Annotated in this window: 53 protein-coding genes and 1 riboswitch (1 of these 54 only partly in view); of the genes, 19 read left to right on the top strand and 34 right to left on the bottom strand. The window is 68.2% G+C overall.

What is annotated here, in order from left to right; genetic code table 11:
- Positions 1-85, bottom strand: the beginning of a protein-coding gene (locus tag ACH0AE_RS03340) for a nitroreductase (protein WP_294443551.1). 581 nt of this gene lie to the left of the window's left edge; only the first 85 of its 666 coding nucleotides appear in the window; the start codon lies at positions 83-85; the stop codon falls past the left edge of the window.
- An 81-nt stretch (positions 86-166) separates the two neighbouring features.
- Here ACH0AE_RS03340 and ACH0AE_RS03335 point away from each other — a divergent pair, with 81 nt between their 5' ends.
- From ACH0AE_RS03335 to ACH0AE_RS03325, 3 genes are all read left to right on the top strand, one after another.
- Positions 167-1,369, top strand: a complete 1,203-nt coding sequence (locus ACH0AE_RS03335; RefSeq protein WP_294443550.1) for an acetyl-CoA C-acetyltransferase — start codon at positions 167-169, stop codon at positions 1,367-1,369.
- A gap of 98 nt (positions 1,370-1,467) precedes the next feature.
- On the top strand, positions 1,468-2,250 hold the full coding sequence (locus tag ACH0AE_RS03330; RefSeq protein ID WP_294443549.1) for an SDR family NAD(P)-dependent oxidoreductase: 783 nt from the start codon (positions 1,468-1,470) through the stop codon (positions 2,248-2,250).
- 215 nt (positions 2,251-2,465) lie between these two features.
- Positions 2,466-2,909, top strand: a complete 444-nt coding sequence (locus ACH0AE_RS03325) for a thioesterase family protein (RefSeq protein ID WP_294443547.1) — start codon at positions 2,466-2,468, stop codon at positions 2,907-2,909.
- 63 nt (positions 2,910-2,972) lie between these two features.
- Here ACH0AE_RS03325 and ACH0AE_RS03320 read toward each other — a convergent pair whose 3' ends face one another.
- Positions 2,973-3,245: a CsbD family protein gene (locus ACH0AE_RS03320; protein WP_294443546.1), complete on the bottom strand. Its 273-nt coding sequence runs from the start codon at positions 3,243-3,245 to the stop codon at positions 2,973-2,975.
- 70 nt (positions 3,246-3,315) lie between these two features.
- On the bottom strand, positions 3,316-4,098 hold the full coding sequence (locus tag ACH0AE_RS03315; protein ID WP_294443545.1) for a crotonase/enoyl-CoA hydratase family protein: 783 nt from the start codon (positions 4,096-4,098) through the stop codon (positions 3,316-3,318).
- Between the two features lie 124 nt (positions 4,099-4,222).
- Between ACH0AE_RS03315 and ACH0AE_RS03310 the strand changes: the two genes are divergently transcribed.
- A complete protein-coding gene (locus ACH0AE_RS03310; RefSeq protein WP_294443544.1) occupies positions 4,223-4,660 on the top strand; it encodes a PaaI family thioesterase in 438 nt (145 codons plus the stop codon).
- The gene (locus ACH0AE_RS03305) at positions 4,657-5,037 is read left to right on the top strand and encodes a PaaI family thioesterase (protein WP_294443543.1); all 381 of its coding nucleotides are present in this window, start codon (positions 4,657-4,659) and stop codon (positions 5,035-5,037) included. The genes ACH0AE_RS03310 and ACH0AE_RS03305 overlap by 4 nt, the downstream gene beginning before the upstream one ends.
- On the opposite strand, the gene ACH0AE_RS03300 is transcribed toward ACH0AE_RS03305, so the two are convergent.
- The 20 genes from ACH0AE_RS03300 to ACH0AE_RS03205 all read right to left on the bottom strand — a co-directional run bounded on the left by ACH0AE_RS03300 (position 5,021) and on the right by ACH0AE_RS03205 (position 21,653).
- Positions 5,021-6,169 (bottom strand): PQQ-dependent sugar dehydrogenase, encoded by a 1,149-nt coding sequence (locus ACH0AE_RS03300; protein ID WP_294443575.1) that lies wholly within the window; start codon positions 6,167-6,169, stop codon positions 5,021-5,023. The genes ACH0AE_RS03305 and ACH0AE_RS03300 overlap by 17 nt on opposite strands.
- Positions 6,170-6,216: 47 nt before the next feature.
- Positions 6,217-6,672, bottom strand: coding sequence for a VOC family protein (locus ACH0AE_RS03295; RefSeq protein WP_294443542.1), 456 nt, complete (start codon positions 6,670-6,672; stop codon positions 6,217-6,219).
- A gap of 564 nt (positions 6,673-7,236) precedes the next feature.
- A complete protein-coding gene (locus tag ACH0AE_RS03290) occupies positions 7,237-8,346 on the bottom strand; it encodes an OmpA family protein (protein WP_406875444.1) in 1,110 nt (369 codons plus the stop codon).
- Positions 8,347-8,459: 113 nt separating this feature from the next.
- Positions 8,460-8,963 (bottom strand): DUF2793 domain-containing protein, encoded by a 504-nt coding sequence (locus tag ACH0AE_RS03285; RefSeq protein WP_294445194.1) that lies wholly within the window; start codon positions 8,961-8,963, stop codon positions 8,460-8,462.
- A gap of 14 nt (positions 8,964-8,977) precedes the next feature.
- On the bottom strand, positions 8,978-11,101 hold the full coding sequence (locus ACH0AE_RS03280; RefSeq protein WP_406875443.1) for a phage tail protein: 2,124 nt from the start codon (positions 11,099-11,101) through the stop codon (positions 8,978-8,980).
- Positions 11,101-11,511 (bottom strand): peptidoglycan endopeptidase, encoded by a 411-nt coding sequence (locus ACH0AE_RS03275; protein WP_294443216.1) that lies wholly within the window; start codon positions 11,509-11,511, stop codon positions 11,101-11,103. Before ACH0AE_RS03275 ends, ACH0AE_RS03280 begins: the two co-directional genes overlap by 1 nt.
- Positions 11,508-12,308 (bottom strand): DUF2163 domain-containing protein, encoded by an 801-nt coding sequence (locus ACH0AE_RS03270; RefSeq protein ID WP_294443218.1) that lies wholly within the window; start codon positions 12,306-12,308, stop codon positions 11,508-11,510. Before ACH0AE_RS03270 ends, ACH0AE_RS03275 begins: the two co-directional genes overlap by 4 nt.
- A complete protein-coding gene (locus ACH0AE_RS03265; RefSeq protein ID WP_294443220.1) occupies positions 12,305-14,566 on the bottom strand; it encodes a DUF2460 domain-containing protein in 2,262 nt (753 codons plus the stop codon). Before ACH0AE_RS03265 ends, ACH0AE_RS03270 begins: the two co-directional genes overlap by 4 nt.
- On the bottom strand, positions 14,566-15,138 hold the full coding sequence (locus ACH0AE_RS03260) for a tail tape measure protein (RefSeq protein WP_294443221.1): 573 nt from the start codon (positions 15,136-15,138) through the stop codon (positions 14,566-14,568). The genes ACH0AE_RS03265 and ACH0AE_RS03260 overlap by 1 nt, the downstream gene beginning before the upstream one ends.
- Positions 15,131-15,325: a phage tail assembly chaperone gene (locus tag ACH0AE_RS03255; protein WP_294443223.1), complete on the bottom strand. Its 195-nt coding sequence runs from the start codon at positions 15,323-15,325 to the stop codon at positions 15,131-15,133. The genes ACH0AE_RS03260 and ACH0AE_RS03255 overlap by 8 nt, the downstream gene beginning before the upstream one ends.
- On the bottom strand, positions 15,322-15,633 hold the full coding sequence (locus ACH0AE_RS03250) for a gene transfer agent family protein (RefSeq protein WP_294443224.1): 312 nt from the start codon (positions 15,631-15,633) through the stop codon (positions 15,322-15,324). The genes ACH0AE_RS03255 and ACH0AE_RS03250 overlap by 4 nt, the downstream gene beginning before the upstream one ends.
- Entirely contained in the window at positions 15,630-16,037 is a 408-nt protein-coding gene (locus tag ACH0AE_RS03245; RefSeq protein WP_294443227.1) for a phage major tail protein, TP901-1 family, read from the bottom strand. The genes ACH0AE_RS03250 and ACH0AE_RS03245 overlap by 4 nt, the downstream gene beginning before the upstream one ends.
- A 2-nt stretch (positions 16,038-16,039) precedes the next feature.
- Entirely contained in the window at positions 16,040-16,423 is a 384-nt protein-coding gene (locus ACH0AE_RS03240; protein WP_294443228.1) for a DUF3168 domain-containing protein, read from the bottom strand.
- Entirely contained in the window at positions 16,420-16,974 is a 555-nt protein-coding gene (locus tag ACH0AE_RS03235) for a hypothetical protein (RefSeq protein WP_294443229.1), read from the bottom strand. Before ACH0AE_RS03235 ends, ACH0AE_RS03240 begins: the two co-directional genes overlap by 4 nt.
- Before the next feature lie 63 nt (positions 16,975-17,037).
- Positions 17,038-18,042 (bottom strand): phage major capsid protein, encoded by a 1,005-nt coding sequence (locus ACH0AE_RS03230; RefSeq protein WP_294443230.1) that lies wholly within the window; start codon positions 18,040-18,042, stop codon positions 17,038-17,040.
- Between the two features lie 101 nt (positions 18,043-18,143).
- A complete protein-coding gene (locus ACH0AE_RS03225; protein ID WP_406875442.1) occupies positions 18,144-18,527 on the bottom strand; it encodes an HK97 family phage prohead protease in 384 nt (127 codons plus the stop codon).
- Positions 18,515-18,823 carry a DUF6127 family protein gene (locus ACH0AE_RS03220; RefSeq protein WP_294443232.1) on the bottom strand — a complete coding sequence of 103 codons (309 nt, stop codon included), beginning with the start codon at positions 18,821-18,823 and terminating at the stop codon, positions 18,515-18,517. Before ACH0AE_RS03220 ends, ACH0AE_RS03225 begins: the two co-directional genes overlap by 13 nt.
- On the bottom strand, positions 18,820-19,911 hold the full coding sequence (locus ACH0AE_RS03215) for a phage portal protein (RefSeq protein ID WP_294443233.1): 1,092 nt from the start codon (positions 19,909-19,911) through the stop codon (positions 18,820-18,822). The genes ACH0AE_RS03220 and ACH0AE_RS03215 overlap by 4 nt, the downstream gene beginning before the upstream one ends.
- A 42-nt stretch (positions 19,912-19,953) precedes the next feature.
- Complete coding sequence (locus tag ACH0AE_RS03210) at positions 19,954-21,237, bottom strand: DNA-packaging protein (protein WP_406875545.1); 1,284 nt, start codon at positions 21,235-21,237, stop codon at positions 19,954-19,956.
- 14 nt (positions 21,238-21,251) lie between these two features.
- Positions 21,252-21,653 (bottom strand): hypothetical protein, encoded by a 402-nt coding sequence (locus ACH0AE_RS03205; protein WP_294443235.1) that lies wholly within the window; start codon positions 21,651-21,653, stop codon positions 21,252-21,254.
- Between the two features lie 461 nt (positions 21,654-22,114).
- On the opposite strand from ACH0AE_RS03205, the gene ACH0AE_RS03200 reads away from it, so the two are divergent.
- Together ACH0AE_RS03200 and ACH0AE_RS03195 are read left to right on the top strand one after the other, a co-directional pair.
- The gene (locus ACH0AE_RS03200) at positions 22,115-23,341 is read left to right on the top strand and encodes an NAD(P)/FAD-dependent oxidoreductase (RefSeq protein ID WP_294443236.1); all 1,227 of its coding nucleotides are present in this window, start codon (positions 22,115-22,117) and stop codon (positions 23,339-23,341) included.
- 61 nt (positions 23,342-23,402) lie between these two features.
- Positions 23,403-25,067, top strand: a complete 1,665-nt coding sequence (locus ACH0AE_RS03195; protein ID WP_294443238.1) for a thiamine pyrophosphate-binding protein — start codon at positions 23,403-23,405, stop codon at positions 25,065-25,067.
- An 89-nt stretch (positions 25,068-25,156) separates the two neighbouring features.
- Here ACH0AE_RS03195 and ACH0AE_RS03190 read toward each other — a convergent pair whose 3' ends face one another.
- Together ACH0AE_RS03190 and ACH0AE_RS03185 are read right to left on the bottom strand one after the other, a co-directional pair.
- The gene (locus tag ACH0AE_RS03190) at positions 25,157-25,675 is read right to left on the bottom strand and encodes a DUF177 domain-containing protein (RefSeq protein ID WP_294443239.1); all 519 of its coding nucleotides are present in this window, start codon (positions 25,673-25,675) and stop codon (positions 25,157-25,159) included.
- On the bottom strand, positions 25,672-26,178 hold the full coding sequence (locus tag ACH0AE_RS03185; RefSeq protein WP_294443240.1) for a ubiquinol-cytochrome C chaperone family protein: 507 nt from the start codon (positions 26,176-26,178) through the stop codon (positions 25,672-25,674). The genes ACH0AE_RS03190 and ACH0AE_RS03185 overlap by 4 nt, the downstream gene beginning before the upstream one ends.
- A gap of 125 nt (positions 26,179-26,303) precedes the next feature.
- On the opposite strand from ACH0AE_RS03185, the gene ACH0AE_RS03180 reads away from it, so the two are divergent.
- Positions 26,304-26,756, top strand: a complete 453-nt coding sequence (locus tag ACH0AE_RS03180; protein WP_294443241.1) for an outer membrane protein assembly factor BamE — start codon at positions 26,304-26,306, stop codon at positions 26,754-26,756.
- Between the two features lie 161 nt (positions 26,757-26,917).
- The gene (locus ACH0AE_RS03175; protein WP_294443242.1) at positions 26,918-27,424 is read left to right on the top strand and encodes an RcnB family protein; all 507 of its coding nucleotides are present in this window, start codon (positions 26,918-26,920) and stop codon (positions 27,422-27,424) included.
- Between the two features lie 195 nt (positions 27,425-27,619).
- On the opposite strand, the gene pbpC is transcribed toward ACH0AE_RS03175, so the two are convergent.
- The gene (gene pbpC / locus ACH0AE_RS03170) at positions 27,620-29,713 is read right to left on the bottom strand and encodes a penicillin-binding protein 1C (RefSeq protein WP_294443261.1); all 2,094 of its coding nucleotides are present in this window, start codon (positions 29,711-29,713) and stop codon (positions 27,620-27,622) included.
- A gap of 78 nt (positions 29,714-29,791) precedes the next feature.
- Positions 29,792-35,530: an alpha-2-macroglobulin family protein gene (locus tag ACH0AE_RS03165; protein WP_406875441.1), complete on the bottom strand. Its 5,739-nt coding sequence runs from the start codon at positions 35,528-35,530 to the stop codon at positions 29,792-29,794.
- 254 nt (positions 35,531-35,784) lie between these two features.
- Here ACH0AE_RS03165 and ACH0AE_RS03160 point away from each other — a divergent pair, with 254 nt between their 5' ends.
- From ACH0AE_RS03160 to ACH0AE_RS03140, 5 genes are all read left to right on the top strand, one after another.
- Positions 35,785-37,161: a glycosyl transferase family protein gene (locus tag ACH0AE_RS03160; protein ID WP_294443244.1), complete on the top strand. Its 1,377-nt coding sequence runs from the start codon at positions 35,785-35,787 to the stop codon at positions 37,159-37,161.
- A complete protein-coding gene (locus ACH0AE_RS03155) occupies positions 37,158-38,168 on the top strand; it encodes a hypothetical protein (RefSeq protein ID WP_294443245.1) in 1,011 nt (336 codons plus the stop codon). Before ACH0AE_RS03160 ends, ACH0AE_RS03155 begins: the two co-directional genes overlap by 4 nt.
- Before the next feature lie 46 nt (positions 38,169-38,214).
- On the top strand, positions 38,215-39,129 hold the full coding sequence (locus ACH0AE_RS03150; protein ID WP_294443246.1) for a sulfite exporter TauE/SafE family protein: 915 nt from the start codon (positions 38,215-38,217) through the stop codon (positions 39,127-39,129).
- Complete coding sequence (locus ACH0AE_RS03145; protein WP_294443247.1) at positions 39,126-39,884, top strand: TIGR02186 family protein; 759 nt, start codon at positions 39,126-39,128, stop codon at positions 39,882-39,884. The genes ACH0AE_RS03150 and ACH0AE_RS03145 overlap by 4 nt, the downstream gene beginning before the upstream one ends.
- Positions 39,885-39,968: 84 nt before the next feature.
- Positions 39,969-41,630 carry an ATP-binding protein gene (locus ACH0AE_RS03140; protein ID WP_294443248.1) on the top strand — a complete coding sequence of 554 codons (1,662 nt, stop codon included), beginning with the start codon at positions 39,969-39,971 and terminating at the stop codon, positions 41,628-41,630.
- A 64-nt stretch (positions 41,631-41,694) separates the two neighbouring features.
- On the opposite strand, the gene ACH0AE_RS03135 is transcribed toward ACH0AE_RS03140, so the two are convergent.
- The 4 genes from ACH0AE_RS03135 to ACH0AE_RS03120 form a co-directional block, all read right to left on the bottom strand.
- Entirely contained in the window at positions 41,695-43,872 is a 2,178-nt protein-coding gene (locus tag ACH0AE_RS03135) for a sodium-translocating pyrophosphatase (protein ID WP_294443249.1), read from the bottom strand.
- Between the two features lie 146 nt (positions 43,873-44,018).
- Positions 44,019-44,909, bottom strand: coding sequence for a thiamine-phosphate kinase (thiL, locus tag ACH0AE_RS03130; RefSeq protein ID WP_294443250.1), 891 nt, complete (start codon positions 44,907-44,909; stop codon positions 44,019-44,021).
- Between the two features lie 30 nt (positions 44,910-44,939).
- Positions 44,940-45,599: an MBL fold metallo-hydrolase gene (locus tag ACH0AE_RS03125; protein WP_294443251.1), complete on the bottom strand. Its 660-nt coding sequence runs from the start codon at positions 45,597-45,599 to the stop codon at positions 44,940-44,942.
- Positions 45,596-47,518, bottom strand: coding sequence for a prolyl oligopeptidase family serine peptidase (locus ACH0AE_RS03120; protein WP_294443252.1), 1,923 nt, complete (start codon positions 47,516-47,518; stop codon positions 45,596-45,598). The genes ACH0AE_RS03125 and ACH0AE_RS03120 overlap by 4 nt, the downstream gene beginning before the upstream one ends.
- 85 nt (positions 47,519-47,603) lie before the next feature.
- On the opposite strand from ACH0AE_RS03120, the gene pabB reads away from it, so the two are divergent.
- The 4 genes from pabB (at position 47,604) to msrA (ending at position 51,643) form a co-directional block, all read left to right on the top strand.
- Positions 47,604-49,388 carry an aminodeoxychorismate synthase component I gene (gene pabB, locus ACH0AE_RS03115; protein ID WP_294443253.1) on the top strand — a complete coding sequence of 595 codons (1,785 nt, stop codon included), beginning with the start codon at positions 47,604-47,606 and terminating at the stop codon, positions 49,386-49,388.
- Positions 49,389-49,417: 29 nt separating this feature from the next.
- Positions 49,418-50,617, top strand: coding sequence for a pyridoxal phosphate-dependent aminotransferase (locus tag ACH0AE_RS03110; RefSeq protein ID WP_294443254.1), 1,200 nt, complete (start codon positions 49,418-49,420; stop codon positions 50,615-50,617).
- A 62-nt stretch (positions 50,618-50,679) separates the two neighbouring features.
- On the top strand, positions 50,680-50,949 hold the full coding sequence (locus ACH0AE_RS03105; RefSeq protein ID WP_406875440.1) for a hypothetical protein: 270 nt from the start codon (positions 50,680-50,682) through the stop codon (positions 50,947-50,949).
- Positions 50,950-50,986: 37 nt separating this feature from the next.
- On the top strand, positions 50,987-51,643 hold the full coding sequence (gene msrA / locus ACH0AE_RS03100) for a peptide-methionine (S)-S-oxide reductase MsrA (protein ID WP_294443256.1): 657 nt from the start codon (positions 50,987-50,989) through the stop codon (positions 51,641-51,643).
- A gap of 20 nt (positions 51,644-51,663) precedes the next feature.
- On the opposite strand, the gene ACH0AE_RS03095 is transcribed toward msrA, so the two are convergent.
- Genes ACH0AE_RS03095 through ACH0AE_RS03085 form a run of 3 tightly spaced genes read right to left on the bottom strand, consistent with a single transcriptional unit; the run spans position 51,664 to position 54,592 of the window.
- Positions 51,664-52,239 carry a histidine phosphatase family protein gene (locus ACH0AE_RS03095; protein WP_294443257.1) on the bottom strand — a complete coding sequence of 192 codons (576 nt, stop codon included), beginning with the start codon at positions 52,237-52,239 and terminating at the stop codon, positions 51,664-51,666.
- Positions 52,236-52,616: an adenosylcobinamide-GDP ribazoletransferase gene (locus ACH0AE_RS03090; protein ID WP_294443258.1), complete on the bottom strand. Its 381-nt coding sequence runs from the start codon at positions 52,614-52,616 to the stop codon at positions 52,236-52,238. Before ACH0AE_RS03090 ends, ACH0AE_RS03095 begins: the two co-directional genes overlap by 4 nt.
- A 41-nt stretch (positions 52,617-52,657) precedes the next feature.
- Positions 52,658-54,592 carry a TonB-dependent siderophore receptor gene (locus ACH0AE_RS03085; RefSeq protein ID WP_294443259.1) on the bottom strand — a complete coding sequence of 645 codons (1,935 nt, stop codon included), beginning with the start codon at positions 54,590-54,592 and terminating at the stop codon, positions 52,658-52,660.
- Between the two features lie 130 nt (positions 54,593-54,722).
- A riboswitch (cobalamin riboswitch) is annotated at positions 54,723-54,927 on the bottom strand.
- 40 nt (positions 54,928-54,967) lie between these two features.
- Between ACH0AE_RS03085 and cobU the strand changes: the two genes are divergently transcribed.
- A complete protein-coding gene (gene cobU, locus ACH0AE_RS03080) occupies positions 54,968-55,465 on the top strand; it encodes a bifunctional adenosylcobinamide kinase/adenosylcobinamide-phosphate guanylyltransferase (RefSeq protein ID WP_294443262.1) in 498 nt (165 codons plus the stop codon).
- Positions 55,466-55,761: the final 296 nt, after the last annotated feature.

Genomic DNA, 55,761 nt, shown 5'->3' with positions numbered 1-55,761 from the left:
GTTCCTTCAGCACCTCCAGCGGCACCTCCTTGTCCAGGAACCCGCGTACCGAGCGCCGCTCGATCACTGCATCAGATACGTTCATTCACCTCTCCACCTCTTGCCGAGCGCGTCAAACCGCGCCACATGACGCACCGGGATAACATCTGTTATGGAGAGTCGGAAGATGGCCGAGGCGTATATCGTCGACGCAGTTCGGACGGCTGGTGGTCGTCGCGGGGGTAAGCTCGCGGGTGTCCATCCAGTTGATCTGGCAGCGAAGGTTCTGGATGCGATCGTCGAGCGTAGCGGGATTCCCGGCGACGCGGTTGACGATGTGGTGATGGGCTGCGTCAGCCAGGGTGGCGAGCAGGCAGGCCAGGTCGGCCGCAACGCCGTGCTCGCCTCGAAGAAGCTCGCGCAGTCGACTCCGGCGGTCACGATCGATCGCCAGTGCGGCTCCTCGCAGCAGGCGATCCAGTTCGCCGCGCAGGCAGTGATGTCGGGCACGCAGGACGTGGTGATCGCGGCAGGCGTCGAGAGCATGACGCGGGTGCCGATGGGCTCCACGTACAAGCTGTTCTACGATGCCGGCCTCGGCAAGAACAAGTCGCCGGGCCTTGAGGAGAAGTTCCCGGGCATCAACTTCAACCAGTTCGCTGGTGCGGAGATGATCGCCAAGAAATACGGCTACACCCGCGAGCAGCTCGACGAATACTCGCTCAACTCGCATCGCAAGGCGGTCGCCGCGACGCAGGGTGGTAAGTTCAAGGACGAGATCGTCCCGATCGAGATCGAAACCCCTGAGGGCAAGGACGTGCACACGTCCGACGAAGGCATCCGCTACGATGCCTCGGCTGAAGGCATGGCCGGCGTGAAGAAGCTTTCCGAAGAAGGCGTTCTGACCGCCGCTTCGTCGAGCCAGATCTGCGACGGTGCCAGCGCGGTGCTGATCGTCAGCGAGGAAGCGCTGAAGAAGTACAACCTCAAGCCGCTGGCGAAGATCGTCAACCTCACCGTCACTGCCGGTGACCCGGTCGTGATGCTCGAAGAGCCGCTGTTCGCCACCGACAAGGCGCTGAAGAAGGCCGGCCTCTCGATCGACGACATCGACCTTTACGAAGTGAACGAAGCGTTCGCCTCGGTGCCGGTCGCTTGGCTGGAACACACCAAGGCAGATCCGAACAAGCTCAACGTCAATGGCGGCGCGATCTCGCTCGGTCACCCGCTGGGCGCGTCCGGCACGAAGCTGATGGCAACGCTGGTGCACGAACTGCGCCGTCGTGGCGGTCGCTACGGGCTGCAGACGATGTGCGAGGGCGGCGGCGTCGCCAACGTGACGATCATCGAAAACTGCGATTGGCAGGGCGAGGCGAAGGCCGCGGCCTAAGCCACGTTCGATCAACCTTGTGATGCGTCCCCGCCCTTCGCGGGGACGCCCTTGTGCCGCCGCCTGTGCGGGGCAACTCTTCGGGAGGGGAACCACCAATGAAGCTCGACAACACCATTTCCGCCGTGATCACCGGCGGCGCGTCCGGTCTCGGCGCCGCGACGGCCCGCCTGCTCGCCTCGAAGGGCGTGAAGGTCGCGCTGTTCGACCTGCAGGAAGAGAAGGGTGAAGCACTCGCCCAGGAACTCGGCGGCGTCTTCTGCAAGGTCAACGTGACGGACGAAGCTTCGGTCGACGCCGGTTTCGCCAAGGCCCGCGAAGCGATCGGTCAGGAGCGGATCCTCGTGAACTGCGCCGGCACCGGCAACGCCATCAAGACGGCGAGCCGCAGCAAGGAAGACGGCTCGATCAAGCACTTCCCGCTCGATGCGTTCAACTGGATCATCCAGATCAACCTCGTCGGCACCTTCCGCTGCATCGCCAAGTCGGCCGCCGGCATGATGACGCTCGATCCGCTGCCGGATGGCGATCGCGGCGCGATCGTCAACACCGCGTCGGTTGCGGCGGAGGATGGCCAGATCGGCCAGGCGGCCTATTCGGCGTCGAAGGGTGGCGTCGTCGGCATGACCCTGCCGATCGCGCGCGATCTCATGAGCGAGGGCATCCGCGTCAACACCATCCTGCCGGGCATCTTCAACACCCCGCTGCTGCAGGGCGCGCCGCAGAACGTGAAGGACGCGCTCGCCGCTCAGGTTCCGTTCCCGAAGCGCCTCGGCGAACCGTCGGAATATGCCGCGCTCGCCACGCTGATGATCGAGAACGGCTATTTCAACGGCGAAGACGTTCGCCTCGACGGCGCGATCCGCATGGCACCGCGCTGAGCCGCAGGGAGTCGGCGCGCAGCTCGTGCGCTGACTCTCTAGGCCGACCAGCGCAGCGTTCGCTGCCGCGCCTGACGTCACGGGACTGGCTCCCGTGACGGACCATGAAAGACAACACCTTATTCCCCGGCGAAGGCCGCGCCCACAGACGAGCCGCTCGTCCCGGGCACGAGCCTCCGCCGGGGAATTTGTTTCAGCTCGACAGGAACAGCATCATGTCCCGCCCTGCCGCTTGGCGCCTCGATCCCGCCTCCTATCCGCAGCACGAGACGAAGCAGACCCGCTTCCAGGATCTCGACACGATGGGGCATTTGAACAACGTCGCTTACGCCTCGCTGTTCGAGGACGCGCGGGTGCGCACGAACCAGCGGCTGGGCCGCGTCAATCGTGGCAAGATGGCGGAAGGTACGTTCCGCGCCGTCGTGGCCCGCAACGAGATCAACTATCTCGCCGAGGGCACCTTCCCCGAAGATGTCGAGATCGCACTCGGCATTGGCCGGATCGGCAACCGCAGCTTTGAGATGCTGGCTGCGATGTTTCAGTCCGGAAGCTGCATCGCCACCTGCGACACGACGATCGTGATGACCGATCCAAAGGGCGTCAGCCTGCCCGCGGAGTTTGTGGAGCGGCTGAAAGAGATGCGAGTCAAAGGCGAATGAAAAAGCCACGCGGGCAACTGCACCCGCGTGGCTTCTTCCTTAGCTCAGCCTGCTCTGTGTTCGTCAGCGCTGTCCGCGCAACGTGCCGAGGGTCGCAAGCCCAAGCACGCCGACCAGCGCAGCCGTCGCCCAAGGGCGTTCCTTGGCGAAGGCCTTTGCCTTGCCCACCGCCTCTGGCTGCCCGTCGGCGCCCGGCGCCATGGCTTTCTGAACCGCGCCCTTCAGCTGGTCGAACATGCCGCCAGCCTGCATGGAACGGTCGTTGGTGGCGGCACCAGCAGTTTCCTTGATCTTGCCGGTCACGGTGTTGATGTCGCCGGTCAGTGCGTCGGTCATGGCGATACTCCTTGGATGAACGATCCGGCTATCAACCAACGACCGACGCTTTGGTGCCGTGGAACGATGCTTAGTCGGCAAACACCGGCGCACGCTTCTCCATGTTCGCACGCACCGCTTCCACTTGGTTGGGGGAGCGCATCAACTTGATCTGCTCGTCGCTTTCCGCCTGCAGCATGGTCGCGGTGTCGCCGTCGGCCATCAGGTTGATCAACCGCTTCGATGCCTTCACCGCATCGGGGTTGCGACTGGCGATCTCGCGCGCCAGTTCGAATGCCGCGGCTCTTGGATCATCGGCCACCCGCGTGACGAAGCCATAGCGTTCCGCCTGCTCGCCGGTGAACTCGCGCGCACTGTACGTGAGGTCGCGAAGCACGTCGTCCCGCGCCAGCGTACGCCACAACGCCAGCCCGGCCATGTCCGGCACCAGACCCCAATAGGTCTCGCGGATCGACATCCGCGTGTCCGGTCGCGCGATACGGACGCAGGCACCGGACATGATCTGGAAACCGCCGCCGAGCGCCACGCCGTGTACCGCGGCAATCACCGGCATCGGCAGCGATCGCCAGCCCCAGGCAACGTTCTGCGCCGTATTGGCCAGGCCATGGCTACGCCTGCCCAGATCGTTGCCTGATCCCCCGGCCGCCATAGAACCCATGTCGAGCCCGGCGCAAAACGCCCGCCCTTCGCCGGAAAGGACCGCAACGCGGACCTCCGGCATGCCGGTCAGTCGCTCAAGTGCAGAATTGATCCCGGCGAACATCGCCGGGTCGAGCGCATTCATCTTATCCGGGCGGTTCAGCCGCACATCGGCGATGCCGTCCTCCACCGTGATCGTAACGCGCTCGTCCATTCCACCTCTCCCGAGAACTGATACGATCGACTTAGATGACCCGCGCAACGGCATCAATGCCGCTCTTCATGGCGTCGGCCGCGCGGCGTTGCGATCGGCGGAGGCTGGTGTAGAGCCGTCGCCCATGAGCATCAACGCGGCACTGGCCGGCTTGCCCGGCATGGAAGACGTGCGATTTGGCGGTCACGGCGGCCGCCTTGGCATCGATTATCACGCGCATGGCGAAGGCTGGGTCGAGTTGACGCTCCCCTATTCCGAAGAGATCATCGGAGACGAGGACAGCGGCGTCATCGCCTCTGGCCCGATCTTCGCGTTGATGGACATTGCCACCAGCCTCGCCAGCATGCGCCGGCTCGGTCGCTTCGTGCCGCACGCAACGCTCGATCTGCGCGTCGATTACCTTCGCCCCGCCCGCCCCGGCCACACCGTCATCGGCCATGGCGAATGCTATGCATTGAAACGGTCGATCAGCTTCGTTCGCGGCCAGGCCCATGACGGCGACCCCGACGATCCTATCGCCCATGTCACCGGCACCTTCATGTTCCTGGAGCCGCAGGCATGAAGCTGCCGCCCTATGCCGATCTGCTCGGCGCAAGCCTCGAATGGGAGGACGATCGGCCTGTGCTCGCAATGCCGTTCAGCCCGGCCGTGCTCGGCCGCCCCGGCTTCGTTCAGGGCGGCGCGATAACGGGGCTGCTGGAGGTCGCCGCGATCGCGGCGCTTCGCCACCAGCTTGAAGCCGACGGCGGCGGCCGGGTGAAGCCGATCAACGTGACGGTCGATTTCATGCGCGGCGGCCGGCAGCGCGTGACCCGCGCCGCCGGCGTCGTCACTCGGCTCGGCACCCGCATCGCCAATGTGGAGGCGACCGCCTGGCAGGATGACCGTACCAAGCCGATCGCCTCGGCGCGGATGAACTATCTTATCGTGCGGGAGTGAGCTTGATCAGCCGGCCCTGCGATCCCTGCGCGCCGTCCTCCAGCACGTAGATCGCCCCGTCCGGCCCCTGCTCGACCTCGCGGATGCGGGCACCCATGTCGAACTGGTCGCCCTTGCGCGCATTGGTGCCATCAAGATCAACGCGCACCAGCGACTGGGACGAAAGCCCGCCGATGAAGGCGTCCCCCTTCCACTGCGGGAACAGATCGCCGGAATAGACCATCAGCCCGCCCGGCGAGATCACCGGGTTCCACCACACCTTCGGCGCTTCGAACCCGTCGCCCGGGTTGTGGTCCGGGATCGGACGCCCGTCATAATGGTCCCCGTTCGATACCTTGGGATAGCCATAGTTGCGCCCCGGCAGGACAAGGTTGAGCTCGTCGCCGCCCTTCGGCCCCATCTCCTGCTCCCACAGGTTCCCCTGCGCGTCGAAAGCAATGCCAAGCAGGTTGCGGTGGCCATAGCTCCACACCGCCGGGTGGAAGCCCTGCGCGGCAAGCGGATTGCCCGGTGCCGGCTTCCCGTCGAGCGTCAGGCGAAGCACCTTGCCGAGCGTGGCCTTTGGATCCTGAGCAGGATCGAACTTCTGCCGCTCGCCGTTTGTGAAGAACAGATACTTGCCATCCGGCGAGAAGGCGATCCGCCCGGAATAATGGCCGTTGCCTTCAACGAACGGCGTCGCCCGGAACAGCTCCTCGATCTGCTGCAGCTTGGGGCTGCCGCCCGTCTCATCCAGCACGCCACGCGACAGGACCACACCCTTGCCGCCCGGCCCAGCCATCGACCAGCTGAGATACACGCGCTTTGAGGTGGCGAAATCGGGCGCCAGCACCACGTCCATCAGTCCGCCCTGTCCGGCGCTATCCACCGGCAGCGTCGCGATCGTGGAGCGCGTCTTGCCGTCCGCGGATACCAGCAGCAGGCTGCCCGCCTTCTCCGTCACCAGCATCCGCCCATCGGGCAGGAACGTCATCGCCCACGGCGCGTCGAAATCGGCGACAACGGTCTCGACGAACGGCTTGGCTCCGGCGGTCGTCGCGGCAGGCGCGTCCCCCGCGTTCGACATTCCTTGCGGCTCGGCAGAGCAGGCGGTGGAGGCCAGCAGGCTGGCGACGAACAAGCTGCGCAGGATCACGTTTTCTCCCTGGATAATCTGGTCAGCGACATCGCTGCATTCCGTCACTTGGTTCCCGCAGGCAAGCGCCCCGGATGCTCGGCATCATTCTTCCACAATCCTGGCGTGGCCAATTCGAGCACATGGCCGTCGGGGTCCTCGAAATACAGGCTACGCCCACCTGCCGGCCATTGCACCTCATGCGTGATGCGGACATCATTCTTCACAAGATGCGCGCGCCACGGCTCGTAGGCGTCATCCGCAATCGCGAAGGCCATGTGAAGCGGCCCGCTGCCGTCGTGTCCAGGAATGGTCCCGCCCGGGATCTGCACATCTTCGATTGATTGGCTACGCGCGAACACCAGCAACACGCCGCCGCGCCCGGCATCGAAGGCGGTCAGCCGATCGCTCTCGATCATCGGGGCGAGGTTCAGGACATCACGGAAGAACCGCGCGGCTCGCGCCATGTCGTCCACATAGAGCGCTGTCTCCAGCAGCCCCGAAATCCTTGGTGTATTCATCCTACCCCTGTCTGCGCCACGGCCCCGCTTTAGGTCTCGCCCAGCCGGAATAACCAGCCAAGCCGCCGGAAGCTCCGTTCTACCTGCCGCATCGAAGCGCGCGGGCGACGATCGACAGTCGCATGCGCGCTATCTGACATCCTCCCGCTACGGCCCGGCAGACGCGCTGCCTATGGTCGATCTCCCAAGATGATGACCGGAACCAATTGCGGCGTAACGAACACGTGCGCCAAACCGAATGGGGCCGGTCGAGGGGCGAGATGGGCAAGGAGGCGAGAACGGGGACGGCGGCGCCTGACCATTCATCCTCGGTGCGGCTTATCGGCCTGACGAAATCAGCTCGCCCTTGTGCTTGCTTCCGCTGACCGCAGGAAGCGTCACGCCACGCCTCCGAGGCCAGCGCTGCAAAAAAGTCACGCTACTTCAATGGCTAGGAGCACAGTTCAACCGAGCGGCAACATTTTCCACGAGGTTAGTTACTGCGCGCCCCGAAACAGTAACACAAAAGAAAAGGGAGGCCGGCGAACCGACCTCCCCAATCTTTCAGCCTTGTAGGCGTCAGCCTTACTGACCCGCACCCGGGCCGTAGGTGATTTCCACGCGGCGGTTCTGCACTTCGCGCACACCGTCGGCGGTGTCGACGCGCGGGCGGCTTTCGCCGAACGCTTCCGTCGAGATCACGCCATCCGGGATCGAACGCGAGGTGAGGTAAGCCTTCACCGCGTCTGCACGACGCTGCGAGAGACCCACGTTGTACGAGGCCGAACCCGAGCGGTCGGCGTGGCCGGCCAGCATGACCTGCGCGTTGCCGCACGACTGGTACTGCGTGACGGCGTTGTCGAGGATCGACGAAGCCTCCGGAGTGATGTCCGACTTGTCCCACTCGAAGAAGACAATGAACGGACCCGGCGAGCAGACCACTTCCGGCGGCGGCGGCGGCGGCGGCGGGGGGGGAGGCGGCGGCGGCGGCGGCGGCGGCGGCGGCGGAGCAGCCGGTTCGCCGAAGTTGTAGGTCAGGCCGCCCAGGATGCTGTGCGAGCGGAACCGGCCCTCGAAGCCACGGTTCAGCACGTCGACCAGCTTGACGTTGTCGGCGTTGAAGAAGCGGTACTTCAGCGAGACGTCGACATTGTCAGTCAGCGGCGCACGGACACCCGCGATACCCTGCCAAGCGAAGACGGTGTCCGAGTCGTTCAGGAAGCTTCCGCGCTGGTTGAGCGCAACGCGTGCCTTGACCCGCGCCACACCGGCACCACCGCCGATGAAGCCCTGGATGCCGTCATCGTCACCGAAGTCGAGCAAGCCGTTGACCATGAAGCTGAGCGCCGTGGTACGGCCGCCAGCGAGGTCGAAGGTGTTCGGAGCGGCGATGCCGTTGTTGAACGGCGTCGGCAGGCTCGACGCGTAGCTGTCGAGATCAGCCGACTTGTACGCGACTTCCGCTTCCAGGCGGAAACCGCCGAAATCGTAACCAACGATGCCGTCAGCGTCATAGCCGTAATCGCTATTGACGGTGCCGGTGCCGGTGGTGGTGGGCGTGGAGATGTCGTAGGTGATGTCCTCGACGATCATTCCGCCGAACTCGGCGCCCACGTACCACGCATTGTCGCGGGCGAGTGCAGGCGAGGCGAGTGCGGTGGAGGCGAGCGCCAGTACTACGGCAAGCTTCCGCATCTTAGTCCCCTTTCATCAGTGTCACTACGGACAAGGCAAACTCCCTATCGAAAGCTTGGTTTCCACGCAAGAATACAAAAGGCGAGACCTGTTGCCGAAGTGCCACACCTTTTTTAGCGGCCTATCAAGCCATGCTCTTGCAGCGCAGAAAGAACGCTGCCCAGCACCGCCCGCGCCTCCGCATCAATCGTGCCGCCCCCACTCGGGTCCGCGATCGCCGGCTGGCGCTCCGACAAGACCTGAACGCCGCCGAGGAACAATGCGCTCCCCTGCAATGCACCGATCACCCAAGTGTTTCCATCGAACCGCGCTGGCATGCCGTCGTCGCGCCGTGAAACGCTCATCCCCGCAATCGCCGCAAGGAACCGCCAGCCGCCCTGCGTCCAACCGGCGACGGCATTTGCTCGGCCCGCCCACGCCCCTACGGGATCGCTGCCGACCACCCAGCACGCGCCCGTCTCCGGTGCATCAGGCGGATCGTTCCGGCCGATCGAGATCACCACCGGCTGCACGGCAAGGTCGAGCCGAAGCAGCGCTTCATTATGGTCCATCTCCTTCTGCGCCTGACCGGCGTGCAGCAGCGGCAGGCCCAGGCGAGCAGTCCGATCATCGGTCATGGAACCAGTCCTTCTTAGAGAATGATCTCGGCCGCGGCGGAGACGCCGTGGGTGCCGCGCTGGCGGACAGAAACCCTGGAGCCCGCGCTCACGTATTGCGCGTCGAGGAGCAATGACGGTGTCGATGTTTCGAACGTCGCCGTTTCGCCACCGGCCTCCGTCACCGTGACGAGATACGCCTCCGCTTCCTCGCCCAGCGCCGCATCCACGCCGTCGCGCCACCGCCAGTCCGTCCGACTGCGCCGCCGCCATTGCAACATGGTTCCCTCGGCCACAGCCGCGGCGTGAAGCCGGACGGGTGCCGGCGGCAGAATCGACGCACCGCTCAGCACGACTTCGGCAGATGCGGGAACCATGTCGCCCGCCCCGCTTGCGTAGAGAAGCACACGCCCGCCCGGTGCAGCGTCAACCGCGAGCCGCCTCGCCGCGGCCTGCTCGATCAACACGAAGCGCGCGTCCACTGCGATCGGCGCGGGCACTGTCCCCCGCCGCCCGCGCCACAAGTCGCTGAGTCCCCACGCGCCGCCCTCGATCATCCGCGCCCGGCCGAACTGCACCAGTTCCTCGCCCACCAGCGCCAGGTTAGCTCCCCGGTCGAGCGCCGCGGCATCGGCATCACCCAGCATCATCGCGCCGTGCGCCAGCTTCACCCGGATCACCGCCACGCGATCCACGATGGTGGCCGGCCCTGCGGGAACCGCTGCGATCAAGCTGCCGACGATCCCCGCCGCCGCCGTGCCGCCAGCCGGGCTCCACGACGCGCCATCATCGACACTGTATTGAAGCGCCGCGCGCCGCCACCCCGCCCCGGTTCCGGCCGCCACGATCGTCACGCTCGGCGCGCCGGGCACGAACTCGCCCATCGGCGGCAGTTCCGCAGCGTGTAGGATCGTGGCGCCGAGCGGGTTGTCCCGTGCCCGCAGCACCCGCCCGGGGCTCGCTGCCAGGGCCGGCAACGCCGCCGGCGCCAGCGCGACAAGGTCAAGCGCCACCTGATGCCGCTCCAGCGTTGTTCCGCGAAGCCGCCAGCGGCCGCCGCCCTCACCCGCGATTGTCACCACCTCGCCGGGCAGAACTTCGATCATCGTCAGGTCACCGGTCACCCGGCGCGTGCGCCGCTCGCTCTCGACGCGCGCCAGCATCCGTTCGGCCGCCCCCCTTGCCGCCGCGGCGGGCAATGCGGCAGCGATCTCCACCTGCTGAACACTGCCAGAGCGCTCCGGCCGCGCCGCGCTTTGCACCCCGATCTGCCAGTCACGTTCTGGATCATAATGCGCGACGCATACCGTCGCCGGCGCCTGATCCGCCGCCGCGATCCGCCGCATCGGGCCCTCGTCGGTGATCACCCGATCCGGGCTGTCGCCCGCGCGCATCGTCACACCGCCCGCCACCGGGCCGAACCACGCGCCGGACATAGCGGCCAGCGCCTCGACCACGTCGCGGACGGAATCCCCGTCGGCGGCAAACCCCGCCAGCGGCATCGCGGCTTCAGCCGTCACGATCGTCCCACCGCCAAGATCCTGCGCGATCCTGCCGACGGGCACATCCTCTTCGTCCGCCACCACCTCGAAGGTCAGCGACGGGATGCGATTGCCGAACGCCTCCAGCGGCAGATCCTCGAACACCACATAGGCAAGGCCGCGATGCGCCGGTGCCCGGCCGATCCCTTCCGCGCTCGCGATCAGCGGATCGGCCTCCTGCGCCTCGTCGCCGTCATGCAGCCGGAAGCCGGTCTTCACCTTCCAGTCGTCCGCCGCGCCGCGCAGCAGGTTCCCGTCCGCCCAGATCCGCCCGATACGCCGCACTCGACGGCTCGATATGGCGACCGCGAAGGACACCGAATAGCTGTAGCTCGTGACGCTCGGCTGCCCCTTGCCCCCGCCCCGCTCGCCGCGATGCTCGATGAGGTCGGTTGACCAGATCACCTGTCCCGCCACGCGCATCCGGCCGTAGATCCTCGGGATCGATCGGCCATAGCTCGACGTCTGCACCGCCAGATCGGCAAGGCGCGGCCCCTGCCGCCCGCGTGGCTTGAACAGCACCGCGCCGTCCACCGCCCGGCCGAGCGTGGCGCCAAGCGCCGCCCCCAGCGGTCCGCCGACCAGTCCGCCGACGGCCGTCAACACCAGCGTCGCCATCAACCTGCCTCCTGTTCATTGCCGGCGATGCGCCAGGCGCCCAGCATCGGCCACGGCGGCACCCCCGGGCGCTCGGCGACGCGGCGAAGGCCGGCATCGGCGTGGACGAACCCGTTCCCGACATGGATTGCGAGATGCACCTGCCCGGGTCCGCTGCGGCACAGCAGCACATCCCCCGCCCCGATGCCCGCGCTTGGCACCAGCCCATCAAAACAATTTCGGAACCGCGCGACATCGCCGCTGCGCAGTGGGTATCCTTCCGGTACCGCGCCCTTATGGCCGCTCGCGCGCAGCGCCAGCGCCACCACGCCGACGCAATCGAGCCCCGTCGCCGGATCACGCCCGTGGAGCCGAAACGGTACCCCTACGAGCCCCCGCGCCGCCGCCGCGACGCGTTCTCCGCGTGTCACGCGCCCGGATAACGCGTCAGCAGGTCCATGCCGGGCAGATACGGCTCGCCGCGGAAGTTCGCGGCATTGTCGAACCGCCCGCTACAGGTCGCCAGGATCTTGTCGCAGCCTTCCTGCACCTCGACCAGCATTCCCGGCGTGACGGCGACCGGCGGCGGCGTGCGCAGCAACACCGTCGCCCCTTCCGACTGCGCGATCGCACTCTCCAGCCCGCATGCCTCGCCACCGAACCAGCGCAACCGGCCACCGCCATAAGCGTCCGCGCTCGGCTCCACCCGGTCCAGCGTCAGCAGCCCGCCCGTGGCTGCCACCACCCGCGCGAAGCGCCGCCGCCCCGCCATTGGCACGCGGCAGCGGTGGTCGCCCAGCATTGCGCGACAAGCCGCGCTCGTCACTTCCGTCGCCGGGCGGTCCAGCCGAGCCGCAACGCCGCGCAGCTCGGCCGTGAAGCCGGTCTCGTCGATCTCGATCGCGCCGATCGTACCTTCGCCCAGCGACACTGGCGCGCCAGGGATCGCCCAATCTACCGCGGCAACGCTCACCCGCGCGCCGTCCCAACGTCCGATCGCCAGATCCCGCTCGGTCACCGCACCCGCTGTCAGCGCCCCGCGCGCCTCCATCGCGGCCCCGTCCAGCCCGTCGCCGCGCTCGATCGCCGACGGCGTCATGCCGGGCGCTGCACGATACAGCTGCCCCTCCACGATCAGGTCGCGGTCGTGATCGGTCAGCCCGATCGTCACGCCATCGCGACGCGACAGCAACCACAGCATCGCGATGGTCGAAAGCCGATCGCTCATGCCTCGCGCACCTCGACCAGCGGCACCGACGGCGCCGACCCGGCCAGGAAGGTCGCGCGTGCGACGATCAGCTGATCCTCGGCAAACCGCACCGCCACGTCGAAGATGTAGGACGCCGCGATCACCGCGCCAGCAGCCGGCGCCACGTCGAGGACGATCATGCCGCCCGCTTCCACGCTGAAGCCGTGCTCCGCCGCGCCATCCACCGTCACCGCCACGCTGCCCGCCACCGGCCGCGTGATCCGCCGCTCCGCGCCTCCGTAGTGTTTTACCAGTGGGAAGCGCCGCGTCACGGCGTCGCCTCGGCCGATCACCTCGTCCTCCCCGATCGAATCGAACGGGTCACGCAGCCGAAAGGCGCGCGCCGGCCCCATCCGCGCGCGAAAGAAGCCCAGCAACGTCGCGATATCCGCCTCGCTGCGCACGCCCGGCCCGGCATCATAGCGCGTCCTTGCCGCCGCCCAGCTCGCGTTGCGGCTCTCCCGCCCGCCGGCACTCGTCACGATCGCGGTGGAAAAGCCGGGGCTCACTTCCGCCTCGCGGCCCAGCTCCAACGGGAACAGCACGTCGTCGAATGCTTCCACCTCATCCTCCCCTTGCCGCTCGTCCCAGTGAACGAAGCCGTCGCGCATCACCTGCGGCAGCGCCCATACATGCGCCCGCCGCACCCCGCGCCGGCGCGCCGCATCCGCCGCCGCATCGATCGCCGGCCACTGTCCCCTGTCCTCCGGCCGCAGCACGAAGCCCGAGAAATAATCCTGTCGCTCGGGTGGATAGCCAAGCCGCGCACTCGCCAGCGCGACGCCCGCCGCGGTGGAGGCGGTATCGCCCGCCACCACCCAGTCGTAATCTTCCAGCTGCAGCACGTCGAAGGCCGGGCTCGCCCAACCGAGCGGCATGTTCATCCGCTTCGCTTCCGGCGCTTTGGCGTCCAGCACGGTGGGCAGATAGGTAAGCAGCAACGTCTCGCACGCCGGGTGCACCCCCCGCACCGCCTGGCACAGCGCCGCCGTCGATCCGGCGAGCATCGCACCTGCCGTATCGAGCGTCGCGCGCTGCGCCGCAGATTGCGGGCCGTTGACGCTCGGGATCGGCACTGGCGCGAAGGCCACCACGGCGGCCGCATCGTACAGGCAGGGGCGCCCGTCCGCCTTCACCCACCACCAGGGTTCCCCCACCTGGAACTTCGCCGCCAGCCCGGCCGCCGCGCCGATCCCGACGAACGCCAGTGCGATCGCCTGCAGATAGGCCATCGCCGTCGCATTGGCCGGCGACAGCAGGGTCGAAGGCGGCTCCCACCCGGTCAACGCCGGCGCGCCTTCCGCATCGCGCTGCTTCCACGCTTCCGGGCAATGCGCGTCGAACAATTCGTACGAGAGGGACCAGATCACGTCATAGCCAAGCTGCGTCGCGCCTTCGGCAAAGCCACGGTGCCAGGCGACACAAGGCGCATTGAGCGTGCCGGTGACCTTGAGGTCGCCGTCGAGCCGGAAATAATGGCTCATGCCCACATAATGGACGATCGCCCCGCGGTACCCGAGGTGAAGCATGGTCCGCAGCACACGCGCCGGCGTCAGGTGATACGTGTCGTCATAGCCATTGGCGATCGCCAGGCCATGTTCCGGCAGCACCGCCTCGCCGATCGCCAGCACTGATCCCGGTCCGTCACACCGGATCGCGCTAAGCTCCGCCCAGCCCTCAGCCGGCGCCGCCAGCGGGCGATCGCTTTCGTCATAATCGGGCGCGACCAACGACAGGAACATGCGATCGACGTCCCCAGCCCACACCGGATCTGCTTCCGCCGGCAGCTGGAAACCGCCCACGACGTTCGCGAAGTCGATCGACACCTGGGCATCCTCGGGCGTGCCTTGGGCATAATTCCACAGCCGCACGTACCAGGATCGCGCCACGCCCGCGGCGTCGCGCCCCTCGATCGTCAGCACCGGGCCGTGCGTGGCGTCCAGCGGCCGCACGCCTGACGATTGCCAGCGGAACGACAGGCGGCAGCGGCGGAAATCGCGCGCTGTCTCATACGCCAACAGCGGGTGATCGTGGCGGTCCTCGGCCGCCCAGATCAGCCCGGCGAGATCATTCTTACGATAGAAGACGCAGTCGACGCGCATTGCGTCCGGCGCGCTCGTCGTCACCGCCGCCATCATCGGCCGCGGGAAATTCACCGTCCAGAACCGCGGGTCGAAGCGCGTGATGACGCCTGCTTCATGGTGCGCGCCGCGCGCGGCGACGAGACAATGGCCCATCAGTCATCCGCTCCTGCAAGCGCTGCCCGCACGGCCCGCGCTACCTGCCGGCTCGATCGGGCCAGCGCAGCCGGCGCTGCCTCGCTCGCGGCGTTGACGGTGATGTTCACCCGCACGTCGCGTGGGGTCCCGCTGCCACCGTTTGGCATCACCGATCCGGCCGCCGTGGGCACGAACAGCTCCGGCCCCCGCTCCCCCACCCAGAACGGCCGCCCCGGCGATACCGGCCCGCCGGTCGCCCGCCCCGGTGCGCCGATCGCCCCGATCAACGCGGACAGCAGCCCGGCCCCCGCCGGCTGCGCCCCGCCGCCGAGCACGCTTTCGATCCCGGTCCGCAGCGCGCCCGCCGCAATTTGGTCCAGCACCGAAAGCGCCGCGCGCTTCAGGTCCTCGAATCCCAGCTTGCCAGTCCGCACCGCGCGCGAGAGCGTCGTCTCGATCGCCCGCCCGGCGCGGTCTGCTCCGGTCGACAGCGGCCCCTCCAGCGCGGCGCGCATCTCGGCGACATCGCGCGCGAAGCCGGCTGTGTCGGCCCGCACGCTCACCAGCATGCGGTCGAAATCCTCATCCATCGGGAAATGTCCCCTTCAGCCGCGCGATCATCGCGCGATCGGGCGGGGCGGACTGCTCCTCGCCGCCCAGCGCCCGCACCAGCGCGCTCAACTCCGCCGGCGTCGCCTGCCAGAACAGGTCCGGCGACCAGCCGAACGCCACGCCTGCGCAGCCCGCCAGCCGCGCCGCGTTTTCCGCGAACGTCACCGTCCTGCCAGGATCTGGCCCAGCAGCAGCCTCAGCGCCGGCATCGCCGCGGTCAGCCCCTGCGCCGCCACTGCCTCGCCCAGCGAATCGCGGGTCAGCGCCGGCGGTCGATCACGCAGGCAGTGCCAGAACAGCGCCACCAGCTCGCTGAGCGCCATCCGCCCCTCGGCGGCCCGCTCCACCAGCGCGAACAGCGGCCCAAGCTCCTCCTCCGCCGCCACCAGCGCGGCAAAGCTCGGCCGCAGCACCAGCAGCTCCCCGGCCACCCGCAGGTTCGCCTCGCCGCGGGCTAGGTTCGCCGCGCTCATGCGGCCACCACCGCGCCGGAGCTTTCGAGGTTCACGGTGTAGCTGCGCTCGCCGTTGAAATCCCCGGCATAGTCCAGCCGCGTCACTAGGAACCGGCCGGTCAGCGTCTCGCCGCTTTCGAAACTCAGCCGATAATCGTCGATCGTACCGGCAAGCGCATTGGTCTTCACCCGCGTCTCCGCCGCCGATCCGGTGAACACCCCCGCCGCCGACACGCTGACGCTGCGCGCGCCCGCGCCCGACAGCAGCTCGCGCCAGCCGCCCGATCCCTTGTGAGTCACCACCACCGCCTCGCCGTTGATGCTCAGCTGCGTCGTGCGCATGCCCGCCACCGTCGCGAATGCCGGCGTCGCGCTGCCATCGCCCACCTTCAGCAGGAACGCCGAACCCTTCTCCACCGCCATGCCTATTCCTCCCGATAGAGTTTCACCGCGAACTCGCTCGTCGCGGTCCAGCGCTCGCCGCCGCCCGCCCGCGCGATGCGTCCGCGCACCAGCCGCAGCGCGACGACGCGCCATCCCTCGCCGATCGCGCCGGACAGCGCCGCCACCGCGCCTTCCGCTGCCGCCATCAGCATGCGCAGCCGCACCGGCCGCTCGCCGGCATCGTGCAGCACGATCCGCACCCGCCCCTCGCGCCCGTCGATCCCCGCCCCGCCCCAGCGCGCCAGCACCGGATCCTCGACCAGCCCGTACGGCAGCGCCGCTCGCACCGGCGGCGCATCGTAAGCGGTGACGATCTCCTTCAGCGCCGCCACCATCGCCGCCTGAAGCGGCACCGCGGCGCTCAAGCCCGGGCCTCCGCCGTCAGCCGCATGCGGCGATAGGGCCGCCACAGCGCCGCGACCGCCGCCGGCGGTGCTTGCCCCGCCTCGCGATCGTTGAAGAGGTGCGCGATGAGCAAGCCAACGCCTTGCGCGATCGGCGCCGGCACCCCGGCCCAGTCATCCGCCAGCCCCGCCGAATAGCTCACCGTCACCCGCCCCGCCGCACCTGACGCAATCACGCGCACCCATCCGCGCGCCTCACCATCCACGTCGACGGCAAAGCCCCCTGCCGGCAGTGCGAACGCAGCGCCGTCCGCCGGCAGGCCGGCCACATTGCTGATCGCCCGCACCGGCACTGCCGACAGCAGCTGCCAGTTCCCCGCCGCCGCCGGCAGCACCTCGGCCAGCCCTCGCGCTATCAGCAGCGTGCCGGTGAACGCCTCCGCCAGCGCGATCGCGCTCGCCGCCAGCCGCTCCAGCAGCGCCTGCTCGCCCGTGCCCTCCAGCCGAAGCAGCACGCGCGCCTCCCCCACCGCCGCGGCAATCGCGGCGGACGGCACCTCCGAAACCGTCATGAACGTCTCCCCGGACGATCCAGAACAATCCCCTCCCGCCGATCGGCGGGAGGGGCACCGGCATCACGCCGCGGCGAACTTCATCACCTTGATCGCCTCGCTGTTCGAAACGCAGCCGCCGACGCGCTTGGTGGCGTAGAAGTTCACGAACGGCTTGTTGGAGTAAGGATCGCGCAGGATCACCGTCTCCTGCCGCTCGGCGATCAGATAGCCCGCACGGAAATTGCCGAAGGCAATCGACAGCGTGTTGGCGGCCATGTCCGGCATGTCCTCGGCCTCCACCACCGGATAGCCGAGCAGCGTCGCCGGCTGCCCGGCCGACAGGCTCGGCTGCCACACGAACGCGCCGTCACTGGTCTTGAACTTGCGGATGCGCGCCAGCGTCGCCGCGTTCATCACGAAGCTCGCGCCCTGACGGTATGGCGCGCGCAGCGCCTGGACCAGGTCGATCAGCCGCTCCTGCGGATTGCTCCCGAAATCGCCCGCCGCGCCGGCCAGCACGTGCTGCAGCGTCCCGAAGGGGCGGGTCGCATCGCCGATCGCCGCGGTCGGCTGCTGCAGGAAGCCCTTGGGCCGGTTCGTCCCGTTGCCGTTGACGAACGCCGCCCCTTCCGCCTTGGCGAACTCCGCGGCGATCTCACCGGCCAGCCACTCCTCGACATCGAAATTGGCGTCGTCCAGCATCGCCTGCGTCGCGGAAGGATTGGCATAGAGCTCGCCCATCGGCGGCGCGATCTCGACGAAGCTCGGCGTCGCCGTCTCAGTGCGTGCGCCGTTCTCGGCCGCCCAGCCCGATGGTGTGCCGCCCGTCGTCACCAGCTTGCGATAGCCGGCGCTGCCCACCTTCACGACATTGGCGATGCCGCGGATCGGCGATGCCGCCTTCAGCGTCGCGTCGATCGTCGCATCGATCTCCCTGGGCAACGTATAGCCGCCCGCATCCCCGCTCAGCCCGGAAAAGGCCTTCATCTCCATCACCGCGCCGCTGCGCACGAAGCCGGCGAACGCCGCATCGCCCACTGCCGCCGCACCCTCGAGCACCGGCCGTGCCACCACCAATTCGCTCATGCTCTTCTCCCAACAAGAAAATCCTCCCCGAGCTCGCTCGGGGAGGGGGACCATCCGGCAGAGCCAGACGGTGGAGGGGCGCCCGCCACGGGCACCCGACTTCAGATCTCGAAAACTGCCTCGACGCGCGCCGCCGCCTGCATCGGCACCGCCACCAGGCTCACCTCGATCAGCCGCGCACGCAGCACTTCGCGCCACGCGCCCTGCTGTGTCGCCAGCGCGCGATAGCCGACGGAAAGGCCGCGCAGCGCCCCGCAGCGCACCAGCCGCGCCACCCGGGGCTCGATCACCGCGCCCTCGGTCCACAGCCCGCGCGCATCCTCGCCGATCGCCCAGATCTCGCCAACAGGGCTGCCGCGATGCTGCATCAACAAGGGTACCGGCCCCGCGTCGGCAAACACGCCGCGGCGGAACACGTCGCCTGCGCGGTCCACCCGGTCGAACACCGCGGCAAAGCCCTGAAACCTGAGGCTCAACTCACCCACTCCCCGAACCCCAGCTTCACCGCCAGCACCGCCAGCACGAGCGCGGCGATCCAGCCGGCAAACGCCTTCCACGCCGTCCGCTTCGCGTCGCGCCACGCGGTCAGCAGCTCACGCAATTCGGCCAGGTCGCGGGTCGCGGCATCGTCGGCCAGCCCCAGCCGCCGCAGCGCGCGGGTCGCGCCAAGCTCCCCCGCTTCCTCGATGATCGCGCGCAGCGTCGCCATGTCGGCGCCGGCCGCCGCGCCCTGCGCGATCAGCTGCGCCAGGATATTCCCGCTTCCGCCAGACCTTGTCATTGCGCCCACCCCACCATCTGCCGTTTCTCGTCGGCGGAAATGAAATCGGCGGCGGACACCATCGCCCACAGCCGCTCGCGATCCTCCACCAGTGCCGGCACGCGATCGGGATCGATCTCGATCCGCGCCTCGGCGAACTGCTCGCCCAGCCCGGCGGCAATCGCCCCGAACACCGCATCCGCCAGCGGCAGCACCGTCAGCCGCCACAGCGCGCGGTTGGCCTCGCGATAATTGGCGTAGGTCGCGTCGCCCGGCAGGCCGAGCAGCATCGGCGGCACGCCGAAGGCCAGCGCGATCTCCCGCGCGGCGGCGGATTTCAGCCCGACGAAGTCCATGTCCGCTGGCGACAGGCTCAGCGCCTGCCACTTCAACCCGCCTTCCAGCAGCATCGGCCGCCCGGCATTGCCCGCGCCCGCGAAGCCCGCGTCCATCTCCTCACGCAGCCGCCGGAACTGCTCTGCCGACAGCGCGGAGCCATCGCCCGGATCATAAACGAGGGCGCCGGACGGGCGCGCCGCATTGTCGAGCAGCGCCTTGTTCCAGCGCGCCGCGGCATTGTGCACCGCGATCGCCGCCGATGCCGCGCCAAGGCAGCCCAGCCCATAATGATCGTCCAGCGGGTGGAACCCGCGCACATGGATGACCGCATCGGGCGCAATCTCGCTCACCCGCCCGGCAACCGTGTAGCGATACAGCGCGGGCCACCCGGCCGCATCGAGCGCCATCGACATCCGTTCGGGGCGCAGCGGGAACAGCTCCGCGACCGCCCCGTCGGCATCGCGCAGCATCTGGATGAAGGCATTGCCGTGCAGCAGAACCTGCGCCGCCACCACCTCGCCCAGCCGCCGCCCGCCCGTCTTCTGCGTCACCAGCGCCAGCAGTTCAGGATCGCTCGCGTCGAGCGGCGCGGATCCCACCGCCTCCGCCACCAGCCGCACCGCCCGCTGCGCCACCGCATTGCCGAGATAGCCGGCACGCACCTGCGCATCATAGCCTTGCGGCCAGTCCCCGCCCGCCAGCGCCTGTCCCCCACGCGACAAGGCCGGGCGCGATCCCTCGCGCCCGGCCTTCCAGCCGAACCATTTCATCTGTCTCTCCCGATTGCGCGGCGCCCGAACCGGCAAGCCACGCTACACCGTTCGCACCGAAGCCTTCCCGCGGCGCCCCAGCATCAGCTCGGTCAGCGCCCAGACCAAAGCGTCGGCGCGGTCGGGGGATCGCCCCGGCCCTTCATAGCCGCCGCCCGTCACCAGACCGCAAAGCTCGTCCTCCAGCCCGGGGAACGCGCCGACATGGCTCACCCGTCCCCGGCGATAGAGCGTCGCCACGGGTTCCGCGCGCGCCACCTTGCCGCGGCTCGCATGCACTAGGCTCACCGGCAGCGTATCTTCCGCCGCCAGCAACACCGATTGCACCATCGCGCCGCCCTGGTTCGCCTCGGCCACCACATGGTCGGCGCCGTGCCGCGCGACGCAGGCCGCCACCGCCGCCGCCCAGACTTCGGGCGTTGCCCCGACGATGCTGGCATCCTCGATCACATAGCCGCGATCATCCTCGCCCAGCGCCACCGCGACGATCCCGCACGCGTCGCCGCCGACGCCCGCCGGCGGATCGACACCGACGACGATGCGCCGCACCGCCGGCATGCTGGCCACACGCGCAGCCTCGATCACCGCCCGCGTCCACAAGGCGCCGGCGACATCCTGGATCAAGTCTCCGTCCAGCTCCTGCCGGCCCAGCGCGGTGCCGCCGTAATTCGCCTGCATCGCGTCGAGGAAGCTCAGCGGCAGGTGCAGATTGTCGACCGTGCGGCCAACCGTCTCCTCCACGTCCGGCCCGTTCCTCACCCGCTTCATCAGCGCATTGGGCCGCGGCGTCGTCGTCACCACCACCTTGGGCTGGTCGCCAAGCCGCATCGTCATCATCAGATTGTCCCACGCCGCGTCGCCGCGCCGCCACTTGGCCAGCTCGTCGCACCAGGCGATGTGATGCTCCGGCCCGCGCAGTCCTTCGGGCGAATCCGCCGAGTAGACGGTCGCGCAGGCGCCATCCGGCCAGCGCACCTCGCCGCGCGTCGGCTTCCACTCGGGATGCTCGTTCAGCCGCGCCACCGCCAGCAGCCCGCTTGGCCCCTCCACCATCACGCGACGCGCCTCCTCGAAGGTCGCGCCGACCAGTGCGATCCGCACACCCGGAATGTCGCGCACCTTCTGGCTCACCCATTCCGCGCCCGCCCGCGTCTTGCCGAAGCCACGCCCGGCGCGGATCAGCCACACCCGCCAGGAGTCACCCGGCCAGAACTGCCCCTTATGAGCGAACTTGTACCAGCGCCCGGCAAGCTCAATCTTGTGCGGCGTGCTGAGCTGGTCGAACACGAACTGGCGCTCGCGCGGCGGCTTGAGCGCCAGTTCCATCAACAGGTCGCGGCTCAATGCGCCTTCGCCCGGCGGGCCAGCCCGTCGAGCGCTCGCTGCAACACCGCGTCCGTCTCCGCCCGGGTCGGCAGCGGCTTGGCCCGCACCGCGATCTTCTTCGGCTCGTCACCCCCGCGGTGCCGCCCGAGCAGGCCGACCGCAAACTGCAGGTCTGCCGCCGAAACCCCGCGGCCCGCCGCTCCGTCGTCCCCCACCGCCCGCTTCACCGTCGCCAGCGCATGCTGCAGCAGGCCCGCCTCAAGCCGGTCGTAGGTGATCGCGATCGCCGCGTCCCAAGCTCCGGCAAACGCCGCATTCTCGTCGCGCCAGCGATAGCAGATCGCCACCGCCACGCCTGCCGCCTGCGCTGCCGCCGTCACGCTGCACGTCTCCGCCAGCATGCTGACGAACTTCACTTGCCGTTCCCTGACGCGGCGCCCCGTGCCGTTCGGCGCCCGCGGTATCCGGGATGCGCCACCACCGCTCCTGCGCCGCGGCGTCCTTCCGCTGGAAACCCGCCCTCCCGAAGCCCGATCCTTCGACGCCCGCCCGTCCGACGCTTCGCCCATCGCGCCCTCCCCTGTCTTGCTGCCGGCCGCGCGCAGCAGGCACCCGGCCACCGCCCGCACGCCATCCGCCGCTTCGCTGTGCCCCAAACGCCGACGGGCCGGGAGCATCGGGGGCCCATCCCCCGCGCTCACCGGCCCGTCGGCTCATTGAAGAAGCAAGCCTTCAGCCGCCGCTTGCACTTCTCCAATGTTCCTGTTTTGTACACAAACAGCGTGACGCTGTCAAGCACTATTGCACGCCCCTTCAGGCTTGCCCTCGCGCCCGTTGGCTTGCAGGGAAGCGCGTAAAGAGGACTGAGGGGAGCGCGATGCGCAGTTTCGATGTGTTGATCGTCGGCGCCGGCCATGCCGGTGCCCAGGCCGCGATCGCGCTGCGTCAGGCTAAGTTCGACGGCACGATCGGCGTGATCGGTGCCGAGCCCGATCTGCCCTACGAACGCCCGCCGCTCTCCAAGGAATATCTCGCCGGCGACAAGACGTTCGATCGCATCCTGATCCGTCCCGAGGCCTTCTGGCAGGAACGGGGTGTCGAGATGCTGCTCGGGCATGAAGTCACCAGCGTCGATCCCGCCGCCCGCACCGTCACCACCGCAGCCGGCGGATCGTTCGGCTACGAGCATCTCGTCTGGGCCACCGGCGGCAGCCCGCGGCGCCTCACCTGCGCCGGCAACGATCTTGCCGGCGTCCACACCGTGCGCACCCGCGCCGACGCCGATCGCATGATGGGCGAGCTTGCCGGCGTCGATCAGGCAGTCGTCATCGGCGGCGGCTATATCGGCCTCGAGGCCGCGGCAGTCCTCGCCAAGTTCGGCAAGAAGGTCGTCCTGCTCGAAGCGCTCGACCGGGTCCTCGCCCGCGTCGCCGGAGAGCCGCTCAGCCGCTTCTACGAGGGCGAGCATCGCGCCCACGGCGTCGACGTCCGGCTCGGCGTCGCGGTCGATTGCATCCTCGGCGATGGCACCCGCGCCACCGGCGTGCGCCTTGCTGATGGCGAAGTGGTGCCGGCGCAGATGGTGATCGTCGGCATCGGCATCGTCCCCGCCGTCGCCCCGCTCCTCACCGCCGGTGCTGCTGGCGGCAACGGCGTCGCGGTCGACGCGCAATGCCGCACCAGCCTCGCCGGCGTGTTCGCGATCGGCGATTGCGCGCTTCACGCCAACGGCTTCGCCGACGGCGCCGAGATCCGGCTCGAATCGGTGCAGAACGCCAATGATCAGGCGAACGTAGTGGCCAAGTCGATCACCGGCCAGGAAGCCAGCTACAATGCGGTGCCGTGGTTCTGGTCGAACCAATATGATCTGAAGCTCCAGACGGTCGGCCTCTCCACCGGCCATGACGAAACCGTCCTGCGCGGCGATCCTGCGACCCGCAGCTTCTCGCTCATCTACCTGAAGCAGGGCCGCGTCATCGCGCTCGACTGCGTCAATGCGATCAAGGATTACGTCCAGGGCCGCAAGCTCGTCGAACAGCGCGCCCAGATCGCCGCCGATCGCCTCGCCGACGCATCGGTGCCACTGAAGGAACTCGCCGCCTGATCGCTCCGGGCGGCGCAACGTCACGCTTTTGCCGCGGCGCGCGGCCCGCTACGCTGCCGGCATGAACCACGCCGAACCTTCGCGCCGCACCGGCGGCCGCATCCTCGTCGACCAGCTCGTCGCGCAAGGGTGCGACCGCATCTTCACCGTGCCGGGAGAAAGCTTCCTCGCGGTGCTCGACGCCCTCGTCGACACGCCGTCGATCGAGGTGGTGACGTGCCGGCAGGAAGGCGGCGTCGCCTTCATGGCCTGCGCGGACGGCACGCTCACGCATCGCCCCGGGATCGCCTTCGTCACGCGTGGCCCGGGCGCGACGAACGCCTCGATCGGCGTGCATGTCGCCCGCCAGGATTCGCAGCCGATGATCCTCTTCATCGGCGACGTCGATCGCGGCACGCGCGATCGCGAGGCGTTTCAGGAGGTGGATTTCGCCGCCATGTTCGCGCCGCTCGCCAAATGGGCCGCGCGGATCGACGATGCGCGCCGCATCCCGGAATATGTCGCCCGCGCCTATGCCGTGGCGATGAACGGCCGCCCCGGCCCGGTGGTGCTCGCGCTGCCGGAGGACATGCTGCTCGACGAAGTGGTCGCGATCGATCGCCCGCGCGTGGAGCGCGTCGGCCAGGCGCCCGATCCCGATGCGATGGATCAGCTCGCCGATCTCCTCGCCACTGCGGAGCGGCCGGTGGCGATCATCGGCGGCGCGGGCTGGGATGCGCCGGCGGGGGAGGACATCGCCGCCTGGGCCGATCGCGCCGGCGTGCCGCTGGTCGCCGCCTTCCGCCGCCAGGATGCGGTGCCCAATGATTGCCCCGCCTATGCCGGTAACCTCGGCTACGGCCCGAACCCGGCACTGGTCGCGCGTGTCAAGGACGCCGATCTGCTCCTCGTGCTGGGCGCGCGGCTCGGCGAGGCGACGACCGACGGCTATACGCTGATCGATCCCGAGCACCCCGGCCAGCGCCTCGTCCACGTCCACCCGGACGCGACCGAACTCGGCATGACATACCGCACCGATCTCGCGATCTGCGCCACGATGGCCGAATTCGCCGAGGCGCTGGCGCTGGTCGACGGCCCCGCCCGCTCGCACGATCTGGAGGCGCACGAGGCCTATCAGGTCTGGTCCACGCCCGCCGCCCGCCCCGGCGTCACCATGGATCTTGGCCCCTGCGTCACCGCGATGCGCGCCGCGCTGCCCAAGGATACGATCATCTGCAACGGCGCGGGCAACTTCTCCGGCTGGTGGCATCGCTACTGGCCCTATGCCGGCCCGGGCACGCAGCTTGCCCCCACCGCCGGCGCGATGGGCTATGGCGTCCCGGCCGCGGTCGCCGCCGCGCTGCGCCGCCCCGGCCGCACGGTCGTCGCGCTTGCCGGCGATGGCGATTTCCTGATGAACGGGCAGGAACTAGCCACCGCGGTCCAGCACGGCTGCGACATGCTGGTGATCATCGTCGACAACGGCGCCTACGGCACCATCCGCATGCACCAGGAACGCGAGTTTCCCGAGCGGCCCTCCGCCACGCGCCTCGTCAATCCCGATTTCGCCGCGCTCGCCCGCGCCTATGGCGCCTGGTCCGAAACGATCGAGCGCACGGAGGATTTCGCCCCGGTCCTCGCCCGTGCCCAGGCCGAAACCGGCGTCCGCCTGCTCCACCTGAAGACTGACGTGGAACAGATCACCGCCGGCACCACGCTCAGCGCCGTCCGCGCCGCCAAGCGCTAGGCCTACAATCCGCCACCCCGCGCGGGGTGGCGGCCGCGCCTCCCGCTCGTCGCGAGCACCGTCGAGGGACGCGCCCCGAGCAGCGCGCGTTACTTCTTCGTCAGCTTTCCCAGCCCGGCGGCAAGCGCGCTATACGGCCGCGCCTCGTCGTCCGGGATCACCCCGGCCTCGCGCAGCTTCTCCTCCGCCCCGGGCGCGCGGGCGAAGGGATCGAGCGACAACGCCAGCGTTTCCGCAGCCGCCTCGCCAAGGTCGATCGCCCCGCCCTCGATCGGCAGCACGTCGATCGCATCGCCGTCCAGCTCGATCTCCTCGCCTTCCTCGCCTTCCTCGACGAAGCGGAGCGTGATCGCCTCGTCCACCGTGGCGGGCAGCGGATCGCCGGTGATCGAGCAGGCCTGTGTCACCGCCCCCGTCACCCGGCCCTCGACCAGGATGCCGGCCGCATCGCGGCGCACGGTGAACTCGCCCGCCAGCCGCGCAATCTCGGGCAGCCCGAATCGCGTCGCCAGCGCGGCGCGCTCCGCCGCATCCGCCTCCACGCTGATCACACGCGGCGCCTCGCCGATCGTGTCGAGCCGCACCGGGCGGGAGAATTCCGGCGTCATGCCAGCCGCCCCGCGCGCAGCTCGTCCAGCGATCGTGCGTCCAGCGCCTGGCGGAACGCCAGCAGCTGCTCGCTCACATAAGTTGATTGGGCCGGGGCCGGCGCCTCGCCACGCCACAGGTTGCGCACCAGCGCGGGCGTCAGGTCGCCCGCCGCCACGCCCTCGCGATAGGCGCCCAGCCGGCCGCCCAGCATGCCCATCATGCGGCCGACATGCTTGCCCACCACCATGTCGCCGAACCCGATCTGGCGCACCTGCGCGTCCATGTCGTCGACGAACTGCTCGGTCACTTCCATCGACAGGCCGGCGCCCTCGTCGTCCACCTCCAGCCGCAGCAGCACCATCGACAGCACCGCCGCCACCATGTCGAACCGACCGTCCAGCGTATCGGGCACGCCGCCGTCGAGATACCAATGCGCCTCGCGCGCCTGCGCCACCACGGCGCCATACAGCGGGGCGGCCGCATTGCGGTCACGCCGCCGGAACCGGTCGAGAAGAGCCAAAATCGTGTCGTCCTGTCGCGCTTGTGTCGTTTGTCGGCCGGGCATATTGAGGGGAATGGCCGTCGGCGCAACGGGATGCCCGTTGCCCCTGTGTTTTTGCCCTATGCTTTCTTTGCGGAGTAGCCATGCGTTTCCCCCTCCTGCTCGCTGTCGCAGCCGCCCTCGCGGCATCGGCCTGCGCGCCGCTTCGCTCGCACCAGGGCTATGTCGTCGATGCCGATCTGGTGAACTCGGTTCAGCCCGGGGTGGATACGCGCCAGTCGGTGCTCGCCACGCTCGGCCAGCCCAGCTTCGCCAGTCAGTTCAACCAGGGCGACTGGTATTATGTCTCGCGCGATACCCGCAATTATTCGTTCCAGACGCCGAAGGTGCGCGAGGCGCTGACCGTGCAGATCACGTTCGACAATGCCGGCAACGTCGCCACGATCCGCAAATGGGGCGCCGATCAGGTGGCGAAGGTCGATCCGGCGAAGCGGACCACGCCTACGCTGGGCCGCAAGCGCGGCTTCTTCCAGGATCTGTTCGGTAACATCGGCACGGTCGGCGCCGCCGGTGCCGGGGCTGGCCCGGGCCGCTGATAAACCTCGCGAAGGCGTTGCTTGCATCCGTAACGCCTTCGACATGATCCTTTCACTTGGCTGACTGACACATTCCCGGGCCGTTCAGGAGAATCGGCCTAGTTCTTCTTCCCATGGCGCGGCGAAACTTCGTCGGCGCCGAAGGGATGGAGGTGCAGATCATGCGTAAGTTGATCATTCCAGCGTTGATGGCCGCAGTTGCTTTGCCGGGCATGGCAAGTGCGCAGTCTTATGGCGAGCTCCGCCGCGATCGGCAGGAGATTCGGGAACAGCAGCGGGATCTGCGCGATGCGCAGCGCCGAGGTGACTGGCGCGATGTTCGCGAGGAGCGCCGCGATCTGCGTGATGCGCGCCGTGAATATCGTGAGGATCTGCGCGATCGCGATCGCCGCTGGGGCCGGGACGACTGGCGCGTCTATCGCAATCAGAACCGGGCGCTCTATGCCGGCGGCAACTGGCGCGCGCCGTTCCGCTACAATGCCTGGCGGCCGGGCGTCCGTATCGCGCCGGTCTATTATGGCCAGCGTTACTGGATCAACGATCCGTGGCGCTATCGCCTGCCCCCGGTCCGCGCCAATTCGCGCTGGGTGCGCCACTATAACGACGTCGTGCTGGTCGATTATCGCCGCGGCATCGTGCTCGACATCATCCGCAACTTCTACTGGTAAGCGGATCCCACAAGCAAAGCCGGGCGAGCGATCGCCCGGCTTTCTTGCTGTGTGGGATGCTTGAGCCGTCCGAAAGAAACAGGTACGGCCGCGCTACGAAACGCCGCAGCGCGGCCGGTGCCTGGCTTGGGATCCGGCACTAGTCCCGAAAGGGGGTGGGACTATCCCGGCAAACGCGCTTGTCCTATTTTGGTTCTACCGGATCGTGAAAGTAACGCGATCAACGGTTTTTCCCGCCGGATCAATTAACGCGAGCTCATGTTTACCGGGCCCGGTGCGCAGCAATGGCCCCGATTGGGCGCTGCCCAGATCCTGTGCGTCCAGCCGCAGCCGATGCGCTTCGGCGGCCCCGGTCACGTCCACCGCCAGCCGCTGGCGATCCGCCGGAATGTCGGGATCCAGCGCATAGACGCTGCCCATCACCGGCGAGGAGATTCGCGGCCGGCGCGCGCTCGCCGGCGCCGCTGCCACCCGCGTCAGCCCGGTGCCGGTCAGGAAATAATCGGTCCGCGGCAGTTCGCGTGCGGCGGCAAAGGTCACGCGCTTCGCCTCCACTCGGCCGGGCCGCGGCGGCGCCGGCAGCGCCCCGCGCCGTTCCAGCGCCATCATCACGTCACGCCAGACCGGCGCCGCCCCGCTCGTCCCCGATACGGCGCGCATGGAGTCTCCCTCCACGTTCCCCACCCATACCGCCACCGTGTAGCGGCGCGAAAAGCCGACGCACCAATTGTCGCGCATCGCTTTTGACGTTCCGGTCTTCACCGCTGCCCAGAATGGCAGGCGCAACGCCGAATCCATCCCGAACGTGCCCGATCGGGCCGCCGGGTCGGCCAGCATGTCGGCCACGATCCACGCCGCCTCCGGGCTCGTCACCGCCCGATCCGCCACCGCCGGACTATCCAGCGTCAGCCGCAACGGAGACCAACGCCCGCCGTTCGCCAGCGCGCGATAGGCATTGGCCTGTTCGCCCAATGTCACTTCCGCCGATCCCAGCGCCAGGCTGAAGCCATAATAGCTCCCGTCCTCCACCAGCCCGCGATAGCCCATGTCCCACAGCCTGTCGCGGAACGCGTCGGTCCCCACCAGCAGCAGCGTGCGCACCGCCGGCACGTTCAGCGACGCGGCCAGCGCCACCCGCGCCGATACCGGTCCCTTGAACGCGCGGTCGTAATTCTGCGGCACGTAAAGGCCCGAAGCCGTGTCCAGCTGCACCGGGGAATCGTCCAGGATCGACGCTGCCGTCAGGTATCGCCGCTCGATCGCCTGGGCATAGAGGAACGGTTTCAGCGTCGATCCCGCCTGACGATAGGCCGCCGCCGCATCCACCGACGCCGCAGTCGAATGGCCGCCGATCCCGCCGACATAGGCCAGCACCTCGCCGCTCGCATTGTCCAGCACGATCACCGCCCCGTCGCGCGCCCGCGTCGCGCCCAGCCCCAGCAGCTGGCGGCGAAGCGCCGTGGCCGCGATCCGCTGCACGCCAAGGTCCAGCGTGGTCCGCACCTTCAGGCCGGGCTTGGTCAGCAGCCGATCCGCAAGATGCGGCGCAAGCCCCGGGTCCAGCGCCAGGCTGCGCGCGGGCCCCAGCATCGCCGCGGCCAGCGCGGGAAAGCGATCGCACGGCCCGCCAGCCAGCGCGCATGCCCGCCGCGCCACCGCGTCGGCGCTCGCCTGCGGGTTCGGCAGCAAGGCGGCCAGCAGCAGCGCATCGTCGCGTGACAGGCTCTCCGGCGTCTTGCCGAACAGCCCGAGCGCCGCCGCGCCGATCCCCTGCGCTTCGCCGCGAAAGCCGGCGAGGTTCAGATACGCCTCGAGCTGCTGGTCCTTGCTCCAGCGATCGTCCAGCGCCGCGGCGGCGCGCATCTGGCGCACCTTGTCGCGCCAGCCGCGCGCGCCCGGCTGCGCCAGCGCCGGCGACAGGAATCCCGCCAGCTGCATCGTGATCGTGCTCGCGCCGCGCCCGCGCTTGCCCTCCGCCCGATCGCGCGCCACCCCGGCCAGCGCCAGCCAGTCGATCCCGTCATGGTGCGCGAAGCGCCGGTCCTCGGCGGCGATGATCGTTTCGCGCACCACTAGCGCGATCCGGTCGATCGGTGTCCACGCCAGCCGCCGTGTCGCGAAATCGACCCGCGATGAATCGAGCAGCCGCCCGTTCCGGTCGTACAGCCATGCCTCCGACGGCTGCCAGCGCCCCCGCACCTGCGCATAGCCCGGCACCGGCGGCGGCCGTGTCAGCCAGTCGGCGATGGCAACGAGCGACGCGATCGCCAGGATCGCCGCGATCGCCACCCGACCGCCGCGCGTCAGTGGCGCCTCAGCCGCCCGCGTACCGCCCAACCCGTGCTCAGCTTCTCCGGGCACGTGTCCTCACTTCAGCCCCACGGTCACCGATCCCACCGGCACCGCCGCGCGGATGTCGGGCGAATACATCGCCTCCACCCGCGACGCCGGCAGCTGGAACCGCCCCGCGCCGTTCAGCCGCATCGTGTAGCTGACGGTGAAGCGCCCCTGCGGCACCCAGGCGAAATAGCCGCGCCAGGCCTCGCGCCCGCGTTCGATATAGGCCGGCGACACGCCCTCGCTCTCACCTCCCTCGCCGAGCATCGCGGATTGCCCGCCCAGCCCGCCGATCACCGTCGCGCCCGGCGGCACCGGGTCGCTCACCACCACCCAGTTGCGCTCCGCCGACGCGTCGACGGTCAGCGTCACGCGCACCACGTCGCCGCGCGTCAGCCGGCCCGGATTGCGCGCCTGCACCACTTCCGTCTTGCGCGTCAGGCGATAGCCGGCGGCCAGCGGCTTGGTCAGCGGCACCGCGGCGCGCACCGCCACGCTCGCCCACGGCCCCGCGCCACCCTCCTGCGCCATCACCAGCGGCGACGGCCGCGCGGGCAGCGGCAGGCGCACCAATCGCGCGTCGGCGGCTAGCGGCCAGCTGCGTGCCGCCGTCTGCCCGGCCAGCGACACCCGCGTCGTCCCCGCGATCGCCTGCGCCGGATAGAGTGCCGCGAACTTGCGCACCGCCACCGCGCCCCAGGCGTTGGCCGTCGTCGTGTCCCAGTGCCCCCGGCGCTGGCGCATCGCGGTGCCCACCATCATCCGTGGCCCTTCGTCCTGCCAGCCCGGCCGGCCGAGCGTCGCGATCAGCGCCTTGTTCGCCTCGGTATCGGCGGACGACATCAGCCACCACGGCGCGTTGGCCGCATCGGTCAGGTCGATGCGCGTTCCTTCATAGACCAGCCGGCTGCGCAGCACCTCTTCCGCCTGCGCCTTCAGCGCCGCGCCGTTGGCAAGGCCCGGCGTGCGATCCACCGCGACGATATAGTCGGCGAGCAGCCCGGTCGGCATCTCGCCCGGTGCGATCCCCAGCTGCCCGAGCATCCCCGCCTCCGCCGCGCCGGCACGGGCAAGCGCGGCAAAGGCCGCCACCCGCTGCAGCCGCGGATCGCCATATTCCTCGCGGCGCAGCCGGCCGTCGAGCACCGCCTTCAGCCCCTCCACCATGCGCGTGCGCACCGCGTCGGGGATCGCCAGCCCCGCCTCGGACGTGATCGCGAGGACATAGGCCGTCAGCGCCTCCGATCCCTGCAGCGTATCACCTGGGAAATAGCGCAACAGGCCATCGGGCGCCTGATAGGTCGGCATCTCGCCCGCCAGCACCGCCCAGCCGCGCATGTCGCCCAGCGTCACGATCCGGCTCAGCCGCTGCTCGAAGCAGGTGAAGGGATAGGCCGCCATATAGTCGCGCACCCCCGCCATTGGCGGCGCCAGCGTATCGCTCAGCGCCACGTCGACGCTGCCGAGGCCGGGCAGCGCGCCCGCCGGCGCGGTGATCGGCACGTTGGTCGCCTCGCCGATCCGCGCGATCGTCGCGGCCCAGGTTTCCACCGGCACCGGCGGGATCACGTCCTGCATCACGGTGATCCGGTCCGCCGCCCGCCCGTCGGCACTGCGCGCGCTCACCTGCCAGCGCAGCGTGCCTTGCGCATTCGGCGCGGTCAGGTTCCACGCGATCGGCGCCGCGCCGCCGGCCGGGATCGTCACCGTGATCGGCCGCCCCTGCGCCACCCTCGGCGTCAGCGACGCTTCCGCCGTCACCGTCATCGGCTTGTCGGAGCCGTTACGCAGCGTGAAGCCGGCCGCATAATAATCGCCGCTGCGCACCAATGTCGGCATCCCGGCATAGATCGACAGGTCCTGCGCGGTGCGAATGTCCGCCATGCCCGTGCCGAAAAGCTGCGCGCCGTCGGTCGCCACCGCCACCAGCTTGAACGACGACAGGGCATCGCTCAGCGGCACCGCCACCGTCGCACGCCCCGCGCCGTCCAGCGCGACGCGGCCCTTCCACAGCAGCACCGGCTGGAAATTCTCGCGATTGAGCGCGGACATGTCGCCGCCCCCGCCGCCGCCGGCCTCCACTGCCTTGCGCCCGTAATGCCGCTTGCCCACTACCTGGGTCTGCGCGGTCGAGGTCAGCACCGACAGCGGGCGCTCGCCCATCATCGCGGTCAGCACGTCCCAGGAATCGTTCGGCGCCAGCTGCAGCAATGCCTGGTCGACTGCCACGAAAGCCACGTCCGCCGCCTCTGCCGGCTTGCCGTCGGGCCGCTTCACCGCGATGGCCACCTGCGCCGTATCGCGCGCGCCATAACGTTCGCGATCGGGCTTCACGGTCACGCCCAGGCGATGCGCTTCCCAGCCCACCTTCACCTTGGCGATGCCCAGGCGATAGGCGGGCTTGGACAGGTCGACCAGCGCGGTCGCCGCTGGCGCTTCCTCGCGCCCGCCGAACAGCGATTTCAGCCACCCCCACCAGCCCTGCGTCGCCCGGCCCCGCACGGCCATCACGGAAACATAGACGTCGGGCGCATAGGCCCCCTGCAGCGGCACTTCGACCACCGGGTCCTTGCCCGACAGATGCGTGGTGAAGCTCGACAGCACGCCCTCGCGCTCCACCGTGACGAGCGCGGTCGCCTCGCGGAACGGCATGCGCACCTGGAACCGGCCGGTCTCGCCCGATTGATAGGCGGTCTGCTCGGGCACCACGTCCATGCGGTCGCCATTGTCCCCGCCGAACCACCAGTCGTCGTCCCCCGCCAGCCACACCGATCGCGTCGCCCGCGCGACATTGCCGTCACCGTCGCTGGTGGTGGCCACCACCTCCACTTCGCCGGACACGCCCGGATCGAGGCTGCATTGCGCCAGTCCCTGCGCGTCGGTCGTCGCCGAGCAGCTCGCGCCCAGCTTCTCCACCCGCACGCGATTGTCATAGGCATAGAAGCCGCCGATCAGCCGCCGCCGCGCGGTCAGCACCTGGCGGCTGTACACCGCCACGCTGATCTTCTGCCCCTTGATCGGCTTGCCCTCGGGATCCAGCGCCACGAAGCGCAGGCGCAGGTCGTCCTGCTTCATCAGCCAGCCGTCGGTCTTCACGCCAAGCTGCACGGCGGAGGCGAACACGGGCAGCGTCCGGCTCGCGGTCAGTGTCTCGCCGTTCGCATCCTGGTAATCCATCTCGACGCGCATGTCGGCATTGCCGTCCAGCCCGCCCGGCACCTCGACGGTCATCCGCTGCGTGCCGTCCGCGCCCAGCGTCGCGGGCAAAGTCTGCGTCGGCGGGAAGGCCGTTCCCGTCTCCTCGCCGTCGCCGTCCAGCGGCCGCACGCCTTCCTGCACCGGCCGGCCGCCGAAGCTATAGCCTTCATATCCTTCCGGCGTGCTCGTCCGCGCGGACCAGGCGACCCGCACGTCGACCGGCAGGTTCGATGCCCCGCCGCCGGAAAGATAGCCGACGAACAGGTCCAGCGGCACGGTCTTGGGCCGCACCAGCGCGCCCTTCGGCCCGCTCACGCTCGCGCGCATCGTCGGCAATTTGTATTCGTCGACCCGGAAGCTCTGCTCGGTGTAGATCGTGCGGTCGCCGGTCACCACCTGCAGGTCGTAATCGCCCATCGGCGCGCCGGCCGGCGCGGTCCACTCGGTCTCGCCGATGCCATTGGCATCGATGGCGAGCGGCAGCTCGAACTGCGTGTCCGATCCGCGATGCGACAGGCGCAGCGTGCCGCGGAAGCCCGGCGGGATGGCAAAGCCGCTGCCCACCGGCTGGCGGGAGATATGCTTCATGTGCACCGTCTCGCCCTGCCGCACCAGCGCACGGTCGAAGACGGTGTGGAGGATCTCGCGCCGCGCCTCATAGCCATAAGGCAGGTCGAAATCGTACGGGCGGATGCCCTGGCCCCAGTCGCTCAGCGTGAAGCTGTAATCGCCATCCTTGCGCGCCGACACCATCAGCGCATGCGAGGTCGAGCTGTTCTCGCAGCTGGTATAGGTTTCGGGCTGCGGCAGCCCGGCGGGGATCATCAGCCCGCCGCTCCGATCCGTCACGCCGCGCGCCAGCAAGGCGCCGGTGCAGCTGTCGGTCACCGCGATCGTGGCATTGGCCACCGGCTTGCCGCTGTCGAGGCTCGTCACCCAGGCAAGGCTGCGTTCGCGGCCCCATTTGAAGTGAACCGACATGTTGGTGACGAGCGCCGTCGCCGCGACATACCGCGTCGCCTTGCGCCCCAGCAGCGCCTCGCCCAGCACCGGGCTCGCCAGCTCGACGACATAGAATCCGGGCTTGGCCAGCGGGATGCCGACCACTTCGAAGTCACGCCCCTTGGCGGGTAGCGCGACGCTGATCTTCTCGCCCTTGCCCTCCAGCACGGGCTCCGCGCCGGTGCGATTGATCCGCCGGATCACTTCGCCATTACCGTCGGTGATCGTCTCGATGTTGGTTTCGCCGGCCTTGTCCACCGTGCGCAGCCATTCGGCGACGGTACCGTCCAGGCCGTTCGGCCCGCCCTCCACGCGCATCGCCGCGCCGCCCACCGCCAGGTTGCGGCCCTGCAGTTCCGACTCGACGTTGCGCACCGTCACCGGCAGCACGCCGCCTTCCTTGGCTTCCAGCACGCCGAACACCGCGGCGAATTTGACGAGCGGCGGCGCCTGGTCGAACTTCACGTCCAGCGGGAAGCGCTCGGCATTGGCCAGCACGCGGCCGCTTTCGTCCTTCACTCCCTGCGGCAGCGTCACCCTGGCATCGGTGCCCGCGGGCAGCGGCGCCGCGAACGTCACGTCGGTGACGGTCGCCTGCTGCTGGTCTTCCTTGCTGAACGTCGGCGCGATCGCCTTGCCGTCGGCCGTGACGATGCGGATTTCCTTCGCCTGTGACATCGGCACGGGTGCGGTGAAGCGCACCTGCGCCTTCTCGACCGGGCTGCATCCCGCCTGCGGATTGACGCGGCTGCATTCGAAGCGCGCCGTGAACGGCTTGCGCACCGTATAATCGAACCTCTGGTCCGCGCCCGCGCGCTTGCCAGCGGCAGAGGCAATGTCCGCGCCCCACACCAGCGCCATGTCGCGCCCGGGCGGCAGCGCGCGGCGGCAGCGAAGCGCCGTCACGCCCGCCAACGCGCGCTCGCGATCGGCCGCGGCTTCCGGCAGGTCTTCCGGCATCCCGCCGTTTTCGAGGAACTGGCGCACTTCCCACCGGTCCTTGCCCAGGCCCGTCAGGATCTTCCCCGCGGTATCGCGCCCCAGCACCTCCACCGGGATCCGCTCGCCGATCCCGTCGACCGCGCAATAAGCGTTGGCGGCAACCGACTGCGCCGTCGGCGGCAGGTTCGCCGCGACCAGGAACACCTGATCCTCTTCGATCTGGGTGCCATAAGCGGATGGCAGCACTGCGTGCGCCACCGGGCCGCCAGCATCCACGGTGAAGCTCTGCTCCCCGGTTACGGCAAACCCCGCCAGGCTCTTCAGGCCCTCGCGCGTCTTGAAGGTGCAGGTCGTGCCGCCCGGCAGCACGTTCGCGAAATCATAGACCCAGCTTTGCTGGTCCACCCAGCGGCCGGCGCCGCCCACGCTGCACGTCACGTCCATCGGGGCCGGGGCACGCGGATCGCCAAGCGGAACCATCGGCTGGCTGAAGCGCACGGTGTAGCGCGCGATCCCACCCGCCTCGACACCGGCCTGTGCCAGCACGACGCGCGGCGCATTGTCGGAAAGTGCCGCCACGGGCGCCATGGCCAGCCCCAGGATCGCCAGCCGAACCGCCAACCGCATGCGCACCCTCCCCCCGATCCTGCCGCACCCTTAGCCTGATCTGCGTCAAGCCTCCATCCGGCATCCACCGTCCTCGCCAGCCGAATTTGCTCACCCGAGGTCCTACCTTTTATTTCTGCTTCTCGAAATCTTCAGACCCATCATCAAATTGAACGCAGGTTATACCCCTAATAATTAAGTCTTTGCCGCAGCATTTTCTGTGTTAGCCATCATAAAAGTAACCGAGTCGGGGGGCGCGGGAATTGCTACAGTGGATGGCGGGCACAGCGTGGCTTGATGCCATGCTGGTCGAGTTGACGTTGTTTGCCGCAGTAGGATTTTGCCTGGGTGGATCAGACGATGTCCTGGTTGATCTCGCCTGGTTCTTTCATCGCCTCGTCTACGGCACCACGCGTCGTGCCATTACCAGCTTGCCGCATCCCGTCACCCCGGGTCGCTTCGCGATCTTCGTCCCGACTTGGGAGGAGGCCGGCGTGATCGGGGCGATGCTGTCCACCACGCTGGCCCGCGTCGATCATGCCGATTATCGCATCTACGTCGCCTGCTATCCCAATGATCGGGACACGATCGCGGTCGTATCGGCGATTGCCGGCCGCGACTCGCGCGTGCGGCTGGCGGTCGGCGATCGGCCGGGGCCCACCACCAAGGCGGATAATCTCAACACTCTGTGGCGGGCGCTTCGGTCGGACGACGCACGCGACGGCACGGTCACGCGCGCGGTGGTGCTCCACGACGCAGAAGACGTCGTCCACGCCGCCGAACTCACCGTGCACGACGCGCTGCTCGGCCCGTGCGGGCTGGTGCAGATCCCGGTCCTGCCGCTGATCGATCCCGCAGCGCGGATGGTGTCGGGCCATTATGCGGACGAATTCGCCGAATCGCATGGCCGCCAGATGGGCCTGCGCGCCGCGATGGGCGCCGGCCTTCCGCTCTCCGGCGTCGGCTGCGCGGTGACGTGCGACGTCCTCGCCGAACTGGAAGCGGCGTATGGCACGCCGTTCGACGAGGCGAGCCTGACGGAGGATTACGAACTCGGCCTGCGCGCCCACGCGCTCGGCCACAGGGCGTGCTTTGCACGCGTCACCGATGCCGATGGGGCGCTCGTGTGCGTCCGCGCCTTCTTCCCCGCCACGCCCAATGCGGCCGTGCGGCAGAAGGCGCGCTGGATGACGGGCATCGCGCTCGCCGGCTGGGATCGCATCGGCTGGGGCCGCTGGTGGCATGTCGCGGAACACTGGATGCGCATGCGCGATCGTCGCGCTCCGCTCGCCGTCATCGTGCTCCTCGCCGCCTATGTGGCGATCCTTGCCTGGCCGTTCTCGATCATCCTCCATTTCCTGCTCGGCACCGCCCCGCCGCCGGTCGGGCCCGGGATGGCCGCCATCCTCATGGTCAACGCAGCCCTTTTGTGCTGGCGCCTGATGTGGCGGATCGCGACCACGACGCGGTTCTATGGCTGGCGCGAGGGATTGTGGTCGGTGCCGCGCGCGGTCGTCGGCAACGTGATCGCGCTGTTCGCCGCACGCCGTGCCGCCGCCACATACGCGCGGATCCTCGCCGGCAACAAACCACAATGGGACAAGACGGCGCATGTCTTCCCGGTTCTGCCTCATGATGGAGCGGCCGAATGAGCGCGCCGGCCACTGCGCGCGGCCGCCCCTTGCGCTTCCTCGTCACCCTCCTCGGCCTCTGGACCGCCGCCCGCGTCGCCCAGCATTGGCCCGAGCCACCAACCCTCCCGCACCTCGCCACCGCCATCGAAGCGGCCACCATCCCCGCCGAAGTTGCCGCAGCACCCGCCGCCACTCACGCCACTTTTGAGGCATCCGGCGTAGCCACCGTGGCCTCCGTGGCGCGTGTCGCTCCTCCCGCATCGCGACCGCCACGATCACAGCCACAGCCGGAAACCGTCGCTGCGGCCCTGCGCCCCTACCTCATCGCTTCGCAGGCGAGCGTCGGCGTGGACACGGCAACCGTGATCCCCACCACGCCCGCACCGCTCCGCCCCACCCCGTCGCGCCTCGCCGGCAGCGCCTGGATGATCGTGCGCGGATCAGGCAACGCCACACCCTTCGCGCCCCAGCTCGGCGGCAGCCAGGCGGGCGTCCGGCTGACCTATGCGATCACCGCAAACCGGCGCTTGGCCGTCACCGGTCGCTTCTCCACGGCACTCGCCTCACGCCAGCGCGAAGCGGCAATCGGCCTCGACTGGCAGCCTACTGACCTTCCGATCCACATCGTCGCGGAACAGCGCATCGGCATCGAACAGGCACGCGGCGGCCCCTCACTCAACGTGATCGGCGGCTTCGGCCCGACGCCGATCGCGGGTCGGCTACAACTCGATGCCTATGCCCAGGGCGGCGCCATCGCACGTGATGGCGTCGAAGGGTTCATCGACGGCGCGATGCGGCTGAACCATCCGGTCGCCACCCTCGGCTCTGCGCGTCTTGATCTCGGCCTCGGCGCCTGGGGCGGGGCGCAGCGCGGCGCGTCACGCCTTGACGCCGGTCCCAGCGCCTCGCTGGCCCTCCCGGTCGCGGACCAGAACCTGCGCCTTTCGCTCGACTGGCGCCAGCGTCTGGCAGGCCGCGCCGCGCCATCGTCCGGCCTGGCGTTCTCGATCGGAACCGATTTCTGACCGCTGGCGCTTCCGCCTCGCGGCCGATAGGCATATCCGGGCGGCCATGGATCTTTACCTCCCGATCGCGAACCTGTCGGTCAACGCGCTCGTCATCATCGCGCTGGGCGCGGGGGTCGGGCTGCTGTCCGGGATGTTCGGGGTCGGCGGCGGCTTCCTCACCACGCCGCTGTTGATCGTCTATGGTATCCCGCCCACGGTCGCTGCCGCCTCCGCCGCCAGCCAGGTGACCGGCGCCAGCGTCTCGGGCGTCTCGGCCTATCTGCGGCGCGACGGGGTGGACATGAAGATGGGCGGCGTGCTCGTCGCCGGAGGAATCATCGGATCCGTCGCCGGCGCATGGCTGTTCCAGCTGCTCCAGGCGACTGGGCAGATCGATACCACGATCGCCATCACCTATGTGCTGCTGCTCACCACGATCGGCGGCCTCATGCTGAAGGAGTCGGTCGAGGCCATCGCGGTCACGCGCGGCCGCCGCCCGGCGCCGCCGCGCCGCCGGCGGCATCATCCGCTGGTCGCGGCGCTGCCCTTCCGCATGCGCTTCTATCGCTCTGGCCTCTACATCTCGCCGCTCGCCCCGCTGCTGCTCGGCTTCGCGACCGGCATCCTGACGATCCTTCTCGGCATCGGTGGCGGCTTCGTCCTCGTCCCCGCGATGATCTACCTCCTCGGGATGGCAACGCAGGTCGTTGTCGGCACCTCGCTGTTCCAGATCCTGTTCGTCACCGCCGCGGCCACCATGGTCCACGCGCTCACCACCAAGGCGGTCGATATCGTCCTCGCCGGCCTCTTGCTGCTCGGATCGGTCGTCGGCGCGCAGGTCGGCGCACGCTTCGCCGCGCGCGCTAAGCCTGAGTATCTTCGCCTCGCCCTTGCGCTGATGGTGCTGCTGGTCGCCGGCCGCATTGCGCTCGGCCTCGGATGGCGCCCGTCGGACATCTACTCGGTCGAGCTTTCGTGAAGCGCCTCGCACTCGCCCTCGCCGCGCCGCTGCTGCTGGCGCAGGCCAAGCCGGTGCTCGTGCCGGACGTGTCACAGCGCGACATCCAGATCGCCTACAGCTTCACGGGCGCCGAACTGCTGTTGTTCGGCGCGATCCTTTATCCCGGCGGTAAGGTGCCCGACGACGAGCATCGCACCGATCTCGTCATCGTCGTGAAGGGCCCTACCCAGTCGATCACGGTGCGCGAGAAGGAAAAGATCGCCGGCATCTGGGTCAATGCGCAGGCGCTACGCTATCGCTCGGCTCCAAGCTTCTACGCCATCGCCTCCTCGCGGCCGATCGACCAGATTGTCGACGATCGGACGCGCGCGATCTACGAGCTCGGCCTCGGCAGCCTGCAGCTCTCCCCGGTGTCCGCCGCGCCCTCTGCGGTGCAGGATCGCTTCACCCGCGGCCTCGTCGATCTGCGCCGCCGCGCCGGCCTCTATTACGAGGCGCCGGGCGCGGTCGAGATCACGGAGGGCGTGCTGTATCGCGCCCGCGTCTCGATCCCTGCCCGCGTGCCGGTCGGCCGCTTTACCGCGGAAACCTTCCTGATCCGCGACGGCAAGGTTCTGGCAGCGGCGGTGCGCGATATCGAGGTTCAGAAATCCGGCTTCGAGCGCTTCGTCGCACGCGCCGCGGACCGCGCCGCACTCGCCTATGGCCTCAGCGCAGTGGCCATGTCAGTGCTGTTGGGCTGGGGCGCGGGAAGCATTGCGCGCCGCTTTTGAAGCACTTCGCTGCTCGCACTCACGGTTAATTTACGATCTTTGCGCCAAGAGTGGCCGGATGAGCAACGCCCGGGACATGCCCGAATGACCGAGATGCCGCTTTCCGGCGCGTTCGAGGCGCGCGCGCTTCACGCCGCCGATCGCGCGCTCGCCGGGCCGGATGCTATTGGTATTGTGCTCGAAATTGCGGGCTCATCCAGTCAGGTGATGTTCGATCCGGCCGCCATGGCGGTGATCGCGCATGATCCTGATCCGGCCGCCGCTGCCACCGGCCAGGTCGGCGGCCAGATCAAGCTGCGCGTCGGCAATTCATGGCTGATCGCCAACGTCCGGTCGCTCCGGCTGGATGATTTCACCACCGGCCGCATCGTGGCGCACATCGATTTCCTCGGTGAAGGCGACGAGGAGCGGCTGACCGGCAAGCTCTACAATTTCCGCCGCGGCGTCACGCGTTTCCCCGCGCCCGGCGCTGAGGTCTATCCCATCTCCACTGCCGATCTGGTCCAGATCTATGCCGCGGACGATCGCGCCAGCATCGAGATCGGCCACGTCTATCCCACCACGGATATCCGCGCCGCGCTTTACGTCGATGCGATGCTCGGCAAGCATTTCGCACTGCTCGGCTCCACCGGCACCGGTAAGTCGACGTCGGCAGCGCTGATCCTGCACCGTATCTGCGAACTCGCGCCGCAGGGTCACATCGTCATGATCGACCCGCACGGCGAGTATTCCGCCGCGTTCAAGGGCAATGGCGCACTCTATGACGTGTCGAACCTGCAGATGCCTTATTGGCTGATGAACTTCGAGGAACATTGCGAGGTGTTCCTGACGACAGAGGGCGCAGAACGGCAGGTGGATGCCGACATCCTCGCCAAATGCCTTCTAGCCGCCCGCGCCAAGAGCCGCGTCGGCAGCGAGATGCCGAAGATGACGGTCGACGCGCCGGTCCCGTATCTGCTCAGCGACCTCACCAACCTGATCCAGCTCGAGATGGGCAAGATGGACAAGGCGACCAGCACCGCGCCTTACCTTCGCCTCAAGACCAAGATCGACGAGATCAAGGCCGATCCGCGCTACAGCTTCATGTTCTCCGGCATGCTTGTCGCCGACACGATGAGCGATTTCATCCAGCGCATCTTCCGCCTGCCCGGCGATGGCCGGCCGATCTCGATCATCGACGTGTCCGGCGTGCCGAGCGAGATCACCTCGGTGGTGGTCGCGGTGCTCAGCCGCATGGTGTTCGATTTCGCCATCTGGTCGCGCAACGAGCCGCAGCGGCCGATCCTGCTCGTCTGCGAGGAAGCGCATCGCTACATCCCGCGCGAGGATGATGGATCCTCCGTAGGCCGGATCCTCGGCCGCATCGCCAAGGAAGGCCGCAAGTACGGCGTCTCGCTCGGCCTCATCACTCAGCGCCCGTCGGATCTGGCCGAAGGCGTGCTCTCGCAATGCGGCACGATCATCGCGATGCGCCTCAACAACGATCGCGACCAGGCGTTCGTCCGCGCCGCCATGCCGGAAGGCGCGCGCGGCTTCCTCGATTCCATCCCCGCCCTGCGCAATCAGGAATGCATCATCTGCGGCGAAGGCGTGGCGATCCCGATCCGCGTCTCGTTCGACAAGCTGGAAGAAGCGAAGCGGCCGGCCTCCGCCGACCCGGTTTTCTCGAAGCTGTGGCGTGATGTCGGCCACGAGGAGGAGATCATCCAGCGCACCATCCAGAAGTGGCGCGCACAGGGCCGCTAGAGCGCGCCCCGCCCGGTCCGGGAGGAGCGCTGCCCCTCCCGTCCGAAACCATCTTCAGTCGCGATCAGCCCGCCGCCAGTGCCGCGAGCAGCAGCAGCGCGACGATATTGGTGATCTTGATCATCGGGTTCACCGCCGGACCCGCGGTGTCCTTATACGGATCGCCCACCGTGTCGCCGGTCACCGCTGCTTTGTGCGCGTCGGATCCCTTGCCGCCATGGTTGCCGTCCTCGATATACTTCTTGGCATTGTCCCAGGCGCCGCCGCCGCTCGTCATCGACAGCGCGACGAAGAGGCCGGAGACGATCACGCCCAGCAGCATGGCACCAAGCGAGGCGAAGCCCGATGCCTGCCCGTCCACCGCCGTGACGATGAAGTACAGCGCGATCGGTGACAGCACCGGCAGCAGCGAGGGGATGATCATCTCCTTGATCGCCGCGCGCGTCACGAGGTCGACGGTACGGCCATAGTTGGGCCGGCTCGTCCCCTCCATGATGCCCGGATTGTCACGGAACTGGCCGCGGACTTCCTCCACCACGCTGCCGGCGGCGCGGCCCACTGCCGTCATGCCGAACGCGCCGAACAAATAGGGTAGCAGCGCGCCGAGCAGCAGACCGACGATGACGTACGGATTTGACAGGCTGAAATCGACCTGGATGTCCGGAAAGTACGTCTGGAGGTCGGTTGTGTACGCCCCGAACAGCACCAGTGCCGCAAGGCCAGCCGATCCGATGGCATACCCCTTCGTCACTGCCTTGGTGGTATTGCCCACCGCGTCCAGCGCATCGGTCTTCTGGCGGACTTCATCCTCCAGGCCGGCCATTTCGGCGATGCCGCCGGCATTGTCGGTCACTGGGCCATAGGCATCCAGCGCCACGACCATGCCGGCCAGCGCCAGCATCGATGTCGCCCCGAAAGCGATGCCGATGATGCCTGCCAATTTGTACGCGGCCACCACTGCGATAACGATCACCAGCGTCGGCAGCGCGGTGGCTTCGAGGCTGATCGCCAGCCCCTGGATCACGTTGGTGCCGTGGCCGGTCTCGCTGGCCTTGGCAATCGACTTCACCGGGCGATAATTGGTGCCGGTATAATATTCGGTGATCCAGACGATGAGGCCGGTCACCGCCAGGCCGATCATCATGCACCAGAACAGATCCATGCCCGTGAAGGCATCCGCCCCGGGTGCGCCGGTGATGTCGGTGACGACCAGGTCGCCCGCCCCGCTCACCACCGTATCCGTCTGTGCGTCGAGGAAGCCCGACGCACCGATCGTCGCATTGAGATCCCCCAGGGTCATCTGCGTCGCGACATAGATCGCCGGAATGGCAAGCACCGCGGAGGTCCAGAAACCCTTGTAGAGCGCGCCCATGATCGAGCCGTTCGCGCCCAGCCGCACCATGTACGTGCCGATGATCGATGTGATGATGCACACGCCGCCGACGATCAGCGGCAGGCTCATCAACTGCATCAGTTCTGCCGCCGATGCCTGGATCAGCAGCGCGATCGAGATCATCGTCACGCCAAGCGTCACGACATACGTCTCGAACAGATCGGCCGCCATGCCGGCGCAGTCGCCGACGTTGTCGCCGACGTTATCTGCGATGACCGCGGGGTTGCGGGGGTCATCCTCCGGGATCCCAGCCTCAACCTTGCCGACGAGATCCGCGCCGACGTCCGCCGCCTTGGTGAAGATGCCGCCGCCGAGGCGCGCGAAGATCGAGATCAGCGATGCGCCGAACGCCAGCGCCGTCAGCGCTTCGATGATCTCGCGCGCATTGGGTGCGTAGCCGGCGGGCCCGGTCAGATACCAGAAGAAGCCAGCGATCGCGAGCAGCCCAAGCCCCGCGACGAGCATCCCCGTCACGGCGCCGGACCGGAACGCCATGGTAAGGCCACTCTGCAGGCTGCCGCGCGCTGCCTCCGCCGTGCGGACATTGGCACGCACCGAAATATTCATCCCGACGTAACCAGCGACACCGGACAGAAACGCGCCGATCACGAACCCGATCGTCGAAAGCGCGCCGAGTGTTGCGGCGAGGATCACGGCGACAATCACGCCAACGATGGCAATGGTGGTATATTGCCGGCCAAGATAGGCCTTCGCCCCTTCCTGGATGGCGGCGGCGATGTCTTGCATCCGGGCATTTCCCGGCGACGCACGTAGGACTTGTTGGCTCGTAAAGATGCCATAGACCACGGCCAGCAGGCCGCAGAGGATGGCGATGTAGACCGTGGTCATCGCGTTCCTTCCCCTAAACAATGCGCTGGTAGGCCTCATCTTTGATGAGCGCCGCCGAACTTCTATTGTGGGGTGGAGCGTAACCGCCTGAAGCGAAAGCGCAAGCGCGGGTTCGTGAAGGGCTGGCCGGCCCTCACGGATGGCGATCAGGCGCGGTGTTCGAAGCCGAGGCGCGCCGGCGGGGGCACCGGTTGCCCGCTCTGCGTCAACACCATGCCCTTGCCCGGAGCGAAGTGCCCGATCCGCGTCGCGTGGCCGGTCGGCCGCTGATCCGGCGGCAGCGCGCAGAGCAATTGATAATCGTCGCCAGCCGTCACCGCGGCCAGCACATCGTCCCCGGCGAACGCGCGATAGGCTGACGACAGTGGCACCGCATCGAGCGCGATCGTCACCTCGAGCCCGCTTGCCGCCGCCATCCGCCATGCATCGATCAGCAGGCCGTCGGAGACGTCCATCATCGCATGCGCGATCGGCCCCAGGACGCGCCCTTCGGCCAGCCGGGGCCGCGGCCGGCGATAGACCGCCAGCAGCGTGGACGGTCCGTCACCCGTTTGTGCGACCTTCAGCCCAACGCCCGCGTCACCGATCGTCCCGGTCACCCACAGTGCATCTCCCGGCCTGGCGCCCGAACGTGGCGGCGCGGCGGCGTCCGCACCGAACGCCGTCACCGTCAGCACCCGCGGCGCGCCCGCAGGCAGCGACACCGTGTCCCCACCCAGCAACGGGCAGTCGAGGGCGGAAAGGCACGCATCCAGCCCCGCCAGGAACCGCCGGTCCCATTCCCCGCCCGACAGCGGATAGTTCAGCAGCACGCCTTCCGGCCGCGCGCCCTTGCCGGCGAGATCGGACAGGCTGACCGCAACCAGCTTCCACGCCACGTCGCCGGGCGGATCGTCGGGCAGGAAATGCACCCCCTCCACCAACGTATCGGTAGTGAGGACGAACTCGCCCAGCCGCGCGGCATCGTCCGCCAGCCCCAGCGCGCCCTTGTGGAGCGGCAGCCGGCGAAGCGCAGCGATGAACTCGGCTTCGGTCATATCATCGCGTCGTGGGCTGCGTGATCAGGGTCAGTCAGACAGCGCGTCGTCGCTGACGAACATGTTCCACTGCCGCTCGTGCCCGAAGGTCGACGGCTTGCCGTGCCCGGGGATGAACGCGGTCTCGGCGCCCAGCGGCCACAGCTTGGTGACGATCGAGTTCACCAGCTGCTGGTGATTCCCCTGTGGCAGGTCCGTCCGGCCCACCGAACCCTGGAACAGCACGTCGCCGACCTGCGCGAAGTTCGACGGCGGATGGTGGAAGATCACGTGCCCCGCGGTGTGTCCGGGCGTGTGATAGACGTCGAGCGTCAGATCGCCCACCGTCACCGTATCGCCGTCGTTCAGCCAGCGATCAGGCTCGAACGGCACGCCGACGATGCCCCACCGGGCGCCATCCTCTTCCAGCCGCTCCAGCCAGAAACGATCGTCCTCATGCGGGCCTTCGATCTGCACTCCCAGCTCGTCCGCCAGCGGCTTCGCTGCGCCGGCATGGTCGATATGGCCATGCGTCAGCAGGATCTTCTCGACGGTAACGCCGGCCTGCCCCAGCGCCGCCTTGATCCGCGGCACGTCGCCGCCGGGATCGATCACCGCCGCCTTCATGGTGCGCGTGCACCAGATCAGCGTGCAATTCTGCTCGATCGGCGTGACCGGAACGATCATCGCCTTCAGCGCGGGCTCACTCATTTCGCATTCTCCCCGAGCAGGTAGCGCTGCCAGAAGGTGAGCACTGCCAGCGTCGAATAATCGCGGTTTTCCTTCTTGGCGAACCCATGACCTTCGTCCGCCGCGACGATGTGCCACGCGGTGCCGCCACCCTGGCGCACCGCCGCGACCAGCTGGTCCGCCTCGGACTTGGGCACGCGCGGATCATTCGCCCCGGTCACCACCAGCAGCGGCACCTTGATCTCGTTCACCCGCGTCATCGGGGAAATCTCGATCAGCTTGGCCTTCTGCTTGGGATCACGCTCGTCGCCATATTCCACGCGGCGCAGGTCACGGCGATAGCTTTGCGTATTCTCGAGGAAGGTCACGAAATTGGAGATGGCGACGGTGCATTGCGCGCCCTTCAGCCGGGCGCCGTAACGGATCGCCGAGGCGTAGCACATGTACCCGCCATAGCTGCCGCCCTGCACGCCGATGCGCGCGGCATCGATCGCCGCATCCTTGGCGAAGTGATCCAGGAAGGCGCCGATGTCGTGCACCGAATCCTCGCGCTTGAACGGGCCGTTATCGAGGCTGACGAAGCGCTTGCCGAAGCCGGTCGAGCCGCGAACGTTCGGATAGAAAAGCGCGATGCCAAGCTCCTTCAGATAGTAATTGGCCGCCCCGCGATAGCTCGGCCGGGTCTGCCCCTCCGGCCCGCCATGGATGTCGATCAGCAGCGGGCGCTTGCCCGGAAACTTGGCCGAGTCGGGTCGATAGAGGAAGCCGGTTACCGGCTCCCCGTCGAAGCTCTTCACCGTCACGAGTTCAGGCGCCACATTCTTCGCCGCATCCAGCCCGCCCGTCTCGCTCTCCGTCCAGCGCGTCACCGCCAGCGTTGCGGGATCGACCACGAAGGCGTCCCCCGGCGTGTTCGCGCTGCTCACCGTCACCGCGACCGCGCCCCACGGCGCGATCGAGATGCCACCGACGACACCCTCCGGCAGCCCGGTCACCTCGCGCATCTGCCGGGTCTTGGGATCGAGCAGCTTCAGCCGGCCCACGCCCGCCTCATTGGTCACATAAGCGATGAAGCTGCCGTCGTCGGCGATCTCGAACTCGTCGATGTCCCACTTCGCCGGCGGCGTCACCGGCGTGAACTTGCGCGTGCGCGGATCGAGCGTGCCGAGCCGCTGCACGTCCGAGCCCTGGTCGCTCGTCACCCACAAGGTGCCGTCCGGAGCAAAGCGCGCATTGCCCCATGATACCGTGCCCTTAGGATCCGTGATCGGCGTCAGCGTGCCGCTCGCAAAGTCGAGCGAGTAGAGGTTCGATTTCTGGACGGAGACATATTGGCCAACAACGGCGGACTTCCCATCCGGCGCGAAGTCCGAGATCCCCCAGCCGCCGCCCTTCACCTGGGCGACCAGCCGGTCGGTCTTGGGATCGCGCGGGTCAACCACGTAGAGGTCGCTGTCCGTGCCATTGCGGCGCGTGGAGGAATAGCCCACCAGCTTCCCGTCGTGGCTGAACGCACCGAACTGGTTGCGGCTCTTGCCGTCGGTGATCAGCGTCAGCCGGCCATCCTTCAGCGTGTAGAGCTGATAGAATTCACCGCCGCCGGTATCCTTCTGCACGACGAGGACGTCACCGCTCTTGGAGTAGCTCGCGCCCCCCACCCGATCGGTCTCGAACGTTATCTGGCGCCGCATCGCCAGCGGCGAAGCCACCGTGTGCAGCTGGGCGACATTGGCGAAACGCGTGGAAATCAGCAGCGACCGGTCGACGGGGTTCCAGTCGACCGCCCCGGCCGAGCGCGCCTCGAGATAGGGGCGGACCTGCTCGGCAAGCGCGACCGGGATCGCCGGCACTTCCTCGGCGGTGATGGCGGCGGGTTTGGCGACTTGGGCGGCGGCGGGAAGCGCGGTCACGGCCAGCGCAGCAAAGGCAGATCGAAGCATTTACCGTGCTTGCCCCGGTCTTTCCGCGCCCGCAAGCACCATGGACGGGGTTGCCGCCCGGCGGAAGCGCGGGCATTGCCGGCACATGTCGCCAGACGCGCCTCTTGCTGCGCCGTTCGTGCTGCTTGACGATGCCCGGCCACAGGGCGCCGCAGCCCGGCTGTATCGCCAGCCGCTCGAGATCATCGAGGCTCGCTCGGCAGATGCCGTCGGTCCGGCGCTGGAGCGGATACGCGCTGCTGTCGCCGCCGGGCGCCACGCCGCCGGCTTCCTCGCCTATGAAGCAGGTGTCGCCTTCGAGCCACGCGCGGGCACGCCCGGCTCGATCGCGATGCCGCTCCTCTGGTTCGGCCTGTTCGATGCGATGGAAGAAATCGCTGACCCGGAAACCTGGCTCCCCGATCCGTCCGGCGCCTGGATCGGCGAGCCCCAGCCCGCGATCACGCGCACTGACTATGACGCAGCACTGACCCAAGTGCTCGATCTGATCGCGGCCGGTGACATCTATCAGGCGAACCTCACCTTCCGCGCATCGGTGTCGATCCTCGGCGATCCGCTCGCCGCCTATTCGGCGATACGCCGCCGCGCGCAGGCCGGCTGGGGCGCGATCGTGGCCACCGGTCAGGACACGCTCCTGTCCTTCTCGCCGGAGCTCTTCTTCCGCCTCGACGGCGGAACGCTGACCTGCCGCCCGATGAAGGGCACCGCCCGCCGGCACGCCGATCCCGAGGTCGACGCTGCCGTCGCGGACGACCTTGCCAGCGACGAGAAGCAGCGCGCCGAGAACCTCATGATCGTCGATCTGATGCGCAACGATCTCTCGCGCGTCGCGATCGCTGGCAGCGTCGCCGTGCCCGAACTCTTTGCGGTCGAACCCTATCCCACCGTCCACCAGATGACCTCCACTGTCACCGCCACGCTCGCGCCGGGGCAGGACGCCGTCGACGTGCTGGCGGCGCTGTTCCCGTGCGGCTCGATCACCGGCGCCCCAAAGGTACGCGCGATGCAAGTCATCGGTGATGTCGAACATTCCCCCCGCGGCGCCTATACCGGCGCGATCGGGCGCTTCGATCCCGGCGGCAGCGCACAATTCAACGTCGCGATCCGCACCCTCGCCATCCATGCGGACGAGGATCACGCAACGCTCGGCCTCGGCGGCGGCATCGTCGCGGATAGCCGCGCCGACGCGGAGTGGGACGAGGCGCTCGCCAAGGGCGCTTTTCTCACCCATGGTCAGCGCCCGCCGGACCTGATCGAGACCATGGCGTTCGATCCAGACGCCGGCATCGTGCTGGCCGAGCGGCATCTGGCGCGCATGAAGCGCAGCGCGCTTACCTTTGGCTTCGCCTTCGATCGGCACGATGCCCGCAACGAGCTTCAGGCTGCGACCTTCCGCTTGCGCCAGCCGGCCAAGATCCGCCTCGTCGCCAGCGCCGCGGGCCGGATCGCGATTGAGGTGGCGCCCATGCCCGCCCTGTCGGATCGCCCGCTCGCCATCGCGGTCGCGCCGCTACCGGTCGACTGCCGCGACTATCGCCTGCGCCACAAGACCAGCGATCGCAGCTTCTACGATGCCGCGCGCCGCGCCGCGGGGACGGCCGAGATCGTGTTCCTCGATCCCGAGGGCTTCGTGACGGAAGGCAGCTTCACGAACGTCTTCCTCCGCCGCAACGGCGTGTTGCTGACGCCCCCGCTCCGCCGCGGCCTGCTGCCGGGCGTGCTACGCGAGGAGCTGATCGAGTCCGGCCGTGCGGTGGAACAGGATTTGACCACCGCCGATCTTTCCGGGGAACTTTTCGTCGGAAATGCGTTGCGCGGTTTGATCCCTGCGTTGCTCGCAGTTGCGAAATCGGATCAGCGGTCGCTATAGCCCGCGGCGCTTACAGGAGCCGCCCCATCATGAAGACGTCCGCCGCGCTCGATCGCATCAGCCCATCGCCGACCCTGGCGATCACCACCAAGGTGCAGGAGCTGAAGCGTGCCGGCATCGACGTTATCGGCCTGGGCGCCGGCGAGCCTGATTTCGACACGCCCGATTTCGTCAAGGAAGCCGCGATTGAGGCGATCCGCCGCGGCCAGACGAAATACACCAACGTGGATGGCACGCCCGAGCTGAAGAGCGCGATCGCCGCCAAGTTCAAGCGTGACAACGGCCTTGAGTACACGCCCGCCCAGATCAGCGTGAACGTCGGCGGCAAGCACACCCTGTTCAACGCCATGGTCGCCACGGTCGAGGCGGGCGACGAGGTGATCGTGCCCGCCCCTTACTGGGTCAGCTATCCGGATGTCGTTCAGTTCGCCGGCGGCACGCCCGTCGTCGTCGCGGCCGGGCCGGAACATGGCTACAAGCTGACGCCGGCGATGCTGGAGGCCGCGATCACGCCGCGCACCAAGTGGCTGATCCTGAATTCGCCGTCGAACCCGACCGGCGCCGCCTACACCGCCGCCGAGCTGAAGGCACTGGGCGAGGTGCTGGAACGCCATCCGCACGTCTGGATCTTCGCCGACGATATGTACGAGCATATCGTCTATGACGATTTCCAGTTCGCCACGATCGCTGAGGTCTGCCCGTCGCTCTACGAGCGCACGCTGACGGTGAACGGCTGCTCCAAGGCTTATGCGATGACGGGCTGGCGCATCGGGTTCGCCGGCGGCGCGCAGTGGCTGATCAAGGCGATGGCGAAGCTCCAGTCGCAATCGACCAGCAACCCCTGCTCGATCGCTCAGGCTGCGGCGACGGCGGCGCTGAACGGCGACCAGTCCTTCCTCGCCGAGCGCAACGCCGCGTTCAAGGCGCGCCGCGATCTCGTCGTCGGCATGCTGAACGACACGCCCGGTATCACCTGCCCGACGCCGGAAGGCGCCTTCTACGTCTATCCCGAAGTCTCCGGCCTCATCGGCAAGACGACGCCGAAGGGACAGAAGATCGAGACCGACAGTGACTTTGTCGGATATCTGCTGGAAGAAGCGCGGGTTGCCGCCGTGCAGGGCGTGGCTTTCGGCCTCTCCCCGGCAATGCGCATCAGTTATGCCACGGGTGAGGACGTGCTTCGCGAGGCATGCACCCGCATTCAGCAGGCCTGCGCCATGCTGCGCTGATCCTCGTTCGGTGCCAGTGCAATAGAAGCTGGCACCAATCATTGGTGTGACATGGGAAACGATTGCTTTCCCGCTTCGACATTCAGTCGAAAGACGGGCGTACCTATATCGCAACCCACGATGAACGGCGCTTCCATGCATCGTTCAGCAAACCGGTGGCAGAAGTTGCCATCGGATCAACGAATAAAAGAGCCAAGACGATGACCCGCTTTCTCAAATCCAGCTTCCTGTGGCAGTTCGCCGGCGGGTTCGTGCTCGGCGCCGTTGGCCTGTTCGCACTGACGCCCGTCACCGATCCGGTCACCGGCGCGCCGATCGAGCAGGTACGCTGATCTTCCGCTCCGTTCAGGGGCTCCCCATATCGGCGTCATGCGTCGCTTCCTGATCCCGCTACTTGCCGCCGCAGCCGCCAGCGCCTGCAGCGCCCCCGTCGCCGCCGAGCGCGCCGTGCCGATCCCGGCTGCGCAGCGCGACATTCCTCCCGCCCCCGGTCTCCAGACCGCCGTCCTCGCCGGCGGCTGCTTCTGGGGCATGGAAGCGGTGTTCGAACGCGTCAAAGGCGTGCGCTCGGTTACGTCCGGCTTTGCCGGTGGCGACCGGGCCTCCGCGAACTATGCCGCTGTGTCGACCGAGGGCACGCGCCACGCCGAAGCCATCCGCATCGTCTACGATCCCCGCCAGGTCAGCTATGCGACGCTGCTTCGGGTCTATTTCGCGATTGCGCATGATCCGACGCAGGTGAACGGGCAGGGCCCCGATCGCGGCCCCAGTTACCGCTCGGCGATCTTCCCGCAGAACGCTGCCCAGCGGCAAGTCGCCAGCGCCTATATCGCGCAGCTGACCCGTGCGAAGGCGTTCCCGAAGCCGATCGTCACCAAGCTGGAAACCGGCCAGTTCTTCCCGGCGGAAGCGTCCCACCAGCAATTCTACGATCGCAACCCGAATCACCCCTATATCGTCCGCTGGGACAAGCCGAAGGTCGCCGCCTTCAAGGCCGCCTTCCCTGCCCTCGCTCGCCGCATCTGATCGGCGCCGCCGCGACGCTCTTACAGCTCGCGCGGCGCCGACGAGCCGTCACGCCGCACTTCGATGATCGCGCCATGGGGCGGCACCAGCTCGATCATCTTTTCCAGCGGATGGCCGGTCAGCAGCGCCCGCAGCGCCGCGATCGGGCCGCCATGGGTCACCACCACGATATCCTCGCGATCGCTGAGGTCGCGCCAGGCGGCATGAACGCGCCGCATCAGCGCCGCGCCCGTTTCGCCGCCGCCGGGGCGGAAGGTCGCGGGCGCCGTCATCATCTTGTCCATCAGCGCACCCGTTTCGCGCCAGATCGCGGTCCAGCTTCGCCCTTCCCACCCACCGAAATCGCGTTCCAGCCAGTGCGGATCGGAAACGACCGGCCGGCCTGAGCGCTTGCGCACCATTTCGGCCAGCTGACGCGTTCGGATCGCCCCCGAATGGACGATGAGCGAGTGCGGCTCCGCCGCCAGCCGGTCGGCCAGCTCGCCCGCCATCCGCATCCCCTCGCGGCTCCAACCCATGTCGGATCGGCCATAGCAACGACCGGCCCAGGCCTTGGCAACCGGCGGATGGCGGACGAGGAGGACGCGCCCGCTCACCGCACTGCCCCGCAGAGCAGCACGGAAAGCTGGCCCATGTAAGCCGCGAAGCCCAGGCAATCGCCCGTGCTCCCCCCGATCCGTTGCTGCAGGAAGCGCCTGATCCACCACAGGAACAGAAGACAGATTGTTGTGCTGCCCAGAAGCGCCGCGGGGCGGACGAGCAGGAAGGGCATAAATGGCGTGATCCCGGGTAGGGTAAGCAGAACCGCATCAGCAGTGCGCGATACTGGAACGCCACCTCCATAGTCCGCCCCCGCATCTTCACGGAAGAGGCTGGTGAACAGCGCTTCACGTCCGCGAGGCACACCTCGTTGGAAGATCGATCCAGTCTTCGCGGCCGAACAGCGCGCGCGCCTCCCCCACGCGCCCACCATGGGCGCAGAACGTGGCGAGGGCGCGCGCGTCGGTCATCGCCTCAGTACGTCAGGCGTACGCCGGCGAATGCACCGCGCCCCGGCTGACCATATTGGTAGACCGTCTGATAGCGCTCGTTGAACGCATTCTCGATGCGGCCGTACAGCTCCAGATGCTCGTTGATCGGGAAGGCGGCCCGCACGTCGGCGATGACATAACCGTCCAGCCGCCGCGCGTTGGAGGCATTGTCGAAACTGTCGCCAACGGCGGTGATCGTCGCGCCGGTGGTCAGGCCGAGCGGCCAGCGATAATCGGCGTTCACCGTCACGCTGGTGTCGGGCCGACGCGCCAGATCGCGCCCGAAGTTCGCCGTGCCGACCGACCGGTTCTTCGCGTCGAGGTAGGTGTAGCTCGCACTCACCGTGAAGTCGTTGGTCGGCCGCAGCAGCAGCGTCGCCTCGACGCCCTGTGCAACCGTCCGCGCGATATTGTCGTAGGTGCCGCTTGGCCGGCCGGCGCATATCCCGGTCCGCGGCGGTGGGCACGAAATGAAGGTGATGAGGTCGGAGGACTTGCGATGAAAGTACGTCGCGCTCGCCTCCAGCGCACCGCCTAGCGCCCGCTGCGTGATCCCCGCATCCCAGTCGTGCGACCGCTCCGGCCGAAGCGCGCCATTCCCATATTCGCTCTGCAGCTGGTACAGCGTCGGCGCCTTGAACCCTTCCGAATAGCTCGCGCGCACCGTCGTCGCGCCGCCATTGGGTGAGTAAGCAGCGCTGCCCGCAAAGGTCGTCGCGCCGCCGAACACATTATGGTCGTCGTGCCGCAGCCCGGCGGTCGCGGTCAGCCCGCCGATCGGCGTCACCACCAACTGGCCATAGACACTGAAGATCCGCGCGCGGCCGCGCGTCACGGGGCCGCCATAGCTCGACGAGGAGAAGCGCGAGACTTCGCGCTCGGCGCCGAACGTGGTGAAGACGGCAGAGCCGAGATCGGCCGTGCCCTGGTATTCCAGCCGCTCGTTACGGCCGATCCCGCGGAAGGTCTCGGTCGGGGTGCCGTCCGGATCGATGTTGCGCCGGTCCGTCTCGGTCCGGGCGTACGCAAAGCGGTTGCGGAAGCGGCCGTCGAACAGCGCTGCATTCAAGCCGGCATAGGCAACCCACTGCTCGCTATCGCCAAATTCCCGCGTGTCGCCGAACGTGAAGCTCGGCGCCGGGAAGCCGTCGATGTCGGTCCGGCCGTTGCCGTAGAAACCGCGCAGGTCCAGCGAGACGTTGCTGGCCAGTTCGATCCCCAGGCTCGCGTTCCCGGTATAGTTGCGAAAGCCGTCGCGCTCGCTCCCAGCTGCGAAGGTCGAGACCCCATCCGTCGTGAAATAACCGCCGCCGAGGCTTGCCGAAACCGGCCCCGACTTGCCCGAGACATTTGCATAGGCCTGGCCGCTATTATGCCATCCGCCCTCGGCGCGGGCGTTGACCGCCAGTTCCTCCGTCGGCTGGCGCGTGATCAGGTTCACCACGCCGCCGATCGCCTGATTGCCCCACAATACGGACTGTGCGCCGCGTAGTACCTCGATGCGCGCAATGTTGCCGATCAGCAGATTGCCGAAGTTGAACCCGCCCCCCGTGGAGGACGGATCGTTGAGCTTGATCCCGTCGATCAGCGCGACCGTCTGGTCGCTATCCGCCCCGCGGATATTGACCGATGTGGACGTGCCAGCGCCGCCATTGCGGACGACGGTGACACCGGGCGTCTGGCGCAACAGGTCGGATACGATCGTTGCCTGCCGCCGTTCGATCGTCTCGGCATCCAGCACCGTCACTGCCTGGCCGATCGTGGAGGCAGGGCGCGCCGCGCGGTTGGCCGTGACGAGGATATCTTCCCCGCCGGCAGTCGCCTGCTCAAGGCCGAACGTGGATTGGGCGCTTTGCGCAAGTGCAGGCGTGGCCGCCGCAATGCACGGCAGCAGGATCAGATAGGCACGATTTTCCAAGGCGTTTCCCCCTCGCATCAACAACGGGGCACGCGCCACGGCTTCGCGGAACAGCTGTTCCGTCGCGCACGACCCCAACGACGTCGTCACGCGAGGAAGAACCTCGATCGCCCGGAACACCCCGTCCGCGCGAAGGACAACCGCGACAGGCAGGTCTCCTGGCTCCCGGGTCATCGCCTTGCTCGGCCTTCCCGGATCGCAATCGATCCAGTGGCACACGAGGAGCAACGCTCGCCGGTCACAGTTGCGGGGACAGCTCCGGATGGCGAGCTTGACGCTCGCGTCCGGATTCCCTTTTGATTCCATCTCTGGAAACCTGTCGCGCTGGCGCCCTATCGGATCAGCGGAGCGGAAGGCAAGACCATCGTGAAGATCATGTTCCTCGGCGGTGCCCGCTCAGGCAAAAGCCGCCTCGCGCTCCATGCTACCGAGCGCCATCCAGGCCCGCTTCATTATCTCGCCACGGCAGAGGCGGGCGACGCAGAAATGGCCGAGCGTATCGCCCATCACCAGGCGGAGCGAAGCGGGCGCTGGCGCACCGTCGAATGCCCGGTCGCGCTGCCGGATGCGATCCGATCCGTCACCGGCGGCGCGATCATGGTCGATTGCCTGACCTTGTGGCTGTCGAACCTGATGATGGCTGAAGCAGACATCGAGGGGCACACCGCCGATCTTCTCGGGGCAATCACAGGGTCGCCGCTGCCGCTTGCCATTGTCACCAACGAGGTCGGCCTCGGCATCGTGCCCGAGCATCCCCTCGGCCGCCGCTTCCGCGATGCCGCAGGCCGCGTGAACCAGGCAATCGCGCGCTACATGGATGAGAACTATTTCATCGCCGCGGGGCACGTCCTCCCGCTGCAGCGCTTCAGCTGATCAATCCGACAACGGTTTAGCGCTCGTCCTGTACGGTGCGCGGATCGCGACCCGCGGCGAGGCCGCGGAGATTCTGACGACACTCATCAAGAGCGTGAATGATCTGCCCACAAGGCTGCAAGCCTCGGGGAGAGGGTGAAGGCGAAGGTATCGCGCCTGATAACCTTGGCCAGAAACGACAACGCCGCCCCGAAGGGCGGCGTTTGTCGTTCTATGGTGTTGGTTGCGGGGACAGGATTTGAACCTGTGACCTTCAGGTTATGAGCCTGACGAGCTACCGGGCTGCTCCACCCCGC

Source organism: Sphingomonas sp. 179-A 2A2 NHS, from assembly GCF_045371305.1.
Lineage (GTDB): Bacteria > Pseudomonadota > Alphaproteobacteria > Sphingomonadales > Sphingomonadaceae > Sphingomonas.
Note: the sequence above shows the minus strand (reverse complement) of the source record. Positions and strands in the feature narration are given on the sequence as shown.

Excerpts from the sequence above, each read along its gene's own strand:
- ACH0AE_RS03160 (WP_294443244.1), top strand. The coding sequence starts at position 35,785 with ATGGCGGGCACAGCGTGGCTTGATGCCATGCTGGTCGAGTTGACGTTG.
- ACH0AE_RS03165 (WP_406875441.1), bottom strand. The coding sequence starts at position 35,530 with ATGCGGTTGGCGGTTCGGCTGGCGATCCTGGGGCTGGCCATGGCGCCC.
- ACH0AE_RS03195 (WP_294443238.1), top strand. The coding sequence starts at position 23,403 with ATGAACCACGCCGAACCTTCGCGCCGCACCGGCGGCCGCATCCTCGTC.
- ACH0AE_RS03280 (WP_406875443.1), bottom strand. The coding sequence starts at position 11,101 with ATGGCGACGCTGGTGTTGACGGCCGTCGGCGGACTGGTCGGCGGACCG.
- ACH0AE_RS03110 (WP_294443254.1), top strand. The coding sequence starts at position 49,418 with ATGAAGACGTCCGCCGCGCTCGATCGCATCAGCCCATCGCCGACCCTG.
- ACH0AE_RS03210 (WP_406875545.1), bottom strand. The coding sequence starts at position 21,237 with ATGGAACTGGCGCTCAAGCCGCCGCGCGAGCGCCAGTTCGTGTTCGAC.
- ACH0AE_RS03330 (WP_294443549.1), top strand. The coding sequence starts at position 1,468 with ATGAAGCTCGACAACACCATTTCCGCCGTGATCACCGGCGGCGCGTCC.
- ACH0AE_RS03290 (WP_406875444.1), bottom strand. The coding sequence starts at position 8,346 with ATGCGGAAGCTTGCCGTAGTACTGGCGCTCGCCTCCACCGCACTCGCC.
- ACH0AE_RS03260 (WP_294443221.1), bottom strand. The coding sequence starts at position 15,138 with ATGGATGAGGATTTCGACCGCATGCTGGTGAGCGTGCGGGCCGACACA.
- ACH0AE_RS03155 (WP_294443245.1), top strand. The coding sequence starts at position 37,158 with ATGAGCGCGCCGGCCACTGCGCGCGGCCGCCCCTTGCGCTTCCTCGTC.
- msrA (WP_294443256.1), top strand. The coding sequence starts at position 50,987 with ATGCGTCGCTTCCTGATCCCGCTACTTGCCGCCGCAGCCGCCAGCGCC.
- ACH0AE_RS03315 (WP_294443545.1), bottom strand. The coding sequence starts at position 4,098 with ATGGACGAGCGCGTTACGATCACGGTGGAGGACGGCATCGCCGATGTG.
- ACH0AE_RS03220 (WP_294443232.1), bottom strand. The coding sequence starts at position 18,823 with ATGACAAGGTCTGGCGGAAGCGGGAATATCCTGGCGCAGCTGATCGCG.
- ACH0AE_RS03200 (WP_294443236.1), top strand. The coding sequence starts at position 22,115 with ATGCGCAGTTTCGATGTGTTGATCGTCGGCGCCGGCCATGCCGGTGCC.
- ACH0AE_RS03335 (WP_294443550.1), top strand. The coding sequence starts at position 167 with ATGGCCGAGGCGTATATCGTCGACGCAGTTCGGACGGCTGGTGGTCGT.
- ACH0AE_RS03090 (WP_294443258.1), bottom strand. The coding sequence starts at position 52,616 with ATGGTGGGCGCGTGGGGGAGGCGCGCGCGCTGTTCGGCCGCGAAGACT.
- ACH0AE_RS03180 (WP_294443241.1), top strand. The coding sequence starts at position 26,304 with ATGCGTTTCCCCCTCCTGCTCGCTGTCGCAGCCGCCCTCGCGGCATCG.
- ACH0AE_RS03150 (WP_294443246.1), top strand. The coding sequence starts at position 38,215 with ATGGATCTTTACCTCCCGATCGCGAACCTGTCGGTCAACGCGCTCGTC.
- ACH0AE_RS03175 (WP_294443242.1), top strand. The coding sequence starts at position 26,918 with ATGCGTAAGTTGATCATTCCAGCGTTGATGGCCGCAGTTGCTTTGCCG.
- ACH0AE_RS03215 (WP_294443233.1), bottom strand. The coding sequence starts at position 19,911 with ATGAAATGGTTCGGCTGGAAGGCCGGGCGCGAGGGATCGCGCCCGGCC.
- ACH0AE_RS03190 (WP_294443239.1), bottom strand. The coding sequence starts at position 25,675 with ATGACGCCGGAATTCTCCCGCCCGGTGCGGCTCGACACGATCGGCGAG.
- ACH0AE_RS03320 (WP_294443546.1), bottom strand. The coding sequence starts at position 3,245 with ATGACCGACGCACTGACCGGCGACATCAACACCGTGACCGGCAAGATC.
- ACH0AE_RS03310 (WP_294443544.1), top strand. The coding sequence starts at position 4,223 with ATGAGCATCAACGCGGCACTGGCCGGCTTGCCCGGCATGGAAGACGTG.
- ACH0AE_RS03270 (WP_294443218.1), bottom strand. The coding sequence starts at position 12,308 with ATGAGCGATCGGCTTTCGACCATCGCGATGCTGTGGTTGCTGTCGCGT.
- ACH0AE_RS03295 (WP_294443542.1), bottom strand. The coding sequence starts at position 6,672 with ATGAATACACCAAGGATTTCGGGGCTGCTGGAGACAGCGCTCTATGTG.
- ACH0AE_RS03265 (WP_294443220.1), bottom strand. The coding sequence starts at position 14,566 with ATGGGCCATTGTCTCGTCGCCGCGCGCGGCGCGCACCATGAAGCAGGC.
- ACH0AE_RS03135 (WP_294443249.1), bottom strand. The coding sequence starts at position 43,872 with ATGACCACGGTCTACATCGCCATCCTCTGCGGCCTGCTGGCCGTGGTC.
- ACH0AE_RS03285 (WP_294445194.1), bottom strand. The coding sequence starts at position 8,963 with ATGACCGATGATCGGACTGCTCGCCTGGGCCTGCCGCTGCTGCACGCC.
- ACH0AE_RS03305 (WP_294443543.1), top strand. The coding sequence starts at position 4,657 with ATGAAGCTGCCGCCCTATGCCGATCTGCTCGGCGCAAGCCTCGAATGG.
- cobU (WP_294443262.1), top strand. The coding sequence starts at position 54,968 with ATGTTCCTCGGCGGTGCCCGCTCAGGCAAAAGCCGCCTCGCGCTCCAT.
- ACH0AE_RS03245 (WP_294443227.1), bottom strand. The coding sequence starts at position 16,037 with ATGGCGGTGGAGAAGGGTTCGGCGTTCCTGCTGAAGGTGGGCGATGGC.
- thiL (WP_294443250.1), bottom strand. The coding sequence starts at position 44,909 with ATGACCGAAGCCGAGTTCATCGCTGCGCTTCGCCGGCTGCCGCTCCAC.
- ACH0AE_RS03325 (WP_294443547.1), top strand. The coding sequence starts at position 2,466 with ATGTCCCGCCCTGCCGCTTGGCGCCTCGATCCCGCCTCCTATCCGCAG.
- pabB (WP_294443253.1), top strand. The coding sequence starts at position 47,604 with ATGTCGCCAGACGCGCCTCTTGCTGCGCCGTTCGTGCTGCTTGACGAT.
- ACH0AE_RS03125 (WP_294443251.1), bottom strand. The coding sequence starts at position 45,599 with ATGAGTGAGCCCGCGCTGAAGGCGATGATCGTTCCGGTCACGCCGATC.
- ACH0AE_RS03120 (WP_294443252.1), bottom strand. The coding sequence starts at position 47,518 with ATGCTTCGATCTGCCTTTGCTGCGCTGGCCGTGACCGCGCTTCCCGCC.
- ACH0AE_RS03235 (WP_294443229.1), bottom strand. The coding sequence starts at position 16,974 with ATGACGGTTTCGGAGGTGCCGTCCGCCGCGATTGCCGCGGCGGTGGGG.
- ACH0AE_RS03250 (WP_294443224.1), bottom strand. The coding sequence starts at position 15,633 with ATGAGCGCGGCGAACCTAGCCCGCGGCGAGGCGAACCTGCGGGTGGCC.
- ACH0AE_RS03230 (WP_294443230.1), bottom strand. The coding sequence starts at position 18,042 with ATGAGCGAATTGGTGGTGGCACGGCCGGTGCTCGAGGGTGCGGCGGCA.
- ACH0AE_RS03140 (WP_294443248.1), top strand. The coding sequence starts at position 39,969 with ATGACCGAGATGCCGCTTTCCGGCGCGTTCGAGGCGCGCGCGCTTCAC.